This is a genomic window from Methylotuvimicrobium sp., from assembly GCF_050611805.1.
GTDB lineage: Bacteria > Pseudomonadota > Gammaproteobacteria > Methylococcales > Methylomonadaceae > Methylotuvimicrobium.
In genome coordinates this window covers 57,672-115,342 of sequence record NZ_JBNGHF010000003.1, presented here as the reverse complement: position 1 = coordinate 115,342, position 57,671 = coordinate 57,672, and the positions used below count along the sequence as shown (strand labels likewise).

Annotated in this window: 43 protein-coding genes, 1 tRNA gene and 1 pseudogene (1 of these 45 only partly in view); 23 read left to right on the top strand and 22 right to left on the bottom strand. The window is 47.2% G+C overall.

Annotation, left to right across the window (positions count from 1 at the left end; genetic code table 11):
• Window positions 1-262: 262 nt before the first annotated feature.
• The 3 genes from ACRJJO_RS02790 to ACRJJO_RS02780 all read left to right on the top strand — a co-directional run bounded on the left by ACRJJO_RS02790 (window position 263) and on the right by ACRJJO_RS02780 (window position 1,382).
• The gene (locus tag ACRJJO_RS02790) at window positions 263-742 is read left to right on the top strand and encodes a hypothetical protein (protein WP_431064418.1); all 480 of its coding nucleotides are present in this window, start codon (window positions 263-265) and stop codon (window positions 740-742) included.
• 137 nt (window positions 743-879) lie between these two features.
• Window positions 880-1,122: a type II toxin-antitoxin system Phd/YefM family antitoxin gene (locus ACRJJO_RS02785; RefSeq protein WP_431064417.1), complete on the top strand. Its 243-nt coding sequence runs from the start codon at window positions 880-882 to the stop codon at window positions 1,120-1,122.
• Window positions 1,119-1,382, top strand: coding sequence for a Txe/YoeB family addiction module toxin (locus ACRJJO_RS02780; protein WP_431064416.1), 264 nt, complete (start codon window positions 1,119-1,121; stop codon window positions 1,380-1,382). Before ACRJJO_RS02785 ends, ACRJJO_RS02780 begins: the two co-directional genes overlap by 4 nt.
• Before the next feature lie 118 nt (window positions 1,383-1,500).
• On the opposite strand, the gene ACRJJO_RS02775 is transcribed toward ACRJJO_RS02780, so the two are convergent.
• The 8 genes from ACRJJO_RS02775 to ACRJJO_RS02740 all read right to left on the bottom strand — a co-directional run bounded on the left by ACRJJO_RS02775 (window position 1,501) and on the right by ACRJJO_RS02740 (window position 11,836).
• Window positions 1,501-1,782 carry a M28 family peptidase gene (locus ACRJJO_RS02775; protein WP_431064415.1) on the bottom strand — a complete coding sequence of 94 codons (282 nt, stop codon included), beginning with the start codon at window positions 1,780-1,782 and terminating at the stop codon, window positions 1,501-1,503.
• A 230-nt stretch (window positions 1,783-2,012) separates the two neighbouring features.
• Window positions 2,013-3,725: an AMP-binding protein gene (locus ACRJJO_RS02770; RefSeq protein ID WP_431064414.1), complete on the bottom strand. Its 1,713-nt coding sequence runs from the start codon at window positions 3,723-3,725 to the stop codon at window positions 2,013-2,015.
• Window positions 3,726-3,780: 55 nt separating this feature from the next.
• Window positions 3,781-4,695, bottom strand: coding sequence for a thiamine pyrophosphate-dependent enzyme (locus tag ACRJJO_RS02765; protein WP_431064413.1), 915 nt, complete (start codon window positions 4,693-4,695; stop codon window positions 3,781-3,783).
• The gene (locus ACRJJO_RS02760; RefSeq protein ID WP_431064412.1) at window positions 4,692-5,942 is read right to left on the bottom strand and encodes a hypothetical protein; all 1,251 of its coding nucleotides are present in this window, start codon (window positions 5,940-5,942) and stop codon (window positions 4,692-4,694) included. Before ACRJJO_RS02760 ends, ACRJJO_RS02765 begins: the two co-directional genes overlap by 4 nt.
• Window positions 5,939-6,865: a 2-oxoacid:acceptor oxidoreductase family protein gene (locus tag ACRJJO_RS02755; protein WP_431064411.1), complete on the bottom strand. Its 927-nt coding sequence runs from the start codon at window positions 6,863-6,865 to the stop codon at window positions 5,939-5,941. The genes ACRJJO_RS02760 and ACRJJO_RS02755 overlap by 4 nt, the downstream gene beginning before the upstream one ends.
• A gap of 20 nt (window positions 6,866-6,885) precedes the next feature.
• A complete protein-coding gene (locus ACRJJO_RS02750) occupies window positions 6,886-8,016 on the bottom strand; it encodes a Glu/Leu/Phe/Val family dehydrogenase (protein ID WP_431064410.1) in 1,131 nt (376 codons plus the stop codon).
• Between the two features lie 1,058 nt (window positions 8,017-9,074).
• Entirely contained in the window at window positions 9,075-10,382 is a 1,308-nt protein-coding gene (locus tag ACRJJO_RS02745; RefSeq protein WP_431064409.1) for a cytochrome-c peroxidase, read from the bottom strand.
• A gap of 1,367 nt (window positions 10,383-11,749) precedes the next feature.
• Window positions 11,750-11,836 (bottom strand) — tRNA-Leu (locus ACRJJO_RS02740).
• Window positions 11,837-12,052: 216 nt separating this feature from the next.
• Between ACRJJO_RS02740 and rnr the strand changes: the two genes are divergently transcribed.
• Complete coding sequence (gene rnr / locus ACRJJO_RS02735; protein ID WP_431064408.1) at window positions 12,053-14,287, top strand: ribonuclease R; 2,235 nt, start codon at window positions 12,053-12,055, stop codon at window positions 14,285-14,287.
• The gene (rlmB, locus tag ACRJJO_RS02730; RefSeq protein WP_431064407.1) at window positions 14,284-15,030 is read left to right on the top strand and encodes a 23S rRNA (guanosine(2251)-2'-O)-methyltransferase RlmB; all 747 of its coding nucleotides are present in this window, start codon (window positions 14,284-14,286) and stop codon (window positions 15,028-15,030) included. The genes rnr and rlmB overlap by 4 nt, the downstream gene beginning before the upstream one ends.
• A gap of 249 nt (window positions 15,031-15,279) precedes the next feature.
• Here rlmB and ACRJJO_RS02725 read toward each other — a convergent pair whose 3' ends face one another.
• From ACRJJO_RS02725 to tssJ, 3 genes are read right to left on the bottom strand one after another with little or no spacing between them, the layout of a single operon-like run.
• A complete protein-coding gene (locus ACRJJO_RS02725; RefSeq protein ID WP_431064406.1) occupies window positions 15,280-16,173 on the bottom strand; it encodes an alpha/beta fold hydrolase in 894 nt (297 codons plus the stop codon).
• A gap of 24 nt (window positions 16,174-16,197) precedes the next feature.
• Window positions 16,198-18,636 (bottom strand): caspase family protein, encoded by a 2,439-nt coding sequence (locus ACRJJO_RS02720; RefSeq protein ID WP_431064405.1) that lies wholly within the window; start codon window positions 18,634-18,636, stop codon window positions 16,198-16,200.
• Window positions 18,637-18,685: 49 nt separating this feature from the next.
• Window positions 18,686-19,207, bottom strand: coding sequence for a type VI secretion system lipoprotein TssJ (tssJ, locus tag ACRJJO_RS02715; protein ID WP_431064404.1), 522 nt, complete (start codon window positions 19,205-19,207; stop codon window positions 18,686-18,688).
• Between the two features lie 309 nt (window positions 19,208-19,516).
• Here tssJ and ACRJJO_RS02710 point away from each other — a divergent pair, with 309 nt between their 5' ends.
• From ACRJJO_RS02710 to parC, 4 genes are all read left to right on the top strand, one after another.
• Window positions 19,517-20,356, top strand: coding sequence for a transglycosylase SLT domain-containing protein (locus ACRJJO_RS02710; RefSeq protein WP_431064403.1), 840 nt, complete (start codon window positions 19,517-19,519; stop codon window positions 20,354-20,356).
• The gene (locus ACRJJO_RS02705) at window positions 20,346-20,657 is read left to right on the top strand and encodes a hypothetical protein (RefSeq protein ID WP_431064402.1); all 312 of its coding nucleotides are present in this window, start codon (window positions 20,346-20,348) and stop codon (window positions 20,655-20,657) included. Before ACRJJO_RS02710 ends, ACRJJO_RS02705 begins: the two co-directional genes overlap by 11 nt.
• Before the next feature lie 898 nt (window positions 20,658-21,555).
• Window positions 21,556-22,065 (top strand): acyl-CoA thioesterase, encoded by a 510-nt coding sequence (locus ACRJJO_RS02700; protein WP_431064401.1) that lies wholly within the window; start codon window positions 21,556-21,558, stop codon window positions 22,063-22,065.
• Between the two features lie 3 nt (window positions 22,066-22,068).
• Window positions 22,069-24,300 carry a DNA topoisomerase IV subunit A gene (gene parC / locus ACRJJO_RS02695; protein ID WP_431064400.1) on the top strand — a complete coding sequence of 744 codons (2,232 nt, stop codon included), beginning with the start codon at window positions 22,069-22,071 and terminating at the stop codon, window positions 24,298-24,300.
• Window positions 24,301-24,483: 183 nt separating this feature from the next.
• Here the strand turns inward: parC and folD are convergent, their stop codons facing one another.
• The 3 genes from folD to prsK all read right to left on the bottom strand — a co-directional run bounded on the left by folD (window position 24,484) and on the right by prsK (window position 28,942).
• On the bottom strand, window positions 24,484-25,335 hold the full coding sequence (gene folD / locus ACRJJO_RS02690) for a bifunctional methylenetetrahydrofolate dehydrogenase/methenyltetrahydrofolate cyclohydrolase FolD (protein ID WP_431064399.1): 852 nt from the start codon (window positions 25,333-25,335) through the stop codon (window positions 24,484-24,486).
• 101 nt (window positions 25,336-25,436) lie between these two features.
• Entirely contained in the window at window positions 25,437-26,792 is a 1,356-nt protein-coding gene (gene prsR / locus ACRJJO_RS02685; RefSeq protein ID WP_431064398.1) for a PEP-CTERM-box response regulator transcription factor, read from the bottom strand.
• The gene (gene prsK / locus ACRJJO_RS02680; RefSeq protein WP_431064397.1) at window positions 26,789-28,942 is read right to left on the bottom strand and encodes an XrtA/PEP-CTERM system histidine kinase PrsK; all 2,154 of its coding nucleotides are present in this window, start codon (window positions 28,940-28,942) and stop codon (window positions 26,789-26,791) included. The genes prsR and prsK overlap by 4 nt, the downstream gene beginning before the upstream one ends.
• A 742-nt stretch (window positions 28,943-29,684) precedes the next feature.
• Between prsK and ACRJJO_RS02675 the strand changes: the two are divergent.
• The 9 genes and pseudogenes from ACRJJO_RS02675 to ACRJJO_RS02635 form a co-directional block, all read left to right on the top strand.
• Window positions 29,685-30,281, top strand: a pseudogene (locus tag ACRJJO_RS02675) (tetratricopeptide repeat protein); the annotation flags it as partial.
• A 9-nt stretch (window positions 30,282-30,290) separates the two neighbouring features.
• On the top strand, window positions 30,291-32,087 hold the full coding sequence (locus ACRJJO_RS02670) for a tetratricopeptide repeat protein (protein WP_431064476.1): 1,797 nt from the start codon (window positions 30,291-30,293) through the stop codon (window positions 32,085-32,087).
• 674 nt (window positions 32,088-32,761) lie between these two features.
• Entirely contained in the window at window positions 32,762-33,475 is a 714-nt protein-coding gene (locus tag ACRJJO_RS02665; protein ID WP_431064396.1) for a polysaccharide biosynthesis/export family protein, read from the top strand.
• Between the two features lie 89 nt (window positions 33,476-33,564).
• Window positions 33,565-35,082: an XrtA system polysaccharide chain length determinant gene (locus ACRJJO_RS02660; protein WP_404360802.1), complete on the top strand. Its 1,518-nt coding sequence runs from the start codon at window positions 33,565-33,567 to the stop codon at window positions 35,080-35,082.
• 469 nt (window positions 35,083-35,551) lie between these two features.
• Window positions 35,552-36,457: an XrtA-associated tyrosine autokinase gene (locus ACRJJO_RS02655; protein ID WP_431064395.1), complete on the top strand. Its 906-nt coding sequence runs from the start codon at window positions 35,552-35,554 to the stop codon at window positions 36,455-36,457.
• A 6-nt stretch (window positions 36,458-36,463) separates the two neighbouring features.
• Window positions 36,464-37,984, top strand: coding sequence for a TIGR03016 family PEP-CTERM system-associated outer membrane protein (locus ACRJJO_RS02650; protein ID WP_431064394.1), 1,521 nt, complete (start codon window positions 36,464-36,466; stop codon window positions 37,982-37,984).
• 51 nt (window positions 37,985-38,035) lie between these two features.
• Window positions 38,036-38,866, top strand: a complete 831-nt coding sequence (locus ACRJJO_RS02645) for an XrtA system polysaccharide deacetylase (protein WP_431064393.1) — start codon at window positions 38,036-38,038, stop codon at window positions 38,864-38,866.
• A 30-nt stretch (window positions 38,867-38,896) separates the two neighbouring features.
• Window positions 38,897-39,916, top strand: coding sequence for a FemAB family XrtA/PEP-CTERM system-associated protein (locus ACRJJO_RS02640; protein WP_431064392.1), 1,020 nt, complete (start codon window positions 38,897-38,899; stop codon window positions 39,914-39,916).
• Window positions 39,917-39,919: 3 nt separating this feature from the next.
• Complete coding sequence (locus ACRJJO_RS02635) at window positions 39,920-41,113, top strand: TIGR03087 family PEP-CTERM/XrtA system glycosyltransferase (protein ID WP_431064391.1); 1,194 nt, start codon at window positions 39,920-39,922, stop codon at window positions 41,111-41,113.
• Window positions 41,114-41,784: 671 nt separating this feature from the next.
• Here the strand turns inward: ACRJJO_RS02635 and ppdK are convergent.
• The 4 genes from ppdK to ispG all read right to left on the bottom strand — a co-directional run bounded on the left by ppdK (window position 41,785) and on the right by ispG (window position 47,503).
• The gene (gene ppdK / locus ACRJJO_RS02630) at window positions 41,785-44,535 is read right to left on the bottom strand and encodes a pyruvate, phosphate dikinase (protein WP_431064390.1); all 2,751 of its coding nucleotides are present in this window, start codon (window positions 44,533-44,535) and stop codon (window positions 41,785-41,787) included.
• Between the two features lie 76 nt (window positions 44,536-44,611).
• On the bottom strand, window positions 44,612-45,559 hold the full coding sequence (locus tag ACRJJO_RS02625; protein WP_431064389.1) for a histone deacetylase family protein: 948 nt from the start codon (window positions 45,557-45,559) through the stop codon (window positions 44,612-44,614).
• 166 nt (window positions 45,560-45,725) lie between these two features.
• The gene (locus tag ACRJJO_RS02620) at window positions 45,726-46,220 is read right to left on the bottom strand and encodes an ATP-dependent zinc protease family protein (RefSeq protein WP_431064388.1); all 495 of its coding nucleotides are present in this window, start codon (window positions 46,218-46,220) and stop codon (window positions 45,726-45,728) included.
• A 56-nt stretch (window positions 46,221-46,276) separates the two neighbouring features.
• Window positions 46,277-47,503, bottom strand: coding sequence for a flavodoxin-dependent (E)-4-hydroxy-3-methylbut-2-enyl-diphosphate synthase (ispG, locus tag ACRJJO_RS02615; RefSeq protein WP_431064387.1), 1,227 nt, complete (start codon window positions 47,501-47,503; stop codon window positions 46,277-46,279).
• A gap of 88 nt (window positions 47,504-47,591) precedes the next feature.
• On the opposite strand from ispG, the gene ACRJJO_RS02610 reads away from it, so the two are divergent.
• The 3 genes from ACRJJO_RS02610 to ACRJJO_RS02600 all read left to right on the top strand — a co-directional run bounded on the left by ACRJJO_RS02610 (window position 47,592) and on the right by ACRJJO_RS02600 (window position 51,225).
• Window positions 47,592-48,320 carry a metallophosphoesterase gene (locus ACRJJO_RS02610; RefSeq protein ID WP_431064386.1) on the top strand — a complete coding sequence of 243 codons (729 nt, stop codon included), beginning with the start codon at window positions 47,592-47,594 and terminating at the stop codon, window positions 48,318-48,320.
• 399 nt (window positions 48,321-48,719) lie between these two features.
• Window positions 48,720-50,996: a DNA translocase FtsK gene (locus ACRJJO_RS02605; RefSeq protein WP_431064385.1), complete on the top strand. Its 2,277-nt coding sequence runs from the start codon at window positions 48,720-48,722 to the stop codon at window positions 50,994-50,996.
• Between the two features lie 19 nt (window positions 50,997-51,015).
• The gene (locus tag ACRJJO_RS02600) at window positions 51,016-51,225 is read left to right on the top strand and encodes a hypothetical protein (RefSeq protein WP_431064384.1); all 210 of its coding nucleotides are present in this window, start codon (window positions 51,016-51,018) and stop codon (window positions 51,223-51,225) included.
• Window positions 51,226-51,785: 560 nt separating this feature from the next.
• On the opposite strand, the gene queG is transcribed toward ACRJJO_RS02600, so the two are convergent.
• A complete protein-coding gene (gene queG, locus ACRJJO_RS02595) occupies window positions 51,786-52,877 on the bottom strand; it encodes a tRNA epoxyqueuosine(34) reductase QueG (RefSeq protein ID WP_431064383.1) in 1,092 nt (363 codons plus the stop codon).
• 272 nt (window positions 52,878-53,149) lie between these two features.
• Between queG and ACRJJO_RS02590 the strand changes: the two genes are divergently transcribed.
• A complete protein-coding gene (locus tag ACRJJO_RS02590) occupies window positions 53,150-53,710 on the top strand; it encodes a tetratricopeptide repeat protein (protein ID WP_431064382.1) in 561 nt (186 codons plus the stop codon).
• A gap of 298 nt (window positions 53,711-54,008) precedes the next feature.
• Here the strand turns inward: ACRJJO_RS02590 and ACRJJO_RS02585 are convergent, their stop codons facing one another.
• Window positions 54,009-54,578, bottom strand: a complete 570-nt coding sequence (locus ACRJJO_RS02585; RefSeq protein ID WP_431064381.1) for a PEP-CTERM sorting domain-containing protein — start codon at window positions 54,576-54,578, stop codon at window positions 54,009-54,011.
• Window positions 54,579-55,383: 805 nt separating this feature from the next.
• Here ACRJJO_RS02585 and ACRJJO_RS02580 point away from each other — a divergent pair.
• Entirely contained in the window at window positions 55,384-55,803 is a 420-nt protein-coding gene (locus ACRJJO_RS02580) for a hypothetical protein (RefSeq protein ID WP_431064380.1), read from the top strand.
• Between the two features lie 56 nt (window positions 55,804-55,859).
• Here the strand turns inward: ACRJJO_RS02580 and ACRJJO_RS02575 are convergent, their stop codons facing one another.
• Both ACRJJO_RS02575 and ACRJJO_RS02570 read right to left on the bottom strand, forming a co-directional pair.
• The gene (locus tag ACRJJO_RS02575) at window positions 55,860-56,729 is read right to left on the bottom strand and encodes an HDOD domain-containing protein (protein WP_431064379.1); all 870 of its coding nucleotides are present in this window, start codon (window positions 56,727-56,729) and stop codon (window positions 55,860-55,862) included.
• Between the two features lie 732 nt (window positions 56,730-57,461).
• Window positions 57,462-57,671 carry the end of a flagellar hook-length control protein FliK gene (locus ACRJJO_RS02570; protein ID WP_431064378.1) on the bottom strand. Its footprint extends 1,353 nt past the window's final position, so 210 of the gene's 1,563 nt are visible here — the last part of the coding sequence; its start codon lies beyond the right edge, outside the window — the gene reads right to left on this strand; its stop codon occupies window positions 57,462-57,464.

Here is a 57,671-nt window from a genome sequence, read left to right as displayed (position 1 = left end):
ATGTTATCCCGTTTAGCGTAAAAGGCTTTCTGAAAGATATGACTCAAAAAATAGAATTAGTGCATAAGATATGCAGATCCAGATAATCAATTGTTCCCGGCGGCTTCGCCGCCGGGAATCGCGGCGCTCACTTCGTTCGGCCTTGTCCCGTCGCCTTGCGCCGGAACAAGGCACTTCACCAGACTGCGCAGCAGTCAAGCTTACAGCTTGCCGCCCACTCCGCTGGTGAGCGCCGCGATTATGAGCTCACACGGAATACACAATGAGGTATCCTGACGACATTGATTTTTTCTATTTCCTTGAGAATCACGGGTGGAGCACCTGTTTAATATTTGTTGAGGGGAAGGTCTATGAAATGGGGCCTACACACATTTTCGAAAACCCAATTGAAGTACTTCTCAACAGCATGATTGAGTTACTAGAAGGAGCTAACGAAACTGAATTTATGTGGCACGATGAGCCCGGAGAGTACAAGTGGTCCATCAAGCGTAATCAAGAGCAACAGCATAAGATACTGGTTTCAATCACCGAATGTACACAAGTCAATACGTTTGAAAAACCAAAATTGGAAACACTCAATTTTGAGGTTAAATTGAAGTTATTATCCATTTGCATATTACGGCAAATGGAAAAAATCAGGGATTTAATGTCCGAAAAAAGCTTTAAGGAGCACCGTGAAGGCGAGTTTCCTTACAATACGTTCAAAGAATATAAATTGGCGCATGAGCGAACCTACTCATAACAAGCGCATGTTGTCGGACTGGTTTTCCGCTGCGCTCCAAACCAGCCGCAAATGCGGGCGTTATGCAAAGCGTCCGTATTGACGTACGTTTTATAAGGCGTACACTAGTGACATTTTGAATACGCCAGAGGTGCGTCATGACCGGAATCACAGCAACTGAGGCGCGCAGCAACCTTTATCGGTTGATTGATGAAGCTGCCGAATCTCACCAGCCGATTGTCATCATGGGTAAGCGGAATAAAGCTGTCTTGGTGTCCGAAGAAGACTGGTCTGCAATTCAGGAAACTCTTTACCTGCTTTCTGTACCGGGTATGCGGGAGTCTATTCGTGAGGGGATGGGTGCCTCTGTCGATGAGTGCGATGGGGAACTGGACTGGTGACATGGAAGTTGGTTTTCACCAAGCAAGCCCAGAAAGATGCAAAAAAGTTGGCATCCAGGGGGCTGAAGCCAAAAGCCCAGGAATTGCTGGCACTGATCGCAGAAGACCCGTATCGGAAGCCGCCTCCGTTTGAGAGGCTCATTGGTGATCTTGCGGGGGCCCATTCACGGCGGATCAATATTCAACACCGCCTGGTGTACCAGGTACTTGAAGACGAACGGGTGGTTAAAGTTCTCCGGCTTTGGAGCCACTACGAATAATGAATAACCAGCCGCTGTTACCGGACAATTTTTTCAGCGCTTCGCGGCTCCGAAGTTGCCGCAAAGCTTTGCGTTATTCGCCCAAAGCAGAAATCAGATCTGAAATAAAGAAACAGAATCATTCGGCATGCCCACCGGCAAAAAAATTCACCAAACTCTGAACAAGCTCCACCATGAACCGGTAATCCAGCGTCTCCATCGTATCTGAACTTCGGTGATAGTTCGGATTGCGGTAAAAGGCGGTATCGGTGATCATGACGGCCCGGTAGCCTTCGTCATAAAAAGAGGCGTGATCGCTCAAGCGTACCGCCGGCATGAGCCAGCCGCTGAGAGGCACGGTGAGCTTGATGGCCGGCAGGTTCGGGTTCTGTTGGAAAGACTGGTGCAATGTGCGAGTCAACGGCAGAAAGTTGAGGTTGCCTACGATGCCGATAAAATTACCTTGTTCGGGTAGGCTTTAGGTGCTTCGAAACGACGTACACGTAACGGCGCGATCGACCTCCCTACCTTTCATTTGCCGGGGCGATTGCCATGCCTTTATGAACGTTAGTTTGATATCGGTTACAGCAAGTAATTAATCAGGATAGACAGAGTATCGACGCCGTATACAGCCGGGTCAATTCTGAAAGATCAAGCCGGTTTTCGAGGGGCTGAGTTTTTCTGCTTTTCAACGGTCATTTCCCGCATCCTGAATTTCTGCAGCTTGCCGGTCACGGTCATCGGAAACGATTCGACGAATTCGATCAGTTTCGGGATCTTGAAATGCGCGAGTTTGTCGCGACAAAATTCGCGAATCTCGTTAGCGCTGCATTCGGTATCGGCATGAAGCCGAATCCAGGCAACGACCTCTTCTCCGTAGAATTCGTCCGGTATGCCGAACACGGCCACCGCGGCGACTTTCGGATGGGTAAAGATGAAGTCCTCGATTTCGCGCGGGTAGATGTTTTCGCCGCCGCGGATGATCATTTCCTTTAAGCGTCCGGTGATACGGACATAGCCGTCGGCATCCATGCTGCCGAGGTCGCCCGAATGCAGCCAACCGTTAGCGTTGATCGCTTCGGCGGTCGCTTTCGAGTCGTTCGCATAGCCGAGCATGATATGGTAGCCGCGAAAACAGACTTCGCCGATCTGTTCCAGTGGAACCGTTTGCTCGCCGGCAATATCGATGATCTTGACCTCCTGATGCGGCAGGTTTTTCCCGACCGTTTTAGTGCGCCTTTCCAGACTGTCGTCGCGTGAGGTCAGATGCGTGATTGGGGAGGCTTCGGTTTCGCCGTAACCGATCAGTATCTCGGGGCAATGCATGTCGTGCATGACGCGTTGCATCAACGAAGGCGGGCAGGGCGCGCCGGCCATGATGCCGGTGCGGAGCGAGTCGAGTCGGAAATGCCCGAAGTCGGGATGTTCGAGCATCGCGATGAACATCGTCGGAACGCCATGAACCGCAGTGCACCGTTCTTGTTCGATCGCGCTCAGGACTTGTCCAGCGTCGAAATGTTCGCAGGCGATCACGGCGGCCGCGCCGACCGACAGGCACAGCAGATTCGCGAGCACCATGCCGAAACAGTGGTAAAACGGCACCGGTATGCACAGCCGGTCGCGCTCGCTGAAATGCATGGCCTGCGCCGAAAACCAGGCGTTGTTCAGGATGTTGTGGTGGCTGAGCAAGACCGGTTTCGGAAATCCGGTCGTTCCCGACGTGTATTGAATGTTGATCGGGTCGTCGCGGTCGAGTGCGGCGGTGATCAGTTCGAGATCTTCGACGTCTTGCCCTATCTCGATGACTTCCTGCCAGGTCGTGAAACCGCTGCCGGGGCGTTCGGTTTGCATCGGATGTGTTGGGTCGTAAATGACGATGCGGCGCAGCACCGGCAGTTTCGTGGGATTGAAGCGGTCGGCGGTGTCGGTTTCGAGCGCGGGCAGCAGTTGCGCCAGCATGCCGACATAATCGCTCGATTTGAAGGCCGGCATCGTGAACAGACATTGCAACTGCGAGTTTTGCAGCACATAGTCGAGTTCGTGCAGACGGTAGGCCGGATTGATGTTGACCAGGATCGCGCCGATCCGGGCCGTGGCCATCTGCAATATCAGCCATTCAAGATTATTGGTCGACCAAATACCGACCCTCGATCCTTTGCCGAAGCCGAGACCGATCAGGCCGCGCGCCAGTTCGTCGATTTGCTCGGACAATTCGGCGTAGTTCAGGCGCCGATCTTGTGGGATCGACACGACCGCTTCACGATCCGGGAAACGGGCGGCGATTTCGGCGAAATAGTCGGGTATCGTATGCCCGAGCAACGGACTTTCGCCGCCCCGATGAAAATAGCTTAACTTAGAGTGCATTCGTTCGATTCCGCATCATCCGCTCGTCAAGGAGTACAAAAACTTCAGTTTTTGCCTAAACCACATCGGCCCAATAATCGTCGATCCGCTGTTGGATTTCGGCGAGCATCGCTTCGTTTCGGACCGGTTCGAACAGATGCGCGAACCGTCCCTGGACTTTCAGATAATCTTCGACCGGCAAGCGCTCCTTCGGTATTTTGGTATGCGAGACGCGGCCGTCTTGGTATTCCTTGAGCGGCCAGACGCCGGTCTTGACCGCCAGTCTGCCGATTTCGGTGCTTTCCTTCGGGTCGAAATCCCAGCCGGTCGGACACGGCGACAGCGCGATAATCAGTCTTGGACCTTTCAATTGAGTCGCCTTCTCGATTTTTCGCGCGAGATCCAGCGGTTCCGCGCCGATCACGGTCGCGACATAGGCCGGTTTGTTCGCGGCCCACAATGCAAACAAATCCTTTTTATAGCCCGGATAGCCTCTAGGGCCCTTGCTAGTCGAGGTCTTCGCGCCGTGCGGCGTGCCGGCCGAGAATTGCTGGCCGGTATTGCCGTAGCCTTCGTTGTCGTAGCAGATATAGAGAAAATCGAGGCCTCGGTCGATCGCGCCCGACGTCGCCGAAACACCCATGCCGTAGGCCGAACCGTCGCCGCTCAGCACGACCGTCGTGAGGTCTTCTTCGGGCGGTATGTGTTTCTGTTCCAGCAGAATGTCGAGTGCGTCGCGAATGCCTTGAGCACCGGCCGGAGCGGAGCCCATCGCGGTATAGAGCCAGGAACCGCGAAATGGCGTAAACGGGTAGATCGAGAGCAGCGTCATGCAACCGGCTGCATTGACGAAGACGGTCTTGTTGCCGAGGATGTCGTAGATTTGATGCAGCGCCTGCAGTCCGCCGCAACCGGCGCACATCGGTGTACCTGCGCCCAGCCAATGTGTCGAAGGCAGGTCTTTCATTCGTGCGAATCGAGTGTCGGTCATGGCTGATTCTCCTTCAACTGCTGTCTTTCGACTTGGGCTATCGCTCTGAGATTTTTCAATTCCTTGAACTCACGGGCCGTATATAAAAGCCTGGGAGGCGGCGTTTCTCCGGTTTCGGACGCGTTGATCAGGGTTTGGGCGATTTCGAAGAATTCTTCCTGAGAAATATCGCGGCCGCCGAGACCGCCGATGAAGCTCGCGAGAATAGGCGGAGCTTGGCCTGTACCGTACAATACAGAAGCAATTTCGGCATGCAATATGCCGCCTTTGCCGATCGACAGATTTTGATCGATGACCGCGAGCGCTTTTTTTTCGGAGACCGCGGCCGCGATCGCTGCACTGGGAAACGGCCGGATCAGGCGAGGGCGGAGCAGGCCGATTTTGATGCCGGCCTCGCGAAGCCTGAGTACGGCGTCTTTGGCCTTGGTCGCGAAACAGCCCATCATCACGAACAGATAATCGGCGTCGTCGCATTCGAAGCATTCCAACAGACCGTGAAAACGGCCGAAACGTGCGTTGAACTCGTCGGCGATTTCGGGATAGACGTTTAGCGCCTCGAGCATCGCCAGATGGGTTTCGTATCGGAAATAAGAATAGGGCGAGCCGCCCAATACCGCGACTGCCTGGCTTTCCGGCATGCTGGCGCGGAACTTGATTTGTCCGGGGTCGAATTCGCCGACGAATTCCCGGGCCTCGCTTTGATCCGGAATTTCGACCGGTTCCCGCGTGAAAGACAAGTAGAAACCGTCCAGATTGACGATGATCGGCAGGCGGATGCTTTGGTGTTCGGCCAATCGGTAAGCGATTAACATGGTATCGAGCACTTCCTGGCAGTTGGCGCAATGGATCTGTAGAAAACCGCTGTCGCGTGCGGCCAGCACGTCGTTGTGATCGGGCTCGAGCGTGATCGGGCTGCTCAGGCCGCGCGACACGTTGACCAGCACGAACGGCGCGCGCCAACCGGTCACCGTGTAGATCATTTCCATCGCATGCAACAGGCCCTGGCTCGAAGTCGCTGTAAACACGCGGACGCCGGTCGCGGCGGCGGCTCCGGCCGCCGTGATCATCGAATGTTCGGATTCGAGTACGGTCATTCTGCCTTGAAGTTCGCCGCTCTCGAACCATCCGGACAGCGTCTCGATGATCTCGGTCTGCGGCGTGATTGGGAAGGCCGGGACGTAATCGATACCGGCCAGACGCGCGCCCCAAGCGGCGGCGGCATTGCCGGTCAACAGTTTTCGGTTCATCGTTGTTCTCCTTGCCGTTCGAGCCGTTGGGCTTCGGATTCCGGAATCGCTACGATCGCATGCGATGGGCATTGCGCAACGCAGATCATGCAGCCTTTGCAATGCTCGTAGTCGATGACCGGGAACCCTTCTTCATTGACCGAGATCGCGCTGTCGGGACAAAAACTGCTGCACACCCACCAGCAGCGATGGCAATCCTCGTAATGAACAACCGGCCGTTGCGTGCGCCATAAGCCGGTTCTGACCTGCACGCTGGTTTGTGCGCCTTGTATCGTCGCTGAAGCCAGTTCGGAAGCCTCCAAGGGCAGGTTTATCCATTCGGGTTTCTGATAGTCGATCAATGCGATCGCTTCGCTCTGCCGGACGAGGCCTTGATGAGCGCTCATCGATTCGAAACCCTGCAATACGGTGTCGAGATTGGCTTTCAACAAGGCCGGGCCGAGTTTCCCGAGTTCGTCTTCGAGTGCCTCGATCAAATTTTCCTTACGGATCACTCCGGTCAATCGTGCCGACGCGCCGGCGCAAGCCGCGCTTACCGAGGCCGGATCGGCACCCTCTGACGGTTTGATCGTTAAAATTGGACTCTTAAGATTCAGCCGGCTGCGCCAGACCGCATCGTCTTCGTGGCTGGCGATCAGCAAGACCGTATCGGGTCGAATGCCCGCCAGCACACCGGCTGCGGGCACCGGTATCAAGCTGTCGTCGACGACGACGACTAGGTCAGGATGCGTGATGATGCCGCGGGCATTGATCGGCTTTCGATCGGCGCGCACATAGGCTGACATCGGCGCGCCTCGTCGTTCGGCGCCGTATCGCGGGGCGTCCTGAACTTCATAGCCTTCTAGGAAAAAGGCTGTCCCGAGCAGCCTGCCGGCCGTCTTGATACCCTGGCCGCCGCGCCCGTGAAATCGGATATTGAACATGGACGCCTCCCGGATAGACGCTAGATGAAATGAGGGGCCGATGAAAACAGCGACCAGCGTCTGAGCGACATCGCTTTGTTGATGCGCTCGGCCGCCATTTGTATCGCGGCCTCTCGCGGCAGAATGTTTTTCGCCCGAACGATGCTCAGCAACTTTTCGGTGTTGTGGCTGATTTTTTCTTCGATGGTCTCCGATGCCGACGCGGCGGTCGCGCCATGATATTCCATCGCGGCGCAGATTACGCCGCCGGCATTGGCGATGAAATCGGGAATGCAGAGCACGCCTTTTTCGAACAACATTTTTTCGGCACCATGCGTGATCGGTATGTTCGCGCCTTCGACGATCAGACGAGTCTTCAGGCGGTGAACATTGTTCTCGTTGATCACGTCGGGACGCGCCGCCGGAATCCAGATATCGCATTCGATATCGACGATCTCGTCGCGCTCCAGACGCTGTCCTTCGGGGTAGTCGGCCACGCTTTTGCCTGCTTCCTTGAGTTTGAATAGTGCGGCGATATCGAGACCTTGCGGATTGAATGTCGTGCCGCGGCTATCGTTCGCGGCAATGATTTTTGCACCGCGTTCGGCCAAGAACCGCGCGGCATGCTTGCCGACCGATCCGAAGCCCTGAATCACGACTTTCGCATTGGTCAGCGAAGAATTCAGGTAATGCAAAGCGGCTTCGGTCGCATGCAGCAAGCCCCAACCGGTCGCGCCGATCTCGTCGAGCGGAATTCCGCCGAGTTCCCTCGGAAGACCGACGGACCGGCCGATTTCGTCTCTGACCCAAGCCATGCATTCTTCATTCGTGCCCATGTCGGGGCCGAAAATATAGGACTCTTCGTTGCGCAGCGAAGCGGCGGCAGCGCGCATCAGTTGTTGTTTGCGCTCCTTCGGCATCTTCGGGTCGCCGTAGATGACCATTTTACCGCCGCCATGAGGCAGTCCGGCAGCGGCATTTTTGAAGGTCATCGCCCTGGCGAGCCGAAAGCATTCATCGACGCTGACGTCGGGCGCGATACGCACGCCGCCGATCGAAGGCCCCATCGCGACATTGTCGACGACCAGTATGCCTTTCAAGCCGACGGAAGGTTCGTAGAGATGGATGATCTTGGCGGGGCCGAATTCATCGGCATAATCGAAAAGATCCATGAGAAACTCCTTTTGTCGTTATTATTAGGCGATGACGATCGATTGATATCATCAATATGACATTTATAGCGCTTTTTGATTCAAATAACGAGTTAGGTCCATTTATCCTTGGTTTTTCTTATGCGATCCTGATTATGTATATGTATAAGCTTCAGCCTATTTGAAATCTGAAAAAGGTTTTGTGTCGCTATCGCGACGCTTATGTGGAGTCGGTTCGCGGATCGACATCTGCGATACTGCTGCGAAATCCAATCCCTGGGTTTCGCCCTGCAGGCCACCTAAAGCTGTTCAAAATCGCTACAGGCGATTTTGTCTTTGCTTGTCCAAAGAAAAGAATCCAAGTAACTAATTCGACTTTATCATATTTAAGTATTAGAAAATTATAGAGAATATAATGCATCCATTCTCATCAGAGTGATGAGAACAGGGCAACAGGATGATTTACAAACCACTCAACTAAGGAAACACTCAACGGGATTCAAAATGACAAAATACTCTTCTCGTTTTGCCAATACTTAGATTCGTTTATCGGAAAGTTTCAAGATTTATACCCATCGTAGATCAAAATTCGGCACCGGGGTGCTCGTCAAAGTACGTCGTGAAACGTCCATGCAGGCTTTGCCAGCTTAATGCTGGCAAAGCCTTTGCAGAACTTCCCGGCGCCTCCTTAGGCACTGCCGAAATTTGACGTACGAAAGGTATATTGCGTTCCGGAAATCATAATTTGTAGGAATGCAAGTATGTCAAAGGCAGAGCCGCTACCAAAGCCTAGCGCAAGCCATTCAAGTCCAAGAATGGGCCGTGCAAAAGCCGGAATCGGCTTGACAACGGCTGACGCTACGAGATACCTGTCGAGGATCACTGTCGATTGAGGCTCTACACCAACGGGTTCGGCTTTTTTGGGTGGCCGGCAGCGATACGGCTTATCAGTGGCATTTATTTGTCCGTCGGGAGCCCGATTCGCCGAACGAGATCAAATACAGCTAGAGCAATGCGCCGGCACAGACGGCGGCGTCTTCGTAGTGCATCAACAGATGCAGCGATATTGGGGGGTATCACTAATCGGCTACTGGTAAGCCGCTCGGTACTCGATAGGGCACTGTATTGCGCATATCCAAACTAGCACTGTCGGTTAGTGCATTCAGGAAATCGAGTAAATAGACGATTTCCTGGTCGGTCAGGTTAACCGGCTGAAGTTCGATTCTGGCCTTTAACTCTGCTCGGCTGATTTCATCGCTGTGGATGACGCCGTCGATTTCATTCAAGTCGTCCCGAGGCGGTAGACGGGCTTGGCTGATATCGTAGTTATCCAGGCTTTGTTCAGGGTTAAGGTGATGTCTAATCATTCCTTCTAATGTGTCATACGCGCCATCATGACCCCAAGGTCCGGTAATGGCTACGTTTCGCAGGGTAGGGGTTCGGAAACGATATCTATCGTCATTGTTTCCGGTAACGCGTTCACGACCGAAGTCGTCGTAACCGAATAACCCGTCGCCTTTTCCCGGGCCAATTTGTGGAATTCCCAGAGCGTGAAATTGGTGATCGGTTTGTAGAGGGCCGCTGTGACAAGACATGCAGTTGTCTTTGAAAATTTTATACCCCTTTTTTTCCGAAGAGGAGGGGCTGTATTCGCCTCTTAAGTATTGGTCATAACGGCTGTTGTCGGCACGAAATGCAGTCGCTTCGAAAGCACCGATAGCATTGGCGATATGGACAAAGGTTACATCCTGATCGGCGAGGCCAGGATAGGCTTGGTGAATTAAATCGCGATATTCGTCGATTGCCATCACCCGAGCCGTCAACAGTCTCCATACTTCCGTAAAGTTATCTGCAGTTGCGGCATCGCTCACAGGGTTTTCTCCGGCTTGCCCAGCCATCTCAGTGGTTGAAGTCACTGGAAACATGGCTTGAGCTGCAAGAGAATGATCCAAGCCTGGAGGTAAAGCGTCACCGGCCGGGGAGTCGAAGCCAGAGGGGTAATTAGGGTTTGCTGTTAAACGCCCGTCATGAAACATGGTGACGAATTCTTTTGCGCCCAGGTTGAATAAATGAGGTGCATTTCTTGGCACCCGCTCATGAATTGCGTCGATGCCGCTACCGGTATCTCGCGTGACTCCTAATCCTTTGCCTCCTTCGCCGACCGACAAAGCCAAACCGTCGCCTGTGCCAGCCATTGGGTGGTGGCAAGAAGCGCATGAGATATTGAGATTTCCGGATAATATTTTGTCATAGAAGAGGAATTGTCCTAGTTTGATTTTTTCCGAACTGGAATTGTGAAAATCCATGTCGGTCAGGGCATTTTGGTTAGCGTATGTTGTCGGAGCAAACATTGCGCCGAGTAATCCTATTTTGATTATTTTTTTCATTCTGGTCTTTGCTTGTTTAATTAACACAGTCTGAATAAAAGCAAGCAATATGCCAGGAGTAATTTTTAATCAAAAAAAATGAAAAAATCCCCTAAATTTTAGTCTTCTATTACGAATTGTCGGAATTATCTTACTTGGATGAGTGAATAATAGTGGCAATACAATTTAGGTTATATCACTCAATAGATTGGGTTGAGCAGCAGCGTTTAGGTTAAATAACATAGTTGATAATGAAATTCGGGTAAATATTCAGTTACCCTCTTGAAAAAGACGAATACATTGAGGCAGATGGTAGGGCGCCAACAGTAGGCGTTTTAGGCGATGCAAGGCCGTAAAATGCTCCTCGGCTCTCCTGCATTGCCCTAATACACGCCATCCGTGGCGTAATGTATTTTCTGTATTCGTGGCATCCTTAAAACCGCTCGTTCCCATGCTCTGCGTCACGGCCATTAAGTTAAGCCGTTCGTGGTGAGCCCTTCGGCTAAGCTCAGGAGAGCCCTGTCGAACCATGGGCGGCTTAACTTATCGACTCGGACTTTTCCATTCACCATTCGTCAAGCTCTCAAGAAACAGCTTTTTTGTATATGTAAAATCAATGGTTTGCGAATATATAAAAATACCCAAAATTACGTCAAACAGCGACTGTTTCCTGGTAACACCACGCGACCGAAGGGCGCTTAGTTTGCTCAGGGCGAACGGAAAAATTCTTAACTTAATGGCAGTGATGCTCTGCGTGGGAATGCCGCTTTAGACGCTCTGCGTCGACTGCGGAGGGCAATTGGATTAAAAAACTGTTGAGAATTGTATCGTTGCTCTTGTCGGTATTATCAACCTCTGGGGACGCAGAGCGTCCCGGGATGCATTCCCACGCAGAGCGTAGGAACGATGAAAAAAATCAATATATCTATCAATTTTCAGCCATAGCAAATTGTTTTATTTGGCTATTTCTTGGGGATACGTCAGCCTCAATCTCCCCTTTTTCTAAGGGGGAGGCAAAGTTCCAACTTGTTTTAAATGCAGGGGGTCTGAACAATTACATCGAAACGTAGACATGAATAATCGGTGGACGGGTCGAACCGCCGTTGTGCGAATTCTGTATGAATATCGGAGATTAAAAAATTTTTCATGTTGAAGTGCTTCTTTGCCAGTAGGCGCCCGTTACGTCAAGAGAGTGAACGGCCTGATTGTTATCTACAATCTAAAATTCGACCGGTATGTTAGTCGATGTAGATAATCGCTAAGTTCTGGTGTTATTGCAGCAAAGGTCTTTTGACTAAAATGATGATTCGTAGCTAACTGTTCAGTGAGCACACAAAGAAAATTAATTGAAGAAAGTTCCAGAAATTTAACGGAAGGTAATCAAGAAGTGGTGCCGAGGAGAGGACTTGAACCTCCACGCCCTTGCGAGCACTAGCACCTGAAGCTAGCGTGTCTACCAATTTCACCACCTCGGCAAAGGTGTGCTGTATCAGCGAAGTGAGCGCGCACTATACCGATTGCTTGATATACTGTCAATACTATCAACGTCTAAAATTGCTGAGGTCTGTCTGTTTACTGTCCATTAACCGCTTGATGCACACGTTGATTTTTGATTTGCATAGGGAATTGTTAAAATACGCGTATATCAGTTAAGCTATGGTCTTCATTCTAAAATTTAGGAAACGACGACATTGAAGTCTAAAGATAAAAAACCAAATTTTACTCCGACCCGTGACCCTTATGCAGAGCGCGAGGCGGCGAAATACGAGAACCCGATACCTAGTCGGGAGTTGATCCTTGATCTGCTCGCCCATGTCGGTAAACCCTTGTCGCGCGATCAAATTTCTCAGGAATTTCAACTCGAGTCGCCCGACCAGTTGGAGGCCTTGCGCAGACGGCTTCGTGCAATGGAGCGCGACGGACAATTATTATTCAATCGCCGCCAAAAATATTGCCGAGTTAACAGTAAGGATTTAATTGCCGGGCGCATCATCGGTCATGCCGATGGCTTTGGGTTTTTAAAGCCGGACGACGGCTCCGACGATTTATTTTTGTCTCCCCGTGAAATGCGTTCGGTTCTGCATAATGACAGGGCCGTCGCGCGAATCGCCGGTCTCGACCGGAAAGGACGCCGCGAAGGGGCTGTCGTCGAGGTGCTGGAACGCAATACCAAACAAGTGGTCGGCCGTTTTTTTACCGAAAAAGGTGTTAATTACGTCGTGCCGGATAATAAAAACCTAGCGCAAGACGTTTTGATACCGGGTGATGAAACCGGCAAGGCAAAAAAAGGCGATATCGTTGTCGCCGAAATCCTGGAGCAACCGAGTAAGACCAATCAACCCATCGGACGTGTTGCCGAGGTTTTGGGCAAGCATTTGGCTCCGGGCATGGAAATCGAGATGGCGATTCGCAGCCATGGTTTGCCGCATGTCTGGCCGGAAGAGGTTGAACAGGAAATTCAGGCATTCAGCGATGAAGTGCCGGAAGCGGCTAAGGAAGGTCGTGTCGATTTGCGTGATATTCCGCTGGTGACGATAGACGGCGAAGATGCGCGCGATTTCGACGATGCCGTGTATTGCCGTAAGACTGGAAAGGGCTGGAAGCTTTTTGTCGCGATTGCCGATGTGTCTCATTATGTCGCGATCAATAGCGCGTTGGATATTGAGGCCAAAAACCGCAGTACCTCGGTTTATTTTCCGGAACAAGTGATTCCGATGTTGCCGGAAATTCTTTCGAATGGACTCTGTTCGCTCAATCCTAATGTCGACCGCTTATGTATGGTCTGCGAGATGACGATCAATGCGGAAGGACAGATGACGCGTTCGCGTTTCTTCGAAGCTGTGATGCGTTCTCATGCACGCCTGACATATACCGAAGTCGCTAGCATGCTGGTAGATGGCAACAAGGCCTTAATTAAAAAATATAAGCCTTTAATGCCGCATTTACAAGAACTGTATGCGTTGTACAAAGCCATGCGTTTAAGCCGAGAAAAACGCGGCGCAATGGATTTCGATACTCAGGAAACGCGGATTATTTTCGGTTCCGAACGTAAAATTGAAAAGATCGTTCCGGTTGTGCGTAACGATGCACATAAGCTGATTGAAGAGTTTATGATTACCGCGAACATGGCGGCAGCTAAATTTCTCAATCGCCGAAAAATGCCCAAGTTATTGAGAATTCATGACGGGCCCGGACCGGAAAAATTATTGGCGCTTAAGACGTTTTTAGGTGAATTGGGTCTGAGCTTGGGTGGTGGTGATAAGCCGACGCCGCTCGACTACATGCATCTAGTCGATAGCATTAAGGGGCGCCCGGATGCTCATTTGATTCAAACGGTTTTGTTGCGTTCGATGTCGCAAGCGGTTTACAGTCCCGATTTGAAAGGCCATTTCGGCTTGGCGCTCGAAGCCTATGCTCACTTTACGTCGCCGATTCGACGTTATCCCGATTTGTTAGTGCATCGGGCCATCCGGCATTGTTTACAAGACAAAAAGCCGGAAAGTTATCATTACGGATTTCCCGACATGGTCACGCTTGGCGAGCATTGCTCGACGAACGAGCGTCGAGCCGATGATGCGACGCGCGATGTCGTTAGTTGGCTTAAGTGCGAATACATGATGGACAAGGTCGGCGAAGAGTTTCCGGGTATTATTTCGGCGGTGACGTCGTTCGGGTTCTTTGTCGAGCTTGCCGATATTTATGTCGAGGGCCTCGTGCATATCAGTAATCTTGCCCAAGATTATTTTCATTTCGATGCGGCCAGTCATCAGTTAATCGGCGAACGTACGGGTATTCGTTATCGTCTTGGCGATACTGTGCAAGTGCAAGTCGTACGCGTCAATCTTGACGACAAGAAAATCGATTTCGAACTCGTTAAGGTTACTGCCTTGGCAAAGCGCCCAAAAAAAAGACGGCGTAAAAAATGAGCCGAGTCAAAATCTACGGCATTCATTCAGTCCAAGCGGCACTCGATTATTCGCCTCAGCATATTCATCAGGCTTGGGTTGACTCGCACCGTCAGGACCGACTTTTAAGTCAATTGATCGAAGACTTGAAAAAGCTCGGTATTAACCCCGAAAAAGTCGACCGGAAAAAACTGGATCGCCTTGCCGACGGTAATAATCATCAAAGTATCGTGCTTGAAATCGAACTACCTTCGGCGCAATCGGAAGATGCATTGAAGCAGGCGGTTTCCAGTCTTACCGGCATGCCGTTGTTTTTGGTTTTAGATAATGTTCAGGACCCGCATAACCTCGGAGCATGCTTAAGGACGGCCGATGCCACCGGCGTGCATGGCGTGATTATCACGAAGGACAATGCGGTCGGTATTACGCCGACGGTTTGTAAGGTTGCGAGCGGTGCAGCGGAAACCGTGCCGGTCTATCAAGTCACGAATCTGTCCCGAACCTTGCGTTGGCTAAAAGATCAGGGGATTTGGATTTTCGGTGCAGCCGGCGAGGCCGAGCAAATGCTTTATCAGTGCGATTTTAAGTTGCCGATGGCCTTGGTGATCGGTTCCGAGGGTAAAGGTATGCGGCGTTTGACTCGTGAGCAATGCGATTGGTTGGTCAAATTACCGATGCAGGGCAGTGTCTCCAGTCTCAATTTGTCGGTCGCGACCGGCGCGATGCTGTATGAGATCGTTCGTCAAAGATCTATCCCATCATAGTTACAACTCTCTCTCTAAGGTAAGGGTTTTTCCGTTCACCCTGAGCCCTTCGACTGCGCTCAGGAGGGTCTTGTAGAAGGGGAAATTGAAAACCGGAGTTGATAAGTTAAGCCGCCCATGGATCGACAGGGCTCTCCTGAGCTTAGCCGAAGGGCTCACCACGAACGGCTTAACTTAATGTCTGTGTATCCATAGCTCCAGGAAGTTATTTATCGCGATATTCTATGTGTATTTGTAGGTTAACCGTTTTTAACGGTCAGGCTGATGGTTAGTTGGCGTGATATATTTTTTAAGAATATTGGGCCATAAGTCTGCCCAACAGCACATATGATCGAATCCGTCGATCGGCAGGTAAACGGCATTGGCTTGTCGCCGGCTAAAAGATTCGATGATCAAAGCGGGAACATTGTCGTCGTTTACGCCGGCTAGATGAATTTGTTTTATTTTGGCCGGCAAAGGTTGTGCGTCAATCGGGTTTAAAGATGCGTCGAGCGGCAAATAGCCATGATGCAGGCTCCAGGCTCTTGTGTTTAGGTTGGCTGCGACAGTAACAACGATGCTTGTGTTTTCAAAGTATGGTGCGAGCAGCGTGGCGAGCGTTCCTCCGCCGCTATAACCGATTAAAACAACGCTTGCTGTTTTTGAGTTTGTTAGCCATTTTCGCAAGGCGGTCGCCATGCTTTCGACGACTTCGGTCGAATAACGTTTCGACGTCCATAATGAATTGTGACACTTATCCGTCGAATGTAAGCCGTAGTAGCAAGGCCGGCCCAGTAATATTGCCGGTTCTTGATCCGCTGCCATTAAACGCAATATCAAAGGGTTTCTCGGTGTCGGGTCTTCGGCAATCCAGCGGTTCATTTCCCAAGGCGTGCCGTCGCCATCTAAATAAACATGGACTAACGGAATATTGTCGGATTGCGCCGCAGTTCGGTTCAAATAGGCTCGATGATGAAATGGATCGCCGCTTATTTCTATACTTGTAAGCCCTAAGCTCTTGGCGCTCGATTCAAAACGCTCTGAAGGTGTCGCGCAACCGCTAAGTTGTATGAGCAACAAGATTAAGCCGACTATTTCCGGCTTGAGTATTATTGTCGTTTTTAGGGCGTCCGGGTAGTCTGTTGAGAAGCGAAGTAAACCCATTCTTTCGGCTTAACGGTACTGTCGTTAAACACCGGGAACGAAAAAGAACGGGCTGCCCTCGTGGCCGGCATGTTGAAGCGGCGCGTATTGAGGTGCTTGAGTAAAGCCCACACGGGATGCCGAAGTTCGAACTTGTTTCGATACCGAACGGAAAATATCATAATCTTCGACTAAACCCCGATTGCTTTGTAGCGCATCGATAAAGGCTCGGGCAAATATTGAATGCTCACCGTCTCCTTCGTCGAGAACCGGAGCGACGCCTCCTGATGTCAAGACGGTTCGTGCTTTCCGTGTTGCCATGAATTTCAGCCATTTTTCACGTTTATCTTCAGGCATGCCGTCCGGTAGTCTAGCGATCGCCGTTCCGGTCATCGCGCCCGAGTAGCAAGAATCGGCTACAACTAGGATGTGTCGTGCGGCGATGATGTTTAGATAGCGGGTGATATCGTCGCTGGAAATCCAGTTTGCGGTATTGTCGATTTCGGCATCTGTAGGTAGCCAGTAAGCCGCCAGGCTGGTTTTGTCTCGTTCTCCGTGACCCGCATAATAAATCAATAAGTTATCATTTTCTTTCAAAGAATTGCGAATAGTATTCAGCGCCGTCATGATCTGGTGACGATTGGCATTTTGCAGCAACGTGGTTTTGAAGCCATAGCGTTGGCGCAAAATCGACTCGACCGCTTTGGCATCGTTGATCGCGGTTTTCAGTGTCGGTAGCTCCGTATAATCGTTATTGCCGATGATGAGCGCATGATAACGCCCGAAGTCTACATCATAAAATCGGCCGGGTTTTCTAGGTGTCGTTGGTCGGCTGTCTATGCTTGAAGTGTCGATTTCTTCTTGGGTTACGATGTTGAAATTCAGACTGGTTCTTTTGTCTCTTTTATCGATGGCGACGATTTTGATAGGTGTCGTCGCTTCTGTGGCAGTGATATTTATCTTAAAGAAACCCTGCGTATCGATGTTTTCAGGTTTATCATTGACCACTAATGTTTTAAGCCCTGCAGGCGCCTCGACTTTGCCGGTGATGGTTCTTGATGGGGCTATCGATCTTAACAATAAACTCGGAACGCCTCGAGTCAATACCATCGGCGGATCGATAATTTGAATTGTTGGAGCGGCAGAGGCTAACTGTATCAATTGACCGCTTTCCAATTTTGTTACGACTTTGCGTTGTTCGTTAATTCGGTTTTTTAAGGTATTGATTTCCTGTGCAACCGTTTGCAACGATTGTTTTTGCCGGTCCAAATTAGCCCTGATTTCCTTCGCTCTTAGTTGTTCTCTCGGCGAATCGCTTTGTTCGGCCGATGATGAGCCCACAGCTTCTAAGGATCGTTTGATTTCATTAGAGATCCTTATGTAATAACTTTCTTTTTCTTGAAGTAAGGTTTCGTTTTTTTGCAGTTCGCTACGAGCATTAGCGAGTGTTTTGGCGGATTGGTCGTCGATGATCGGTTTTTGCGGAGCGCTAGCGACGATTTTTTGTTCCTGGACTAAGGCGGCTTGAGTTCTATGCTTGATGGATTTCTGTTTGGTTTCCAGGGAGCGTTCTAATTTTGAAATTTGAGTTTGTCGCGCTTCGAATTCGGTTTGATCGGCTTTTAATTCCTGTTCCAGCGCTTTCAGTAGCGATTCGTTACGGGTGGATTTGTTTTTTTCCTGTTCGAGCTGTTGTTTTTTTTGCTCTAAGTTTCTTTGTATCGAGCGAAGATTGTCTTGCTGTTGTCTGAGTTGGCGTTGTGTGTCGGCTAGTTGGCTTCGTAATTGATCCGCCTCGAATTTACGTCGAGCGGCATCTTGCCGTAAAGCTTCCAATTCTTGTTCATGAGCGCTGGAAAACTGTGCCTCGACAACCGAAGCAAATTGCAAGTCGGTGTTTTCTAAGCCTGATGCCTTACGATACCAATTTAATGCAGTAGTCAGGTCTTTTTCAACGCCGAGACCTTTTTCATATAAATAACCGAGATTAATTTGCGCTCTCGAATGACCTGTTTCGGCGGCTTTTCGGTACCATTCGGCGGCTAGCCGAGGATCCGCTTGCGCGCCTAGTCCTTTTTCGTAGATTTCGCCGACGTTGATTTGCGCTTCGGGATCACCCTGTTGTGCAAGCGGTAGCCATATTTTTAAAGCGCTGGCTAAATTAGCTCGATCATAAGCGACATATTCGCCTCCGCGAATTTCGCATTCACCCGCAGTCGTTTTGATAGCGCGTCTTGCTGTTAAGTAGGTCATTTGCGTGCCGAGCTTTCTGACTTGTCCGGGTAGCAGGCAATCGACGACGAATAGCTTGTCGGTGTCTTGAGGTTTAAAGCCTTCTAAAGCTTTGAGGCCTTCTGGGCTGGTTGGGTCGGTTGTCTGGCAGCCGAGGGATAATATCAATGATGTCAATATCGCAACAAACAGAGTATTTTTGGTGCTGATCTGTTTATACTGTGTCGGTAGTTTTGGAATGTTGCCTGACATGTTTTCCGCCTTTGTTAAACAAAGTGATGAATGGTTCTATTGATTGCTTTTAATCGGCATTTTTTGTATTCAGTGTCACAGTATATTGATCGAAATTAATACTAACTTTATTAGTTTGATTGGGGAAGATCTTCACCGATGCTTTCCATTGTGCGGTATCGAGGTTGCGAAATGCCGCGAAGATAGCCAAATAACGAGCTTCAGGTTTGCTTTCTAAGCTTAAATTCCTGTTTGTATCAGGTTGAAGTTCCAGTTCCTTGCGAAAAATAATGTCTTGGCCCAACAGTGCTACGTCATTGTCGTAAATGGCGAAAAAATCGCTTGTATTGAATTTATCGATTGCCTCGAATTGGTATATTCTAACGACCAATGGCGATGCGCGGCCTTCAATATCGGGATTTAGAAGTTTGCCGGCTTTTAGTTTTAGCTCGAGTATCGTGGGGTCCGGTGTCGGTGCAATTACCTCCTCCTTGGTAGAGCATGCCGTAGTGTTGAGTAGTAACGCGCTTAATAATAAGATTCGCCATTGCGTGTTTAGGCGTGAGAGATCAATTCTATTGCTTTTATTCATGATTTTGTATTGATTATTCAAGCCTAGGTAGGCGCCATGCACTGATTAATTTTAAAGTCTAGCTGCAATTTTATAATTCGGTCAACTTTCGAGTTATTCATGAAGCGGTTCCGAGTTTTCGTAGTGTTCCCGGTGTTATATTTGTTTCATCTCAATTTTCGGCATTGGCACTAAGAGTAATGTCGGAATTTTTTACAGTTATCTAGCCAAACAAGTGGTGTGATCATTATAAGTAATAGGAAAATAATGGATATTATTTTATGGCTTTAAAATTGCTTTTCTTAATGTTATGCAAAACGAGAAACTGACATGAGTTGGCTATTAAGGCTATTTGCCGTAATTCTATTTTTTTCCTCGCCGTTATTTGCAGCCGAAGTTGCGGACGATCATCCTAGCGGAATTCGTAAAATGGCGATGGTTTACGAACACGGCCGCGGCGTGAAAAAAAATTATCGGAAAGCTTACGAATTGTATTGTAAGGCGGCATTAATGTCTGATGTCGAATCGGCTTACCATTTGGGTTTTATTTATTTCAATGGCCGAGGGGTGTCGAGAAATTTATCGATAGCGCTTTATTGGTTCAGGTTGGCGGCAAAAGCAGGAGATCCCTATGCCAGGCGCATGGTGATCAAATTTAAAGATATTAAACCGACGAAGGATTCCCGCTGTCGCCGCCCTGAGCCAGAATTAACGATAACGGCCGAGCAGCATGCAAATCCCAATCGCCAAATTGTCAAATCGTGGGTCGAAAAAATTGCTCCTAATTACGGTATCGATCCTGAGCTGGTTATGGCGGTTATTCAGGCCGAATCTGCCTTTAATCCTGGCGCGTTATCGAACAAAAATGCTCAAGGCTTGATGCAATTGATTCCGGCAACCGCCGAGAGATTCGGTGTCAAAGATACTTTTAATCCTATTCAGAACATCAAGGGCGGTACGGCTTATCTTCATTGGCTGATGCGCCATTTCAACGGCAATGTGGAATGGGTATTGGCGGCTTATAATGCGGGAGAGGGTGCCGTCGAACGCTATAAAGGTGTGCCTCCTTATCGAGAAACGCAAAATTACGTTAAAACGATACTTAAGAAATATCCTAATAAAACACATCCTATTCCGGGTGAGAATCCGCAACAAATGGATGCTTCATAAAATTTTTCATGTAATTAATTTTCACTATTCCCTTTTGATTCGCTGTTTCCCAAGCTCTGCTTGGGAAACGATTCCGCAAGCTCCGCTTGCCGTCACGGGAAGCAGAGCTTCCGGGGCTGCCTTCCCAAACCGAGCTTGGGAAGGAGCGAACCCGGTCAACGCCGCGCACTTTCATGAACTTCACTGGAATCCGCTGATTTTCATCCGTCTCGTGGCGCAATCATTCTATGCTGTTACCCAAGCTTCAGCTTGGGTAACCTATTCAGGAAGCTCTAGCTTCCCGAAAATCAAGAAAGATTGAACGAGCGAGTCGGGGTTGATTGCGAATGTGCCGAGGTTGTGTCGGTCTCAGAAAGCTCTTGCCCTGAGCCCTTCGGCTGCGGTCAGGAGAGCCTTGTCGAAGGGGGTGCTTCCGGGGGGCTTTCCCAAGCTGGAGCTCTCGCCGTTATACACAAGTATAAATATACCTAATTGCACAAAACGTAGCGACCGAGCGCTAGGTCATCCGAAAAAGCTATTGGTGTTTGAGCGTTAGCGGCTTCGATAGTCGCGACGTAGGCGTCTCTCCCACAGCGCTTGTAACCCTTTGTGGGAGCGATCCCCTGATCGCGATTTCGAGGCCGAGAGCGTTAAGCTACAATAAATGGTATCGAGGCCTCATTGGCTAAGATTGCAAAAGGGTAATTCATGACTTATGTATAACGATGAGAGCTGGAGCTTGGGAAAGAGCGTAATGTGGGTTGGCCGTTTTTAGCTTGAAGCGCATGGCTTACGAACCCCGTCCTGCTAGGGATATGCTGGTCTTTGGGCTTTAGCTGAAGAAACTTGCTAATCAGGACTTTTCATGTGATTTACTCTTGTAGGTATTGGCACAGGGGGCTGTCGATAATTCTAGACAGAGAATTTAACATGAAGATCATGAAGAATAAGAGGTAATACCTTATGAGATTCATAGTTAATCTGCTGAATTTAGGATAATCCAAAAATTATACAGTTTCCTTCTCGGCGAGCATCCGCCGGTCTCGTTCCGTCCTTCCACGAGCTTCACTTGAATCTGCAGCTTTTCATCCGTCTCGTGGCGCAATCATTCTTGAAACCGGTTAAAATAAGCCGTTTGTTAGCCTTTCATTCGAATTGGAATACGAATCGATAAGATTTGTTTGGTCGAAAAGGCGTTATAAAACCACTCCGGAAAACATGTGAATCAATCGAAAAAACAACAAGAGAAAACATTGCAGATGGCTGTTTTGATGACGCCGGATATGGCCAATTTTTCTGGTGTCGTGCATGGCGGTTCGTTATTAAAACTGCTCGATCAGGCCGCTTATGCTTGTGCGGCACGGTATAGTAAGAACTATGTTGTAACGGCATCGTTAGATCAAGTTTTTTTTAAGGAAAAAATTCAGGTTGGCGAGCTGGTGACTTTATCCGCACATGTCAATTATGTCGGGCGGTCTTCAATGGAAATCGGTATCAAAGTGGTTGCCGAGAATTTGCGCACGCAAGAAAAAAGACACACCAATTCGTCTTATTTTACGATGGTGGCGGTCGACGAGAATGGCAAACCGGTGCCTGTTCCGCCATTGACCATAGACAGCGAATTGGAACAGAAACTATACGATGCCGCGTTGATGCGCAAAAAAATGCGCCAGGAAATCATGGAAAAACATATGGCACTACATGTCGACTTACCAAAGGACGATCTTTAATTTATGGGTATTCAGGAAAACTTCGAACAACTTCCGTTAAAGGAATTTACCGAAAAGGCATATCTCGATTATTCGATGTATGTGATTTTGGACCGCGCCTTACCGCATATTGGAGATGGTCTCAAGCCGGTGCAGCGGCGCATTGTTTATGCAATGTCGGAGCTGGGACTGACTGCGGCGGCAAAATATAAAAAATCGGCACGTACGGTAGGTGACGTGCTCGGAAAATATCATCCGCATGGCGACTCGGCCTGTTATGAAGCGATGGTGTTGATGGCTCAGGATTTTTCCTATCGTTATCCGTTGATCGACGGTCAGGGGAACTGGGGGTCGCCGGACGATCCGAAATCGTTTGCCGCGATGCGCTATACCGAATCGCGTTTGACGCCTTACGCGCAAACCTTGCTAAGCGAATTGGGGCAGGGGACCGTCGATTGGACCGACAACTTCGACGGTACGATGAAGGAACCGATATTGTTGCCGGCGCGGTTACCGAATGTATTGTTGAACGGCACGATGGGTATCGCGGTAGGCATGGCGACCGATATTCCGCCGCATAATCTTAGAGAAGTAGCTGCGGCATGTGTGCAATTGCTCGATGATCCCGATACGCCGTTGGAAAGATTGTTCGACCATATCAAGGGTCCTGATTATCCAACTCACGCCGAGATCATTACACCCGTCGAAGAGTTACGAAAGATGTATGCATCCGGCAACGGTTCGGTCAAAATGCGTGCTCGTTATGAACTGGAAGACGGTAATATCGTTATTACCGCCCTGCCGCATCAAGTGTCAGGAGCCAAATTACTCGAACAAATCGCGGCGCAAATGAATGCAAAAAAATTGCCGATGATCGATGATTTGCGCGACGAATCCGACCATGAAAATCCGACGCGTTTGGTCGTGATGCCGAAATCCAAACGCATCGATGTCGAAGCGGTGATGTCACATTTGTTCGCGACGACAGATTTGGAGAAAAATTTTCGCGTAAATTTAAATATGATCGGCTTAGACGGTCGGCCGCAAGTCAAAAATCTTAGAACGATATTGACCGAATGGCTGATCTTCCGAACCGAAACGGTTAGACGCAGGTTGCAATACCGGTTAGACAAGGTCTTGGCTCGTTTGCATATCCTAGAGGGATTATTGATCGCTTATCTCAATATCGACGAAGTCATTGCGATTATTCGGTACGAGGATAAGCCGAAACCGGTGTTGATGGAGCTCTTCGGTATCAGTGATCTTCAGGCCGAAGCGATCTTGGAATTGAAACTGCGGCATTTGGCTAAATTGGAGGAAATGAAAATTAAAGGCGAGCAAGCAGAGCTCGAAAAAGAGCGGCAAGCCTTGGAAAAAACCTTGGGTTCGAAAGCTTTGCTGAACCGTTTGATCAAAAAAGAAATTCAAGTCGATGCCGAAAAGTTCGGTGACGAGCGGCGTTCGCCGATTATTGAGAGAGGTTCGGCAAAGGCGCTCGACAGCACCGAATTAATCGCGAATGAGCCGGTCACGGTGATATTGTCGCAAAAAGGCTGGATTCGTGCCGCGAAAGGTCATGACATCGATGTTGATGGCTTGAATTATCGTTCCGGAGACGGCTTTCTGCATGCGGTCAAGACCCGCACGACTCAGCCTGTTTATGTATTGGATTCGACCGGACGCGTTTATGCAACCGCAAGTCATGATTTACCTTCGGCGCGCAGTCAAGGCGAACCGCTGACCGGTCGATTCAATCCGCCTGCAGGCTCGTTATTTATTGGTTTGTTGGCTGGTAACCCGGATGATTGGTATGTGCTGGCCGGATCTACCGGTTACGGCTTCAGGGTGCAATTGAAGGATTTATTCAGCAAGAATAAAGCCGGTAAAACGGTTGTTACCTTACCGGTGGGCGCGAAGGCGTTGTTGCCGGTTCGAGTGCATCGCGATAGCGATTTGCTGGCGATTGCGACGCTACAGGGCAGGTTATTGATTTTTCCGGTCAATGAGTTGCCGGCTTTGACGCGGGGTAAAGGCAATAAACTGATTCAAATTCCGCCGAGCGACTTGGCCGACGGTAGTGATGCGGTCATGGCATTGGCCGTGATTTCCGAGCAAAGCGAATTGAAGCTCATTTCCGGAAAACGTACGCTGACGCTCAAAGCAGCCGATATCGGGCATTACAGCGGAGCCCGAGCGAAGCGGGGCTTACATTTACCGCGCGGCTTTCAAAAAGTCGACGGCTTTGTAGTCGAGTAGTTATTTCTCGCGCGAAGGCGCAGGGTTTCATTCATAGTTACCATCCCTCCAGCGTGGGAATTTATACCGATCGTGACTCGACAGCCAAGATATGGGTTCCCACGGAGGACCATGGGAACCAGAAAGCCGCGGTAACGAACTATCATCTCCGCGCCTCAGCGCCCCAGCGCGAGATTGAAAGATTTAGCTATGCGCCTGTTCGGCGGCGATGACGGTATTGGCGACCAGCATCGTGATCGTCATCGGACCGACGCCTCCCGGTACCGGTGTGATGTAACCGGCGACTTCTTTGACGCCTTCGAAATCGACATCGCCGACTAATTTTCCGTCCTCGAGTCGGTTGATGCCGACATCGATGACTGCCGCGCCGGGTTTGACCATGTCGGCGGTAATCAAATTAGGTTTGCCGGTTGCGACGACCAGTATGTCGGCCAATGAAGTGAATTGCTTCAGATCACGAGTTTTCGAGGTGCAAATACTGACCGTCGCATTTTTTTGCAACAGCATCAGCGCCATCGGTTTGCCGACGATGTTGCTGCGCCCAACGATGACGGCATTTTGACCTTCGATCGGGATGTCGCAATATTCAAGCAAACATTGAACTCCATAGGGTGTGCAGGGCGGGAATATCGTATTGCCGGCCATTAATGCGCCGAGGTTATACAAATGAAAGCCATCCACGTCCTTATCGGCATTGATGGTTTCGAGAACTTTGTTGACGTCGATATGATCGGGGAGGGGCAGTTGTACCAATATGCCGTGGATCGAAGAGTTATCATTAAGGCGTTCGATAGCCGATAGCAATAACGTTTCGCTGATATCTTCGGGCAGGTCGATCAATTCGGAATAAATGCCGACTTCGTGACAGGCTTTGATTTTATTGCGCACATAGACTTGTGAGGCAGGATTGTCGCCGACAATGATGACAGCCAGGCCCGGAAGGACGCCTTTTTCTTTGAGTTGAGCTACGCGTTGTTTCCATTTTTTGCGGACGTCCAATGCGACCGCTTTACCATCGATGATTGTTGCACTCATGATTTAATTGTTTATGTTGTAAAAATTATCGGCAAGCATAAGGAAGAACGTGCAAGAACGCAAACGCTCCTCTGCCGGTGGGTCATCGTCTTTCAATGCGATTAATCGCCCAAAACGATGTTGTATTTACCGAGCAGGGAGTAAAGCGTCGGGCGTGTAATGCCTAATAGTTTTGCCGCATTTGAAACGTTATGGTTCGAGAAATTTAGCGCTCTTTTTATCGCAAGTGTTTCGGCGGCTTCCCGAACTTCTTTTAAGTTAAGCGGCAGGGCGTCATGGTTTTCGCCGTCCATTTCGAGGTCGTTTAACGTTATCAAGGCTTCCTCCGCCATGATGACCGCGCGTTTAATTTTATTTTCCAATTGGCGAATATTTCCCGGCCATTCATAAGTTTCGATGGCTTGAGCGGCCTCTTTGGTAAATCCCTTAATCGATTTTTTATGTTGGTCGTTAAATTTTCTCAATAAGGCGGTTGCGATAATGAGAGCATCTCCTTCGCGTTCTCTGAGCGGAGGAATATTGATGGTCATTTCACTGATACGATAATATAAGTCTTCTCGAAATGCACTTTGTTGAATCAGGTTTTGAATATTTTGGTGGGTTGCGCAAATAATGCGAACATCTACCGGTATCTCGCCACGCCCGCCCAAGCGCTCAATGGTTCGCTCCTGAATGAAGCGTAATAATTTCGATTGTAGATTGAAGGGTAGATCGCCTATTTCGTCGAGGAAAAAAGTACCGCCGTCGGCATATTCTATTTTTCCTTTGGTCTGTTTGACAGCACCGGTAAATGCCCCTTTTTCATAACCGAATAATTCACTTTCCAGTAGGTTTTCAGGAATGGCCGCGCAATTGACCGGTACGAAAGGCTTTTTAGCCCGGTCGCTGAGGTCGTGAATCGCTCTGGCAAAAACTTCTTTACCGGTTCCGCTTTCTCCGAGTAATAAAGTAGTGATTTGCATCGGAGCGATTTTTTCCACGGTTCTGGAAATTTCTTGCATTTTTTTGCAGGCTGCGATAATGCCATTTAACGGCTCATGGTTTTTTTGCTGAAGTTTCGAGTTTTCATTTTCCAGCGAGGTCAGATGAAAGGCGCGCTGGATAATAGTGTTCAAGACATCGAGATCGACCGGTTTCTGGTAAAAATCGTAGGCCCCCAATGCGATGGCCTGGAGTGCGTTGTCTCTATCGTCATTGCCGGTCACGACGATGACTTTAGTGGTTGGGGCCAGTTGCAGGATTTCTTTTAAGGTTTCGAGGCCTTCGCTGGCGTTGGTCGGATCGGGAGGCAGGCCCAAGTCTAGTGTCACAACACTCGGTTGATAACGCCTCAATGCGGTAATGGCCTCTGGTCTGTCGCCCGCTATGACGATCTGGTATTTTTCAAAGCCCCATTTGAATTGTTTTTGCAAGCCGGGATCGTCTTCCACTATGAGTAAAATACTGTCGTCGCTCATTTCTCGCCTTTTAATATTGCTTGGGTCATATCAAGTTGAACGTTCGATTTGACGCTTGTTTGAGTCGGTTGCTTGTGCCGTTTATAAAGCGGCAAGGTGATCGTAAAAGTTGTTCCCCTACCGGGTAGGCTTTTAACATCGATCGTCCCCGATTGTTTTAAAATGTAATCTCGAGCTTCGTAAACGCCGATCCCCATACCCGCGTTGCCTTTTGTCGTATCGAAAGGCTTAAATAACCTTTCGGCAATAAACTTGTTATCCATTCCGGCGCCGCTATCGATAATTTTGATGATTGCTCTATCAGCCTTTTGTGTTAACTCCAATTTAACAAAGCCATCGTCATCGGTTGCTTCTTGAGCGTTTTGTATTAGGTGTCCGAGAACGGCTGTTATTTTAGCTTGTTCGCCTTGAATTTCGCAGTCTTGGTTAAGACCGAAGGCAATTTCCAAGGCCGGGCGGTTGCTTGACTGTTGTTGCGCGACGTCTTGTATGATGTCATTTAGGTTAAGTACGGCTTGGGTTTCTGATTGTATATTGCCTTTTTTCAATTGATCGATGATGTGTTGCATTTTTGTCACGACATTTTGCAAGGTATCGATGGAATCTTCAATGAATTCGGGGTTATGTTTATGTTTTTCTGCATTTTTAACTATCATCGCAACTTGCGCGATCAAATTTTTTAAATCGTGCACTACGAATGCGGATAGTCTGCTGTAGGCTTCGAATTGTCGAACACGAGACAATTCGTCAAGCGTTTGGTTTAAGGCGAGGGCATTACTCAATTGGAATCCGACAGTCTTTAGTAAGTCGAGATCCTCCCAGTTAAGTGCCCTGGGTACGCGCGCTTGGGTAAGAACAACGAAGGCTTCTAATGAGTTTAGCCTGTACAGTGGGATAATGAGCCAAATTTTGTTGTCGTCGAAATTCCACTTCGACAAATCAATATCATCGTACAGATCCGGATTATCATTGTATTGTACGAAATCGATGACCCATTGCTTGTCGGCTAAGAATCGAATAAAAGGTTCGTCTTTATCAAACAATTGTTCCGGTTCGAAGCCTAAGTGTTTGTGTTCGGCTAAATAAAAATCGCCTTGTTCGTTTTTTAGCCAGAGCCCTCCGCCGGAACTCTCCACTAAGTCGGCCATGGTTTTAATAATGAGTCCTGCCAATTCGCTGACCGAATTTAATTGCGCGAGGGTTTTACTAAGCTTGATCCATTCTTCTCGATAATCATAGCGATATTCAAGAAAATGTTTACTCAAATTAACTTTGACTAATGCTCTAATTTTTCCGGAAATAAAAAGAACGATCAGCAATAAAATCGCTAAAAAAATAAAGGTAAATTGAGCGACTTCCCCCCAATTGCCGCCATAGTCACGTATATAAAATCCGGCAACTGACATCAGGACCAAGTATAATCCGGAGCCGAATAAAACAGTGGTATGAAAAACGATTTTTCTTGAAACGGTCAATTCGGTGTCTTTTTCTTGTAAACGCAGCATGGAAACCGCGAGCATAGGCGCTATTATGGCATTGATAATTCCCCGTGAACTCCATATCGCCGAATCCAACGAAAAAAACAGTAATGATTTGCTGTATAGAATAAAGTCGACTATAAACAAAGCGCCAAGACCTACGCATAAGAATTTTATCGACCAACGTTGATCGGAAAATGCATTGCGATAAATTTGCTCAATTAGCATTAGACCGACAATTGCAAAAATGACATGGATAAATAAGCGCAAGTCCCTTTGCAGTAACTGGTTGATGGCTTGTAGTAAGCTTGAATTGACTTCGTAAAGAAAAACAAGAATTGTGCTAAACAAGATTAACAGGACATTTTTCGATCTAAAAAAAAACGATAAGCGTTCCTCCTTGCGTTGTTTGAAGCTTATAAAGCAAAGAAAAATCAGCCAAGCTCCATTGCGTAAAGTCTCGAACGGTAGCGCATCGGAACTGAAATAGAACTGGTCTTGCAGGGTAAACGTTGTGTAACCTAACCAAATCAAAGAAAGAGAAATTGCCAGAAAGAAGGGTAGGAAATAAGGGCTTTTTTTTAGGCTTATTAATGCAAATGGAATTAACAATGCATAACTGGTTGTAGCGGTAAGGTAATTGTAAAAGCTGTAATGTTCCAGGGTGTCCATGTTATTCGTAGCGGTCAGAGAAGGTTAAGAGCCGATGTAAAATCGGTGAAATCTCAATTTCAATGGTAAGGTTTGAGATCAGCAATTCCCAGTTTGAGCATTCTCACTGGATTAGGGTGTGGGGTATCCCTGTCGAGGAACGCCGTGAACCCAGCACCTAAATTACCCAAAATAGTTAACCATAGCCAATGAACTATGGAATTTAGGTGCTGGGTAAACCCATCCATGGGGCTTGACGGCAGCTAAGCGCCAAGGATGGCGTGTATTAGGGCAATGCGGGAGCAATTGCCGAGGAGCAAAAATCTGCCCCTGCTGCCGACATCCTCGCCAAGCATACCCCACACCCTGTTTGATCCCCAAATTGGGAATTGCTGGTTTGAGATGAAGTCTATATTGAATGATACGGGTTTGTGCTTTAATAACCAATAGGTCATGCGTGGTTGATAAAGAGATCTGTAGCCAAATTGCGGTGGAAGAATGTCCGGTATAATTATTCACATCCTCCTATCGTTCCCTTGCTCCAGCATGGTAATGCATGCCGAGCTTGTCTCGGCGACGAGGTTGGGGTTCCTATGGAAGACTGTGGGAACCAGAAGCCTTCCGTTCATGGCGACTGGACTCTGATAATCCATGACAGAATGACGTGTTTTCGTTAACTTAATGGCAGTGATGTCTATTGGGACCTAAACTGTTTTTCCGCCAAACTAAAGTAACTAAAATTTCCTATGAAGGTTTAGCGACAATGCTGATAAGAATTATTAAGAATTTAACTGTTGTTTTGTGTTTTTCGCTGTTAACGGCGTGTAGTTCGCCTGAAGAAATCGCGATGGATAGTCAAGCGAAAGGAATTGAACTTTATAATCAAGGTGAATATGCGAAGGCCGAATTAGAGTTGAAAAGCGCAATTCAGCAGGATCCTACTGTCGCCGATGCTTATTACTATCTCGCGCTGGTGAATGAAAAAAATAGGAATTTTAAAAGCATGAAAGATAACTTGATTGAAGCAATCAAGTTAAAGCCTGAGAATCTAGATGCCAAACTACGCTTAGGTAAAGTTTTATTACTGCTGAATGAAGCCGAAACTGCACTGGTTCAAGTCAAGGAAATTTTACAGCAGGAAGCCGATAATTTGGATGCAAAAACCTTGGAGGCATCGATTCTTATCAGACAAAATAAAATGTCTGAAGCGTTGCCGATTCTGGACGAAGTGCTCAAGCAAGATCCAATGCATAATGATGCCTTGTCGCTGAAAGCGGCTTTATTGATGGAAGGTCAAAATTTTAACGAGGCGCTTTCGTTGATTCAGCCGGCTATCGATTCGGATCGCGATAATTTGTCATTGCGGTTATTGAAAATCAAAATTGACGCTCAAAATAAAGATATCGATGCAGTCATAACGGATTATCAAGATCTCATCAGAATTTTTCCGGAAAAGGACGAGCTAAAGTACGCGTTGGCTAAGATCTATTCCGCAGCTAAAAAAAATCAAGAGGCCGAACACATTCTGACCGAATTGGTTGACCAGCGACCTAATGATATTCAACAAAAGCTAATTTTATTGGGTTTTATTTATCAAACGGACAGGAACAGAACGGACGAGGTTTTACAAAGCTTTATAAAAAGCAGTCAAGAAAATCCCAAGCACTTGCTGGAATTAGCAAAATGGACTTTGATGGTCAATAACGTAAGCTCTGCAAAACAACAATTAAAAGAAATTGCCGAAAATAAAAAGTTTAAAGCTGATGTTCGTACCGAAGCCGATTTATTATTGGCCAATATTTATTTTGAGCAAGGAGATTATAAGGCTACCTCTGAAGCGGTTCAGGCGATTTTAAATAAAAATCCAAATCAAATCGGCGCAAAAATCCTTAAAGCGAAAGTTTGGGTTCAAGAAGGTCAATTGGAGGAAGCCTCTGCATTACTAAATACGGTGCTCTGGGACATGCCGAATTCCGATGAGGCGATCGTATTAATGGGCGATATTTTTTTAAAGCAGGGCGAGTTAGATAAAGCTCAAAAGAACTTTAAAGAAGCACTCGATATTAATCCAGCTAATTTACAAGCCTTATTTCCAGTGGTTGAAAAAGCGGTCAAGGAAAACCATCTCGACTATGCCGCTCAATTGCTGACAAAAGCATTGGCTAGGAGGCGCAATCAGGTTTCGCTATTAAATAAATTAGTGCAGATCAAAATGGTTCAGAAAGATTGGGGTGCGGCCGAAGAGTTGATTGCAGCGATGGAGTCGCAACCTAAATCTATATTCTTGGCTAAGTTTTTAAGAGGCAAATTATACCAAGAGCAAGGCGACTGCAATAAAGCTATACCTTTATTCAAGGAAACCCTGGCAAGATATCCGACTCAAGCCGATAGTCTAACGGAAATGGCTCGTTGTCATGAGATGCTGAAACAGCGCCCTAAAATGCTCACTTATTTAAATGATTTAATTAAGGATGGACCGGCAAATATTTCCGCAATTGTTTTGAAAAGTAAGTTGATGACCTTGGATCGCCAATTTGACCATGCCGTTACCTTGTTAAAAAAAGCGATAGACGATTATCCTAACTCGGTTTCGCTGTATTCTGAATTAGCCAGAGTCTTTGTACAAAAAAATCAAATAAAAGATGCACTGAAAACTTATCAACTGGGCTTGGAAAACAATCCAGGGAGTCTTGAGCTTTCTATGTTGTTAGCTTCGACTTATGTTGATCAAAAAAACTACGATGAAGCGGTTACAATTTATTATCAAGTCATAGAAAAAAATCCAAAGCTCGATATCGCTAGGAATAATTTAGCGGCTATTCTATTGGACCATTATGGACAGTCGGATGATATCGAAAAAGCAGTGCAGTTAGTTCAGCATTTCAAATACAGTGATCAGCCTTATTTTATCGATACCTACGCATGGGCTGAATTTAAGGCTGGACGATTAAATCAGGCTTTGTCGATTTTGCAAGAAGTTATTGTTGCAGCTCCCCATGTGCCGGTGTTTAGGTATCATTTGGCTTCGGTTTATCATGCTCTTGGAAATAAATCCGCAGCAATATCGGAATTGAGAGAAGTGATGGAACTCGCAAAATCTACTCAATTCGATCAGCTTGATGATGCGAAGCAACTGATGAGGCGGTTATCCGGGAACCGCGAATAACGTGATTATACCCATCGTAGATCAAATCGGCACTGGTGCCCGTCAAAGGCACAGCGCCTAAATTATCCAAGACAATAAACCTTGGCCAATGGGCTATGGAATTTAGGTGTTGGGTAAAATAGGTCCCTATAGGCTCTATGTCAGCTCTATGCCGGCATCATCTTTGTCGGATACCCCAGCACCTCTTCGGGCACTACCGAAATTTGAAGTGCATAACATAAATTTTCGAAGAGCGGGTGTAATGATCGCTTTTTGGTAATGCGAGTGAATTTATGGTTAGTAAGTTTTAGGAAATGGTAATAGGGGTAAGGTATAAATTAAAATTATGCTGTAAGTCACCTATAATTGCATGAGAAAGACGCAGATAGAACCTAGCGAGTCGTAAGGATACGAGCTATTTTCTTGAAAATCATAGATTATTTGAGCGTCGAAGTTGATAAGAATGAACGGAATTCATCGAGCCAGCCGTCTACTATCTGTAGACTTCAACTTCTTTAGCAATTTTTGGGTTGATTCCCTTTGTAAATCAAATAGGATTTACATCGATTTTGACTTCATTTTTTTGAAGTTTGAGAAAGGACCTATTTCGGTATCAGACAAAACCGAGTTATTTTCGATGCACCATTAGAAAAGGCGCGCGTCAGATTTATTTTCAAATCTAGAGTTTAATTGGTATGACAAAAAAAATATTTATCTTATCTCTGTTCTTCTTGCTTTTGTCCGGGTGCGGCTATCCTCCCTTGACCGATGAATCTGAATTGCCGCAGGACTATACCTATAGAATTGGTCCGGGAGACAGTGTGGAGATATTTGTATGGGGTTATCCGGAAATATCGACAACAGCGACTGTTCGACCCGATGGAAAGATAACCACGCCATTGATCGACGATGTCGATGCACTTGGCAGAACGCCTTCCGAATTGGCGCGTGAAATGGAAGTCATTTTGAGCGAATATGTCAGAGACCCTCAAGTTGCTATCATTGTGGGCGGTTTTCAGGGGATTTACGAACAGCAAGTAAAAATTATCATGACCGGTAGCGGCATGGGAGGAGGAATGGGCGGCGGCGGAATGGGAGGAGGTATGGGCGGCGGCGGAATGGGAGGAGGTATGGGCGGAGGAGGTATGGGCGGCGGCGGAATGGGAGGAAGCGGTACCGCTAAAGCCTTTCCTTATAAAAAAGGCATGACATTGCTCGATTTAATGATACAAGTTGGTGGGTTGGGAATTTTTTCCGATGGTAATAGAGCAAGTATTATTCGAAAAATCGATGATGACGATTATCAATTTGGTGTTCGAATAGACGATTTATTAAGCAATGGCGATTTGTCGGCGAATGTTAGGATAATGCCGGGCGATATTTTGATTATTCCGGAATCCTTTTTCTAAATGGGGATAATTTTTAATAGTTGTATTCCGAATAGACTTCTCGCGAAGCATGGTTTATTTGCGGATTTATTAAGAGGTAGTGTTTAGACATGCAAGAGCAATTTGCTGAAATTCTTTATTATATAAAGGCAACATTCCGATATAAGTGGTTTATTATTATCTCGGCCTGGCTCATTTGTCTTCCCGCTTGGTGGTATATACTGAACCTGCCCGATAAATACTCGTCTACTGCACGCGTTCAGGTTGATACTAGAACCATGCTGAGGCCATTATTGAGCGGCTTAGCGATACAGTCTGACATTAGAGGCATGGTCGCGATCATGAAACAGCTGATGTTTACTCGATATCATTTGGAAAAAATATCTAACCTAGCAGGCTTGGATACGAATCTAAACACCGAAAGTGAAAAGTTAGCCTTAATTAATAAGCTGAAAGAAAACATTAAGATAGATGGTGGAAAAAATGATATTTTTTCCATTAGCTATGAGGCAACAGATCCGCTCGAAGCCAAGCATGTCGTTCAATCCGTGCTTACGGTTTTTTCGGAACAAGCGCAAAAAACAGCCCTGGATGATGCCGATTCCACACAGCGTTTTTTATTGACTCAAATTCAAGAGTACGAGCAAAGACTTCGAAACGCTGAAAAAGCGCGGGAAAATTTCAAACGCGCTAATGTCGGGATGCTGCCGGGACAAAGCGGCGATCAAGTCGGTCAAATACAAGAATTGAATAGAACCATTGAAGAGGCTAAATTAGCTTTAAAAGAACTGGATTCGCGAAAACAAGTTTTAAAAGAACAGTTGGTGGAAGCTCAAGAAAGTGCGGAAGACGAATGGGGTCTGTCTCTCAATACCAACAAAGCGGAAGACCCAAGGTTAACGGCCCTAGTTTCTCAGCGTGATGAGTTATTGCTGAAATATACGCGTAAGCACCCAAGCGTAAAGGTTATTAACGATCAAATTAGATCTATTTTGAAACGCAAATCGCAAGAAAAAGAAGAGCTCGAAACGGAAGGTGCGGCTGCGGCGCATTCCAATCCTTTCGTTCAATCTATCAAGGCATCCCTTAACGAAATCGATGCACAGATAGCATCGATTAAATCGAGAATAGAATCTTATGAACAAAAAATCGTTAAGCTCGATGATGAATTCAATCAACGATTGAACGTTGAAACGGAGATGCAGAACCTGAATAGAGACTATAGTGCAATTAAGAAAAATTACGATGCCTTGCTGCAAAGAAAAGAGCAGATGAACTTAACGGAAAAGGTTGATGCCGAAGGTACATCATTAAGGTTTAAAGTGGCCGATCCACCTAATAAACCACTGTCTCCATCCGGGCCTAAAAGAGCTATTCTTTATTCTGCCGCTTTAGGGGGCGGGTTAGTTGTAGGTATCGCGATCGCTTTTTTAGCGGTATTGATAAAGCCGACTTTTATTGCATCCAATCAAATCAGAACGATGACGGGGATTCCTGTTTTAGGCAGCGTCTCTATTGTTAGAAATCGTGAACAAACTAGAAAAATGAGGATGCAAATAGTTCAATATGCGATGGCTTGCGGATTGTTAGTGACTGCTTATGCCGGAATTATGGTTTTTAAAGTCTAGAATGTCGCAATGATATCTTTTGCTCATCAAGTTTGGACATTGCGAATGAGGTGCAAATATATACCTTTTGCACTTCAAATTTCGGTAGTGCCTGGAGGTACCGGTGTACTTGGTTCCCTCACCTTACGCTAGGTGAGGGACCAGGATGGATGCTGGCATAGAGTCTACCGGTGCCGAATTTTGATCTACGATGGGTGTATATCAAGGGCAACAATTAATGGAATGATCTATAGTCCGCGGCACGTAAAGATGCCTCATTGCGTCTTCTTTGTGTTTGATAGGTTTGAAATCTATTAAATAATATCTGGAAGAAAGTCGCTAGTCCTTAACAAAATCAATAATATAAGATATATTTGTAAAATAATTCTGAATAGTCGTCGAAACAGAGTAATATTAATGGAAAAAGTATGATTATATCGATCCAAGGACATCTGACAGGCCACGGAATGATGAAATTTTGGAGTAATGAATGAGTATTGAAAAGGCTTTAGAAAAAGCTAGCTTAGCCGAGAGTCTCGGTTCTGCGAAAAGATCCAACTCCATTGTTGATAATCAAACAGAATCGACGCACCCCAATGATGCATTTGATGCATTTTTTTTAACTGACGATAATAATGGTAATGCCAACGCGCACTCCTCAAACGTCGGCGAAAAAAATATCGAACGGTTTAATTGGGAGTTTCTTCACGAGCATGGTTTTATCGATCCGTCAGTCGGGCACATGAAGATTGCGGAAGAATTTAGAAGCATTAAGCGGCCGATCATGTCCAATGCACTGGGCGGCATTGAAAAAGGCATCGAGCGTTCTAATCTTATTTTGGTGACCAGTAGCGTTCCGGGAGAAGGAAAAACCTTTTCCGCTATTAATTTAGCTATCAGCATCGCGGCCGAGCGCGATAAGCAAGTGTTGTTAATCGACGCGGATGTTGCAAAACCATCGGTTTCCAGGGTATTGGGTATCAAAAGAACGCCCGGGCTCATTGAATATTTGGAAGGTAGCAAGATCGATTTTTCGGATATTATTTTACAGACCGAAATCGCCGGACTTCGTATTGTTCCGGCTGGAAAAGCGCATCAATTCTCGACCGAATTACTCGCAAGTAACAAAATGATTAACCTTTCGAGAGAGTTGAGCGAACGTTATGCCGATCGTATCGTTATTTTCGATTCGCCGCCGTTGTTGGCGGCCACGCAAGCGGAAGTTTTATCCAGCATGGTCGGTCAGGTTATTTTGGTGATCGAAGCCGAAAAAACGGCTCAAAACATTGTGATGGAAGCGGTCAAAAAATTGGAGTCCTGCGATGTGGTTCTTGCTTTGTTGAACAAAACGCAAAGAAGCATGGATATGAACTACTATGGATACGGGCAATATTGATTTTTTATGAAACACCTTAAATTAAGGCGGTTCATTGTCGCTTCGGTCAGCGGTTACTTGGTATGGGGCTGTTCTACTAATGCCTGGGCTTTAAATCTTAATTTCAGGCCCAGTGTTTTTTTACAAGAAGTTTACTCGGACAATATTAGACTCGCACCGAAAGGCGAGGAACAAAGCGCTTGGGTAACCGCGATTACGCCCGGTTTTTTTGTTAACGGTCAATCGGGCCGCTATAATTTAAATCTGAATTATCGATTGCAAGGTATATATAATGCCGGCGGCGATTCCGGCATCGATTTGAATCATCAATTACAATATAACAGCAACTACATTCTTTCGCCCGGACGATTTTTCGTTCAGTCCCGTAGTTCCATTAGTCAGCAAAATATTTCCAATACGCGGATTGTCAGCGATAACTTTACCGGAGATCAAAGCAATACCGCGACCATTTCAACGTTTGGAATCGCTCCGACGTGGACGCCCAGGTTTGGAAGCTATGCTAACGGTATGGCTCGAGCCAGTTACGATAGGGTAAGTTCTAGCCAAGGCCCTTTGTCCGATACCGATAGTTTTTCGCAAAACGTCATGCTGAATAGCGGCAGGTATTTTTCGAAAGTGGGTTGGCGTTTAAATTTCAATAATAGAATCAATCAAAACAGTAGCGGAGAGGACATACGCTTTCAAGATTCCGATGCTTTACTCCGGTACAATCTGAACAGAAAATTTAGCTTGATCGCGCAAGGCGGGTATGCAAACAACGATTTTCAGTCGACCACCGGGTTCAGCCGAAACGGCTTTTATTATAATTTCGGCGGACAATGGAGACCAAGCCAACGATTCAGCGTATCGGCGGGTTATGGGAATAACTCCTATGTCACGGTTTTCTTTTCGCCGTTTCAACGTTTACAAGCATCCGTGACCTATCGTAACAACGATATTGGCACGAATACCGGCGATGTCTGGCAAGGCAGTCTGCGTTATTATACCCCGCGATCGGTAGTTAATTTAACCTACAACGAGGATACCACCACAGTTCAGCAGGTGTTGTTCGAAGAACAAATCATTCCGTTTGAGGATGAGTTCGGTGAGCCTATCAATGATGCAGATGGTAATCCGATTCTTTTTAATATCGCTTTGCCGAATTTGATTGACGATGTTTTTGTCAGAAGAAGAGGGCAGCTCTCGTATTCCTACCGTACCGGTAAAAGCATTCTTAGTGCGAATGTTTTCACCGAAAGAAGAACCTTTCAAGAGAGTCAAGTCGAGGACGAGGTTTATGGTATTAGAGGAACTTGGATGTGGCGATTCATGCCCAGAACCAATACCTTTTTAAGTTCCGGTTACCAGGTGACCGACACCGACTTTTCAACGGACAATCGCTTCGATATGGCGTTTCGAGTACAAAGAAGCATCTTGCGGCAATTGAACGGTAACATTGAATATCGTTATATCAATCAAAGTTCAAACACTAACATCAATAGTTTCGATGAAAACCGCGTTACATTGAATTTGATGGCTTTTTTCTAACTTTAAACGATAATTGGTCTTTAAATGGAGAATAATAAAATAACGAACGCGATGACCGTGGATGTAGAGGATTATTTTCAAGTCTCCGCGTTTGAGAAAACAATTGCCAAATCCGACTGGGAAACATTGCCGCAACGGGCGGATTACAATACGCATCGTTTCTTGGATTTATTCGAAAAGCACAATATCAAAGCGACTTTTTTTACTCTCGGTTGGGTTGCCGAACGGCATCCGGCATTGATACAAAGAATTGTCAAGGAAGGCCATGAACTGGCCTGTCACGGTTATGACCATATTCGAATCACCGAGCTCGATCCCGAGCAGTTTCGAAGCGATATCGTCAAAACCAAAACAATACTGGAAGATATCGGCGGCCGAGAGGTGATCGGTTACCGAGCGCCGAGTTATTCGATCGGCGCGAGTAATCCTTGGGCGCACAATATACTCGCTGAAGCGGGATTCCGATACAGTTCCAGCGTCTATCCGGTCAAGCATGATTTATACGGCATGCCGGAAGCGCCGCGGTTTATCTACGAACCGATCGCGGATAATAATTTCAAGGAAATTCCGATTACCACGTTACCATTAGCCGGTAAGAATTGGCCGTGCGGCGGCGGCGGTTTTTTCAGGTTTTATCCTTATTTTTTATCCAAATGGGCCTTTAACGCCATTAATCAAAAAGAACATCAGGCAGGAATTTTTTATTGCCATCCTTGGGAAATCGACCCCGAACAACCGAGACAGAAAAACGTGAGTTTCAAATCGAAATTCCGGCATTATTTGAATCTCGATAAAATGGAAGGGCGCATCGTCAATCTGCTCAACGATTTTTCCTGGGATACGATGTCGAACGTTTTTCTCAATATCGATAAAGGCCAATGAGCCGATCTTATTCCTTTACTTCATCAAACAATGCTCAAATTACTGGATTCTGACAATTATAAAAAATGGGACGCCTTCGTAGAGCAGCAAGCGGACGCCACTTTTTTTCATCTATCCGGCTGGAAAGACGTCATAGAACGCGCCTTCGGTCATGAAACTTATTTCTATTACATTGAAAAGAAAGGCAAAGTTACAGGTATATTGCCGTTGGCCCGTATAAAAAGTGCGCTATTCGGACACGCCTTATGTTCTTTATCGTTTTGCGTTTACGGCGGTATAGTCGCCGAAGACGATGATAGTTATGCCATGCTCGACCAAGAGGCCTGTCGTCTGGCTGGCGAATTAAATGTCGATTATCTGGAAATGCGAAACCAGGTTCAAAAATCGCCGGAGCGCCCCTACAAAGAACTCTATGTAACTTTTCGTAAGACGCTCGATCCAGACCCTGAAAAGAACATGCTGGCGATCCCGCGTAAACAACGTGCGATGATCCGTAAAGGTATCAATGCCGGTTTGGTGAGCGTTATCGATCAAGACATCGAACGTTTTTATCAAGCGTATTCGGAAAGCGTCAGAAACCTCGGTACTCCGGTTTTTTCCAAAAAATATTTCCAAATTTTGCAGGATATATTTAAGGATCAATGCGAGATATTGACGGTCGAAAAGGACGGTCAACTGATTGCCAGTGTCATGAGTTTTTATTTCAAGGATGAAATACTGCCTTATTACGGCGGCGGTATCGATCAAGCTAGATCGGTGCAAGGTAACGACTTCATGTATTGGGAAGTGATGCGACGGGCCGTCGACAAAGGCGTTAAGATATTCGATTACGGGCGCAGTAAAGTCGGTACCGGTTCCTACCGTTTTAAGAAGCATTGGGGCTTTGAGCCCGAGCCGTTATTTTACGAGTTTCATTTAGTCAAGGCTGATCGCTTGCCCGATATCAATCCGTTGAATCCGAAATATCGATTGTTTATCGAGGCCTGGAAACGTTTACCTCTGCCGATCAGCCGGTTCGTCGGACCTTGGCTATCGAAAGATTTGGGGTGATGCATGAGGAAAAATTTATTATTTTTGGTTCATCGTATTCCCTATCCGCCGAATAAAGGCGATAAAATCCGCTCGTTTCATTTTCTAAAGGCATTATCGCAGCAGTATCAAATCTTCTTGGGTAGCTTCATTGATGATCCCAACGATCGGCAGTATGCCGACACGGTCAAAAGTTACTGTCAAGAATCCTACTTCGAATCACTAGATCCGTTGCAATCCAAAATCAAAAGCCTTACCGGGTTATTGACCGGCAAGGCTCTAAGTCTGCCTTATTACAAGAATCCTAAGCTCCAGCAATGGGTAAATGACGTCATCGAGCGACATCAGATTCGCAAAGTACTGATTTTTTCATCGGTCATGGGGCAATATGTCCTTAATCGAGAAGATTTGACGCTGATTGCCGATTATGTCGACGTCGATTCGGATAAATGGCGGCAATACGCCGAGAAAAAGAAGTGGCCGGAAAACTGGATCTATCGGCGCGAATCCGAACGCCTGCTCGAATTTGAGAAGCAATTAATCTCTCAAGCCAAAGCCGGTTTTTTTGTTTCCGAACAAGAAGCGAGTTTATTTAAAACCTTGGCTCCGGAATTCGAGGCTCGAATCGGTTCGGTCAATAACGGCGTCGATACCGATTATTTTTCGCCGGATCATGCATTCGATTCGCCGTATCGCCCGGAAAGCCAAGTATTAGCGTTTACCGGCGCGATGGATTATTGGGCCAATGTCGATGCCGTTAAATGGTTTGCCGAAAAGGTATTTCCGGCCATTCGGAAAAAACACCCCGATACCGAATTTTATATCGTCGGTTCCAAGCCGACCAAGGACGTGTTGTCGCTCGCCCAAATAGAAGGTGTGGTCGTGACCGGTAGTGTGGACGATGTTCGCCCCTTTATCGCGTATGCCGATTTGGTCGTTACACCTTTGCGTATTGCGAGAGGCATTCAAAATAAAGTGCTGGAAGCAATGGCCATGGCTAAACCCGTCATTGCGACATCGATGGCGATTGAAGGCATTCCGGTCGATGACAGTTTGAATGTCGCGATAATCGACGATGCGCAGCCGTTCGCCGATAGAGTTTGTGAGGCGCTTGCCCAAGGTAAAGGAGGCAAGCGGTCGGAAGGCAATCGGCGGTTCGTGCTGGAAAATTTCAGTTGGCAAACGTCGACCGACCGTTTGATCGAGTTGATCGGTTGAGAGGCAGTTTTTTACGCCCATCTGAATGAAAGTCTTATAACTTCGTTAATGCAGTAGGGTACGCACCGCGTACCCTACTGTACTTCGAGGTATCTATGGATTTCGTGATAAATAATGTCCTGGAGCTATACGCTTTCCTGATTACGTATAAGCTTCAGCCTATTTGAAGTCCAGACAAAGTTTTGTGTCGCTATCGCGACGTTTATGTGGAGTCGGTTCGCGGACCGACAGCCGCGATACTTTTCTTTGCTTGTCCAAAGAAAAGTATCCAAAAGAAAAGACACCCGGAGGCCGCTGCATCCTGCGCGCTGACGATTTTGCCGAGGGTTTTCGGAAGGGCTATCCCTAGCCCTCCGAAAACGAGCGGCATCCCTGCCGCTCCCCTAACGGGCTATTCTCGGCAAAATCGCCAGTGCTCGGCGCGGCCTAACGGGGCCCGGGCGGGAGCTCTAAGCCAAAGCAAATTGGCTGAAGGTTCTAAGTAATTAGATACGCTTTTGTTAAGGGGTCGGTAACTCGCTCGGCAGGACGCCGTGAATACCTCCATGTAGGCTTGATGGCGGCTTTCCCTGCAGCCGACACCTGCCAATCGAGCAACCGAACCCTCCGTAAAATAGGGAAGTTATTTGCGACTAAATCCTAATCTCCAGGTCCGGAGATTGCGGTCACGATTAGAAGTCGATGCTGTATTCGTTTTCAAGCAACTTGGCATGAGCCGCAGCGAGCCTTGCGATAGGAATTCTAGGTGCCGAACATGAGACATAATCCAGTTTGATATGATGGCAAAAGCGGATCGATTCCGGATGTCCGCCTTGTTCGCCGCAAATACCCACTTTGATATCGGGCCGGGTTTGTCGTCCCAATTCAACTGTCATTTTCATCAATTGACCGACACCCTTAGCGTCGAGCACTTCAAACGGGTTATCCGCTAGTAACCCGGATTCATTGTATAAGGGCAAGAATTTGTTTTCGGCGTCTTCTCTGGAAAACGAAAAAGTTGCCTGCGTCAGGTCGTTGGTACCGAACGAGAAAAATTCGGCGACATCGGCCAGTTTTGCCGCGCGCGTGCAAGCCCTGACGGTTTCGACCATTGTGCCGAATTTGAATTCCAAGTCTATGCCATACTGTTTTTCGACCTCTTTTTGAATTTGATCGACGTAAGACTTAACTTTTATCAATTCCTGAACGGTAATGACTTGAGGCACCATGATTTCGGGCAAAATCGGTTTGCGTTGCTTAATACATAGCGCCGCCGCTTCAAGAATCGATCGGATCTGCATTTGGTAGATCTCAGGGTAAGACATGCCTAGTCTGACGCCTCGATGGCCGAGCATCGGGTTTACTTCGTAGAGTTCTTTGACCTTACTCAGCATTAATTCCTTTTTTGCGATCGCTTTGTTGATGACCTCTTCGTTCAGATGATTGAACGGCGACGGCAATAAGGCATGAGAACCCAAGGTGTCGAGCGTAACTTGTTGGCCTTGAATCATGATTTTATATTGATTCAAGGCCCGGATTTCATCTTCCAGTTGATGTTCGCCGGGTAGGAACTCATGCATCGGCGGGTCCAACAGGCGAACCGTGACCGGGTAAGGCGACATGGCCTCAAATAGTTCTTGGAAATCGTCGCGTTGAATCGGGAATAATTTGGCTAAAGCTTCTTGGCGCGCTTCCTTGTTGCCGGCAAGAATCATATCGATGACGAGCGGCAAGCGGTCGGAGGCGTTAAACATGCGTTCGGTGCGGCATAAACCGACTCCGGTAGCCCCATAACTTGCGGCCAAGCGGGCGCGTTCCGGCGTATCGACATTGGCATGCACTTCCAATTCGGCAACTTCATCGGCCCAAGATAACAGGGTTTTCAATTCTTCCGAAAAAGAGGGTTCGATCGTGGGGATTCTGCCTAAAAAGATCAAACCGGTACTGCCGTCGATTGTGATCATATCGCCTTCACGGATATGCAATTCGCCTATGACGGCTTGACGCGAGCGGACGTCGATCTTGATATCCTCCGCGCCGGCTACGCAAGCCTTGCCCATGCCTCTGGCCACAACGGCGGCATGCGAAGTTTTCCCGCCGCGACTGGTCAGAATGCCTTGCGCGGCAAAAAATCCGTGAATATCCTCGGGCTTGGTTTCTTCTCTCAGTAAAATGACCGCTTCGCCCGCACGACCTAATTGTTCGGCCGTGTCGGCTTCGAATACGCATTTACCGCAGGCCGCGCCCGGCGAGGCCGGTAAGCCTTGTGCAACCGCTTCGGCTGTTGAATTAGGGTCGAGTTGCGGATGCAAAAGTTGTTCAAGCAATTCCGGGTTGATCCGCAATAAGGCTCGTTTTTTGTCGATCAGGCCTTCGGCAACCATTTCGACCGACGTTCTGACCATCGCGGCCGCATTCATTTTACCGTTACGCGTTTGCAGGCAATAGAGTATGCCTCGCTCGATCGTATATTCGTAATCCTGAACTTCTTTGTAATGGGTTTCGAGTTTATTGCGTAATTCGACCAGTTGTCGGTAAAGATCGGGCATTTCATTAGCGAGTTCATGCACCGGTTTCGGAGTGCGAATGCCGGCGACAACATCTTCACCTTGCGCATTGACCAAATATTCGCCGTACATCTCATTGGTGCCGGTTCCCGGATTGCGTGTAAAGCCGACCCCGGTCGCGCAGTCGTTGCCCATGTTGCCGAATACCATCGTCACAACATTGACTGCGGTGCCGTTGGCCATTTTCGGCGTGATATGGAATTCCCGGCGGTAATCGACCGCGCGTTTACCCATCCATGAATTAAAAACCGCTTTTATCGATAGTTCCAGTTGTTCATAGACGTCTTCAGGAAAGGGTTTTCCGGTTTCTTCGTGAACCACTTGCAGGAACAGCTCGCTGATTTGGCGTAAATGTTCGGAGTCGAGACCGACATCGGCTTTAATGCCGGCTTGTTTCTTGATGGCATCAAAATGCTGGTCGAATTTTTCGTCGTCAATACCCAAAGCGACCTTGCCGAACAGTTGAATGAAGCGCCGATACGCGTCATAGGCAAAACGCGGGTCGCCGGTTTGATCGATCAAGCCGGCTAGGGTTTGTTTGTTGAGGCCAAGGTTCAAAATCGTATCCATCATGCCCGGCATCGATATCGCCGAGCCTGAACGTACCGAGACTAGTAACGGGTTGTCGCGACCGCCGAATTGTTTTTCGGTTTGCGTTTCGACTTCGGTAATGTGAGCTTTGACTTCATCCATTAAGCCATCGGGTAAGCGCTGGTTATTTATATAATCTAGGCAGGCGGTCGTTGTTATTACAAATCCTGGAGGAACGTTGAGTCCGATTTGCGTCATTTCGCAAAGATTCGCGCCTTTTCCGCCCAACAACATTTTGTTTTTGCCGTCGCCTTTTTGGAACGAGTAAATATATTTTTCAGTCATGGTAGATCCGTATTTGAGCTGATGGAAAAAAGAGAGGGTCTTTGAGTGTCTTTAGCATACGGTAATTCGCAATAAATTAAAAAGCGTTTCTAACAGGGTTCATGAGGGATTTAACATGCGCGGCAACACTCTCGGCCAAAGCTTTAATATGATAACCGCCCTCCAATACGGATAAAACTCGGCCCTTAGCGCTTTCTTCGGCAATGGCTTTTATATTTTCGGTGACCCACTGGTAGTCTTCCGTAGTTAGCCGAATGCCGGCTAACGGATCGTCTTGGTGAGCGTCGAATCCTGCGGATATCAATATCAGGTCAGGCTTGAAATGTTGAACCGCAGGTAAAATAATCGAGCTGTACAGCTCTCTGAATTCGGTGCTGGAAGCCCCAGGATGCATCGGCACATTTACGATGTTGCCGACGCCGGTTTCCTTGGGGTGCCCCGTGCCGGGATAATGGGGCATTTCATGAGACGAAGCGTAGAGTATCTGAGGTTGTTTGTAAAACGCAGCTTGTGTTCCATTGCCGTGATGCACGTCGAAATCGATGATCGCAATCTTGCCGAGGGAATAATGCAACCGTGCATATTCCGCCGCGATGGCAATATTATTGAATAGGCAAAAGCCCATCGGTCGATCGGGTTCGGCATGATGTCCGGGCGGGCGAACCGCGCAAAAAGCGGAAGTCGCCTGATCTGTGCAGAGTTTATCCACTGCATCGCAAACGGCAGCGACCGCTAGTAAGGCGGCGGTCCCGGAGCCGGGAGAGAGGATGGTGTCGTGATCGAGCGCATGCAAGCCCTGGTTGGGAATGCTGTTGAGAATGCCGTCGATCATCGCTGGACTATGAATTAACGCAACTTTTTCTTGAAGATCATCGCGCCATTTAGGTTGCACCCGGATCAAGTGCTTAAAATTCGGCGCGTTTAAGGCTTCGTCGATTGCCAGTAGCCTAGCGGCGCATTCAGGGTGGCCGGGGCCGGTATCATGCTCTAAAAAGGCCGGATGTGTGTAGTACAATGTGGGCATGCGTTTTAGTTCTGACGATAAATAATTGCTTAGACTTTTTTGTTAGCAGTTAGCAGTTAGCAGTGAATAGTGAATAGTGAATAGTGAATAGTGAATAGTGAATAGAATTAGCGAAATAAGACTTATTGTTATTGACCGCTAAACCGGCAAAGCTATGGTCAATATCTCAAGTACGTTGCTCAGGCGTCGAGTTTTGGGTCATTTCGAACATCGTTCGATCCGGTTTGCCTTGGATATAGGACGCTCCCGGGTCGATAATAAATTGACCGCGCATCGCGGTTCTACCTAGCAGCATACGGAATTTCATGTTGTCGCGATTGGTTAAGGTCAGTTCTGCTGTGATCAGTGAAGTGCCAAGAAGAAGTTCGGTTTCAATCACATAACGGCGACTTTTGTGTCCGCCGGAGTCGGTAACCATGCGCAGATCTTTAACTTGGGCATGGCATTCGATGACCGTATCGATGCGATGTTGGTCGGGGTGAATGTTGAACATGATCCAATGGTCCTTGCCTTTTTTATAGGGATCGATATAAAAGGCGTGTAATGCCGAAGTGCGAGCGCCGGTATCGATTTTGGCTTTTATCCGGGGAATATTTAAACTCGGTAAGGCCAGCCATTCTCTCCAGCCTAATTTTGGCAGTTCAACAAATTCTGAAGTCATTGTGTCTGATCCATTAATAAAGCCCCGGTATCAAAACCGGGGCTTATGGTTGCCAACTAACGAGCCGAATCTCCGTAGTGCGTTTCAATATAGCGTTCGACCAGCGCTTGAAATTCCTCGGCTATATGATCGCCTTTTAAGGTGACTGTTTTGACACCGTCTTCATAGACCGGAGCAACCGGGGTTTCGCCGGTACCGGGCAAGCTGATGCCGATACTGGCATTCTTGCTTTCTCCGGGACCGTTGACGACGCAACCCATGACCGCGACTTCCATTTCTTCGACGCCAGGATATTTAGTGCGCCAAGACGGCATACTGACGCGTAGATAATTTTGAATTTCCATCGCCAATTTTTGGAAATAGTCGCTGGTCGTACGGCCGCAGCCGGGGCAGGCGATAACCATCGGAGTAAACGAACGAAAGCCCATGGTTTGCAGTATTTCCTGCGCAACGACAACTTCTTGGGTTCTGGCGGTGCCGGGCTCCGGCGTGAGCGAGATGCGAATCGTGTCTCCGATGCCCTGTTGCATGAGGACGGATAGCGCGGCCGAAGAGGCTACGATGCCTTTCGAGCCCATGCCGGCTTCGGTTAGGCCGAGGTGTAACGCGTAATCGCAGCGTTTACTCAGGTCTTGATAAATGCTGATCAATTCCTGAACGTTGCTGATTTTACAAGACAATAAAATTTTGTTGGCGGGTAGGCCTATTTCTTCGGCGCGGGCCGCGCTTTCGAGTGCCGAGACGATGATTGCTTCTCGAGTAACGGCAGGTAGTTCGTCCGGATTTTCTTTTTGTCTGTTTTCATCCAAAAGGCGCGTTAAAACCGCTTGATCCAGACTACCGCCGTTAACGCCGATTCGAACGGGCTTGTCGTAGCGGCAAGCGAACTCGATCATTTGTTGAAATTGTGGATCGCGGTTTTTACCGCGTCCGACATTCCCGGGATTGATGCGATATTTATCTAAGGCTTCGGCGCAGGCGGGGTATTTTTCGAGTAATTTATGTCCATTAAAATGGAAATCGCCGACGATCGGAACGGTAAAACCTTTTTGATTGAGTTGGTTGCGGATTTCGGGAACGGCTTTAGCCGCGTCTTCGGAGTTGACGGTAATCCGTACGATTTCCGAGCCGGCCTTCGACAGTTCCATGACTTGGTTGACTGTCGCTTTGATATCGGCGGTATCGGTATTGGTCATCGATTGAACGACGATTGGCGCGCCGCCGCCCACTTTGATGTCGCCGATTTGAACTTGATGGGTAATTTTTCTTGGGCTGATTGACATAGACTTAAATCTTTATGGAAATGGTTGACATTATCTGAAAGAATGATCGCAATTATACTCTATACGGACAATTCTAAAGAGTTAAATCGTGAAGATTAATTATTTTTCTGATGTTCATTTGGAATTCGGCAATTTACAAACACCAAGCAATGACGCCGACATCATCATTGCCGCCGGCGATATCGGTGTAAACAAACAAGGAGTGGATTGGCTGAAAACTTTCAATAAACCGGTCATTTATGTAGCCGGCAATCACGAATTTTATACCGGGGAATATTATGAAGTGCTGAAAATGTTACGAATGGAATGTGCGGGAAGCCGAGTTCATTTTTTGGAAAATAATCTCTTCATTTATCAGGATGTCAGGTTTCTGGGATGCACGCTATGGGCGGATTTAATGATAGACGGAGTAGAGACGGCTGAGGCGTTAGGGAAAACTTTGAATGATTTTAGAAAAATTACCTATAACGGTCATGCTTTCGATATTGAAAGCTTTTATAAATTACATCAGCGATCGAAACAATGGCTTGAAGCCGAATTGCGACGGCCATTCGACGGCAAAACCGTAGTAGTGACACATCATGCGCCTACTTCATGGAGTTGGAACGATTCGCCTTATGCATTGAAAAAATTTGCTTATTGTAATGATTTAAAAGCCTTTTTGCATGAGTACGAGGTAGCGGCTTGGTTTCATGGCCATGTGCACAGCATAAGCGATTATCGTATCGCCGGCGCTCGAATACTTTGCAATCCAAGAGGTTATATGGGGCGTAAAACGGTTGACGGTTTTGATGTGAATAAGGTCGTTGAGATTTGATGGCTGTGTATGGGGTTAGCAGTGAGCGGTTAGCGGTAAGTCGTGAAGGGTAAGTGTAAGTATGCCCCTCGTAGATCAAAATTCGGCGCCGGGGTGCCCGTCAAAGGACGCCGTGAATACGTCCCTGTAGGCTCTATGCCAGCTCCATGCTGGCAAAGCCTTAGCCGAGCACCCCGACACCTCCTCAGGCACTGCCGAAATTTGAAGTACGAAAGGTATATTCTTTCCCTTCCCGGATCTTCACCGAAATTTGAAATTCTGCTTTCGGCAGCTTCCGCATCGACGTATTTGCGCTAGGTTAGCGATCATCTATTTCCCCGATCTGGGGCTAATTCATGTTATATATTCAATTAATCATCTATAATTATGTTTTATCGAATAAATTAAGAGAACTTGTTTATGTCTGCAGTGATTGAAGAAAAAACATTTCGAGGTTTGCGAGAGGTTGCCTTATTAGGTTTGGCGGCCTGTGCATTGTTCTTTTTAATTTCACTCGTCACTTTTAGTAATGAAGATGCCGGCTGGACCCATAGCGGCAGCGGGCAAGGCATCAATAACGCCGGCGGCATGGTTGGTGCCTGGCTGGCCGATTTTACACTCAGCGTTTTCGGATTGATGGCGTATTTGTTTCCGATCATGATAATTCGCCAAGCCTATTTGATGTATGTCGGAAAAAGCCGTGAAACCGGTAAACTGAGTATTGCGGTTAGTTGGTTGGGGTTTATTGCTACCTTGATGGCTGGTACTTCATTGATATATCTGCATTTTCTGAGAATTCGTATGGATTTGCCCGGTTCGACCGGCGGCATTTTAGGCCAGGAAACCGGGGATATTTTTGTGTTGGCGTTGGGAGATTCCGGTGCGACCTTAATGTTATTAGCGATTCTATTGGCCGGTGTAACGTTATTTACGGGCTTGTCTTGGTTTAAATTGATGGATGGCGTGGGTAAATACACCTTACTGTTTTTTCGTTGGTTAGGCCAAGGACTGTTCGGGGTGCTACAAAACCAATATGAAAGACGGGTCGCGGAGTCTCCGGTTTCGGCCAAGCCTCGTGAAAAAACGAAAGGAAAAATCCTGAAAAAAACCAAAGCCGCTCCAGTAGTGGATTTGCAAGAAGAATCGTTTGTTCCACCGAGTAAAGCCAAGCCAAAGAAAATCGATTTTAGTAAGGTTTCAGAAGGCGAATTGCCGCCTTTATCGTTGCTCGATGAACGCAATATCCGGGTCAAAGGTTATTCGCCAAACGAATTGGAGGATATGTCCCGTTTGGTCGAGGAAATACTACAGGATTTCAATGTCGTGGCCGAAGTGGTTGCTGTCCATCCCGGCCCGGTAATCACTCGTTTCGAATTGCAACCCGCGGCCGGCGTTAAAGTCAGTCGAGTCAGTAGTTTGTCGAAAGATCTCGCGCGCGCGTTATCGGTAACCAGCGTTCGTATCGTCGAAGTCATTCCCGGCAAGCCTTATATCGGGTTGGAGATCCCGAATCAGGAGCGAGAAATGGTCACGCTTCGTGAGCTATTGGCTTCGCAAGGTTTCGAGAAAGCTAAATCGCCGCTGACCTTGGCGATGGGCAAGGATATTTCCGGTGCGCCGGTCGTTGCCGACCTAGGCAAGATGCCGCATGCTTTGGTAGCCGGTACGACCGGTTCCGGTAAGTCGGTTGCGATCAATACGATGATTTTGAGCCTGCTATACCGAGCCACGCCGAAAGAGGTTCGAATGATCATGATCGACCCGAAAATGTTGGAACTGTCGGTTTATGAAGGCATTCCGCATTTATTGACGCCGGTCGTGACCGATATGAAAGAGGCCAGTAATGCCTTGCGTTGGGCCGTTGCCGAAATGGAGCGCCGATACAAGTTGATGTCCAAGATGGGCGTCAGAAATCTGGCCGGTTTCAATCAATTGATCAACGATGCCGATGCGAAAGGTGAAAGTATACGCGATCCGTTTTTCGTGTTGGAGAGACCGCTCGAAGAGGGCGAGGAATTTCCGGTTTTGACGACCTTGCCGAGTATCGTGATCGTAATCGACGAACTGGCCGATATGATGATGATCGTCGGCAAAAAAGTCGAGGAGTTGATCGCGAGATTGGCGCAAAAAGCGCGGGCGGCCGGCATTCATTTGATTCTGGCGACGCAACGTCCGTCGGTCGATGTCTTGACCGGTTTAATCAAGGCCAACGTACCGACCCGGATATCGTTTCAGGTCTCTTCGCGCATCGATTCCCGGACTATTTTGGATCAGGGCGGGGCGGAAACGCTATTGGGTAACGGCGATATGTTGTTTTTGCCCTCAGGAACCAGTATTCCCATTCGCGCACACGGTGCGTTCGTCGACGATCACGAAGTGCATCGTATTGTCGAGTTTCTTAAAGAAACGGGTCCTGCCGATTATTTGGACGAAATTACGCAAGAGCGAAGCGATAATAGCGATGGGTTCGGCGGGCTTTCCGATACTGATAGTGAAACCGATGCGCTTTACGACGAGGCGGTTCAGTTTGTTACCGAAACGCGTAAGGCGTCGATATCCAGTGTGCAGCGCCGTTTTAAGGTCGGCTATAACCGTGCGGCCCGCATGATTGAAGATATGGAGGCTGCAGGTGTCGTGAGTCCGGCGGAATCTAACGGTTCGCGCGAAGTATTGGCGCCACCGCCGCCGAAAGAGTGATGTTGCGTAGAGCTCGAAAATGAATATAGCACTGGTTGGCGGTTTGATTTTGATCGTTTCCCTCGTCGGAGGCTGGTTGTTGTCGGCACAAAAAAAATCGGAAGAAAAACCGATCAAGATTATGCTCTTCATGGTGTATTTCTGGCTGTTGTTTTTTGGTCAACTGGCCATTTTGGCGATCGTCTATTACTACGATAAAAAATACGGCCTTGAATGGATCATCAGATAATTCGATTTTGTAATTATTCTACGGAAACAATCGATTCGTTTGTAAGTATTCAGTCCACCTCTTTGAAAAAGAGGGGCTAGGGGAGATTTTTTAAAATAAATCCCCCTCAATCCCTAATGTATCCCCACAAAATAGCCAAATAAAACAATTTTCTATGGCTGAAAAATTGATAGATATATTGATTTTTTTTCATCGTTCCTACGCTCTGCGTGGGAATGCATTCCGGGAAGCTCTGCGTCCCCAGAGGTCGATAATCCCGACAAGAGCAACGATACAAAAAATATGGCCTTGAATGGGTTATCAGCTAATGCAATTTTGTATACCCGTCGTAGATCAAAATTCGGCGCCTGGGTGTCCGTTAAAGGACGCCGTGAATACGTCCATGTAGGCAAAGCCTTTATCGGACACCCAGGCTCCTTCTCTGGCACTGCCGAAATTTGAAGTGCGAAAGGTATAATTATTCTCCGGGATCAATCGATTCGTTTACTTCTTATGAGGCTTCGATTTAGACCATCTGTTTTGTTTCATAGAAGCATTACGATTCGAATCCAGGAGCGTCACTAGAGGTGACTTCCGGCTTTTTTTATTTTTTTGATCTGCAGGGCGATAGCCCATAAAACATGTTCTTTGACCAAGTCGGACGGATGTTCGAGCTTGGTTTTCAAGGCCGAAACGATCGATTCCGAATAAGGGGCGTTACCGAGCGCGACCGCAATATTTCTTAGCCAGCGCTCGTGACCGATTCTTCGTATCGCCGAGCCTTCGGTATATTTCAGAAAAGTCGGTTCGTCCCATTCAAAAACTTCGAGTAATTGCCGGCTGTTGAGTTGCTGTCTGGGATTGAAATCTTTTTCGTCGGTCAAGCGGGCGAAGCGGTTCCATGGGCAAACGATCTGGCAGTCGTCGCAACCGTAAATTCGGTTGCCGATCAACGGTCTTAACGGTTCCGGAATCGATCCGTGTAATTCGATCGTCAAGTATGACACGCACAAGCGCGCGTCGACTTGATAGGGTGCAACGATCGCCCGTGTCGGGCAGATGTCGAGGCACGCCATACAACTTCCGCAATGATTGCCGGCTTTTGTATCGGGCGGCAGAGCTAAATCGGTATAAATCTCGCCGAGAAAGAACCAAGAGCCGGCCTTACGATTGATGACATTGGAATGCTTGCCTATCCAGCCCAGTCCGGCTTTCTCGGCCAACGCTTTTTCGAGAACCGGCGCGCTGTCTACGAACACCCGGTAGCCGAAGTCGCCGATTTCGTTTTTAATCCGGTCGGCCAGTTTTTGGAGGCGCTGTCTCATTAACTTGTGATAATCCCGGCCCAAGGCATATCTTGAAATATAAGCGGCTAGTGGTTCTTCAAGGTTGCGATTCATCGCTGCTGGAGGCTCGGGCAAATAGTCCATGCGCACCGAAATAACACTGCGCGTTCCCGTCTGTAAAACGGCAGGCCGGCTGCGTTTGAGTCCGTGCCGCTGCATATAATCCATTTCGCCGTGAAAACCTTTGTCCAACCAATGATTGAGATGGGCCTCTGCTTCGGCCAAATCGGTGTCGGCGATGCCGACTTGTTGAAAACCCAATTCCAGACCCCATTGTTTGATCCGTTGAGTCAGGGAAGAAAGCTGGTTTATGTTTGTTGTAGTCATTGATGATTGCGCTATTCACTCGATTGCTTTGAGTTTAATGGTTTAACAGGCTCGAGTGGGTTTCTGTTCCTGTCAGGTTCTTGCACTGTTGATGCTCGATTAGAATTCGTGTTCTGAAGGTGTTTCGAATATACTGCAACGGATGGCATCAATTGATGTGATGCGAAATTTTTTTTCGAGTTGGTAGGATTAATTTCAGCCACTTAGCTTTAATTTAATTTCCGGTCGATTTTGTTTACCGGTCAATTAAACCTTTATTGAATAGTATTTAAATGCGATTGAACAAGTACTTTATATCCATGCTGCCGATGCTGACGGTCGGTTGTGCCGGTTTAACCGGACAACAGGCGGCCGCTCCGGTTGAACCGTATTATAAAACACCGGTTCCGCAACCGGCGAAGCCTATCGTCAAAGAAAAGCCAGTTGCGCCGCCGGAGGTCAAAGCTGCTCCCTTAGAACCGCCTGCCCCTCCGGCGTGGGCAACCCCTGCCGAAAAAGTGCAATCGACTCAATTGAGTCCGGTTGCAATTGCGATGATTTCCGATGCGGACCGAAGCGCCGGTGCGGGTAATCTTGATTCGGCGGCTGCTGTTTTGGAGAGAGGGCTAAGAATCGAGCCGAGAAACGCGACTTTGATTTATAAATTGGCTGAAGTTCGTCTTAAACAAGCGAAGCCTAAACAAGCCGAGGACTTGGCTAAAAAATCGGCGATATTGGCGGGTTCCGATAGCAGGTTAAAAAAACGTTGCTGGCTCTTGATCGCCGAAGCAAAAAAAATGCAAGGGGATTTGGCGGGGGCTATGGATGCGCGATTGAAAGCCGAAAATTTGTAAATGATAGTTGAAAGTTCGATTAGAGCTTTCAACTTCGCAAAACTATGTTGATCGGCTAGTACCCAGTCATTTTTACAATGTCGGGTAAAAATCGTTTAGCTCGGCGTAAATCCGCTTTACTTTTACCTGTGAAGACAAGATTGGCTGAGTACTAGGGTATTAATTTTAAAAAGAGCAGTTTATTAAATCATTGAGGCTCTAAACTGCCCATCCTTTGCGTTCAGGTCGATCGCTATTTGAGTACTTGAACTGCTCTTCCGGAGTTGAGGGTTGTTGCTACACAATGCCCGACTTGTTTCTACTCGGCGCGATTGCGGCGAAAAACGTTCAGACTTGCTAAAGCGATTCCGAACAGAACCAATGCGCCGGGAAGCGGAACCGGAGCAGAAAAGTTGCTAATTGTTGATTGAGCTCGACCAAAGAGGCTGTCCAATGATGCTTGGCGAAAACCGAATACATCTCCAAGCTGAACATTAAATTCAAAAACACCGGATTGAGTTAAAGAGCCTCCATCTGCCGATAAAGCATATTCAGTGCCGTTATGGAGAAAAGACAACGGATCCCATTCGGCTGATTCATCGGTTGTTTCATAAGACCAATTGAATGAGAGCATGCCGGTAGCATCCGCGCTTATTGTAAAGTCGATAGTTGCAAAGAGTTCTTCCGGATCAATGGCGTTATCGCCTCCAATCAATGTAATGGAGTTTGGTGCATTGTTAAGGTCGATAGAGGCATCGGATCCTGGGGTAATCGCAGTTTGCCAATTACTAACATCATAATAGCCCTCGAAACTAGCGTTTGCCGGCGAGATAACGATCATAGTGCCTGCGATTATAAATGATTTAAATAGCTTTATTTTATGCTTCATGGTGATAATCCTTGTTATTGAGGTCAGAAGAATGGATTTTTGATATATTAAGCAAAATTGTTGCCTATATGTTAATTCTATTTAAAAACAATCGCTTATGTTTTAATAGAAAAAAAGAAGTTGATTGTTTGTAAAAATAGCTGACAAATTATCGGCGCCTTGTTGTTTTTTAAAATTATTGAATCGTTGAGCTAATATGAAATATTTTTATGCGCATTGTTCCAAGAAAAGCCCAATCAATTGGGTGAAGCAACTCGCTCTTTTATCCTAAGACGCCCGAAAAATCTATTTGTCGGCAAATGGTTTGTTAATGCTTAAATCGCTATCAATTATGAAAAAAATAGAACTTATTTGAAAAATACAATATTATCTAAGAACCTGGAAGATTGGTTTTTTTCATTCTATAGATTTTAATATGGTAGGAAAATATTTAATTATCAATGGTTAATCTATTTTTGGTTTATATGTTTTTTTATCGTGGGTGTTGCGGCAGCAGGGAACTACCGTCAGTATCTGATTTCAGGTTTTCTTGATTAAGTTTAACTATCCTAGAGGGTTCAGGTGTTTGGGTTCCTCGACAGGCAATGTCTCGCGCCTTCATGAAGATGAACGATTCCGTGTGCGAACGAATTTGGTAAACAAATGCTTGAAAGGTATTCGGCATCTCTCGGGATAAGTGTAAATAAAGTCGACAATCCCGATTTTCGTTAATGCTAGTCTACGTGAGTCGTGGTCCTAAAATTTAATTTTTTATAAAAGACAGGGTCCGAGAATTTTTCTTTATTCTTTTTGAATGGGTTTAACTATGAAAAAAATGATTATGCTTGGGATTTTCCTATCTGCCGGGATGGCTGGCGAGGTTGCCGCTGACTGTGAGCCAACGACAAAACTTTCGCCTACCGCCTTAACTACTCTTTTACCGGGTAATACTGTTTGTGCTCAAAAGGCTAATGGCGATAAATGGCAGGAATTTCATGAGCCAAGCGGAAAGTTATTCGACTATAAGAAAGGCCCGAACGATCCGATTGATCCGACTAAAGAATTAGGAATATGGGAATTTGCCAGTCGAGGTCAGATTTGTTACCGCTACGGTGGCGGTGCATTTAATTATTGTTACTCTATTCATAAAGTACCCGATCAAGAGCTTTACCAGTTTTGCAATACAAATGGTTTGGACGTAACGGCAAGCATTGTACCGGGAAATAATGGCTGCGGATTTAATTGAGGCGGTTTTATAAAAATTAATAACGGGCCATTCTTACCGCTAGTAGGTCTGAGCAATCAAAATATCAAAGTCGCTCCCGGTCTAATAATTCCCAAGATCTCGAATGCTTGTAATGAGGCATCCAGCGTTAAAGGCTTAATCGATTCGTCGCTAAGGCCTAATGTCTCCCAGGCTTCCGGCAGATAGGTCGGGTTGAAGTCTTCGAAGTCATAGGTTTTTACCGAGCAGGGCTCGATACTCGCGGCGATTTTAGCCGCCACATGCAGGATGCACGCATCTTGAAGGATATCGTCCGCTTTCATCGGATCGGTTTGCGCAGCGACTAATTGCCAAATGCTGCTCGGTAATTTCCATTCCTTCAATAATTCGGCGCCGAGTTCGGCATAGGTAAAACCGAAAATGCGTTGCTCGGCTTCGGCGACCGCATCCTCGCCTTGGTCTTTAAAACTCAAGGCTTCGCCGGCTTTTTCCGGAAACTGGCTAAACAAAATCAACTTGCCGATGCTATTTAATAAGCCGGCGATGAAAAAACGTTCGCGCTCCCTTCTCTTACATTGTTCTGCCAATAGTCGGGCCAATACGCCGCAGGTGATGCTGTGATACCAAAACGTCTCCATGTCGACCAAGTCTTCCGGAATGTCCTGAAAGGTCGATGCCACCGACGTCGCGATAACTATATTTCGTAATTCTTGCCGGCCAATCATCGAAATCGCGCGAGAAACCGTATCGACTTTTCCCGGAAATCCATAATAGGCACTATTTACCAATTTTAACAATTGGGCTGTCAATGCCGGGTCGTGAACGATGATTTCTTCCAATTGATCGTTGCTGGCTTTATCGGAGCTTAGGAGTCCATTGACGCGCAATGCAACATCCGGCAAGGTATATAAAGAACCGACTTTTTCGATCAATGACTTAGGTACCATAATGCTCTCTCGAACTTTGTTTTTTAAAGTGATGATAAGTATAGGTGCTCTAGTAAATTTTGCGTAATTATTCACATCCCCCTATCGTTCCCACGCTATAGCGTGGGAATGCAGCCCGAGACGCTCTAGCGTCTCGTACCGCTGGAGCGGTACTCAGGCATTCCCACGCAGAGCGTGGGAACGATAATTACGCGGGACTGAATAGTTCGACTTTTTCATGTTTCCTCGTTCCCACCGCTCCAGCGTGGGAATGCATACCGATCTTGCCTCGGCTGACAAGGTATGGGTTCCCACGGAGGACCGTGGGAACCAGAAAAAAATTACTGTTTTGCAATCTTAGCCAATGAGGCCTCGATACCATTTTTTGTCGCCCAACGTTCCCGACTTTCCCTCACCTAGCGTTAGGTGAGGGACGATCTGAGGATCGCTCCCACAGAGCATCCGGCCCCCTTTTGGGAGCGACGCCTTCGTCGCGATTTCGAAGCCACTGATGTTCCATATCCGCAGATTTATCAAACAACACCGTTTCCAGGTATACGATGACCTCTGTTTAGCAAGTTTACCGATACTTTTATATAACGATGAGCGCAGAGCGTGGGAACGATAATTACGCGGGACTGAATAGTTCGACTTTGTCATGTTTAAGTATTTGAATATTTTTGTGTCTTTCGTGGACAAAATGCTTTTTCTATGATGATTAAGAGATAGCGAATCCGAACAACATTTTTGTGGTCATGCCTTTTCATTAATCAAACCCATTGGTATCAATGGGGCGCTTTCCTGCCTGGGCGGCGTGCCGTCCAAAGCATCGATATAGCCGGGATTGAGTCCTTCGGCTTCTAATTGTTTTTTTAAATGTTCGATATTCTGTTTGATAAGGCCGGTTACTGTCTCTTGTTCGCTCCAAAAATGCGCATTGATTTTGTCGTCCAAATAAGACAA

Excerpts from the sequence above, each read along its gene's own strand:
- rlmB (WP_431064407.1), top strand. The coding sequence starts at position 14,284 with ATGAGCCGAGTCAAAATCTACGGCATTCATTCAGTCCAAGCGGCACTC.
- prsK (WP_431064397.1), bottom strand. The coding sequence starts at position 28,942 with ATGGACACCCTGGAACATTACAGCTTTTACAATTACCTTACCGCTACA.
- ACRJJO_RS02585 (WP_431064381.1), bottom strand. The coding sequence starts at position 54,578 with ATGAAGCATAAAATAAAGCTATTTAAATCATTTATAATCGCAGGCACT.
- ACRJJO_RS02725 (WP_431064406.1), bottom strand. The coding sequence starts at position 16,173 with ATGGGTTTACTTCGCTTCTCAACAGACTACCCGGACGCCCTAAAAACG.
- ACRJJO_RS02575 (WP_431064379.1), bottom strand. The coding sequence starts at position 56,729 with ATGGTACCTAAGTCATTGATCGAAAAAGTCGGTTCTTTATATACCTTG.
- ACRJJO_RS02770 (WP_431064414.1), bottom strand. The coding sequence starts at position 3,725 with ATGCACTCTAAGTTAAGCTATTTTCATCGGGGCGGCGAAAGTCCGTTG.
- ACRJJO_RS02605 (WP_431064385.1), top strand. The coding sequence starts at position 48,720 with ATGTCTGCAGTGATTGAAGAAAAAACATTTCGAGGTTTGCGAGAGGTT.
- ACRJJO_RS02785 (WP_431064417.1), top strand. The coding sequence starts at position 880 with ATGACCGGAATCACAGCAACTGAGGCGCGCAGCAACCTTTATCGGTTG.
- queG (WP_431064383.1), bottom strand. The coding sequence starts at position 52,877 with ATGACTACAACAAACATAAACCAGCTTTCTTCCCTGACTCAACGGATC.
- ACRJJO_RS02640 (WP_431064392.1), top strand. The coding sequence starts at position 38,897 with ATGCTCAAATTACTGGATTCTGACAATTATAAAAAATGGGACGCCTTC.
- ACRJJO_RS02620 (WP_431064388.1), bottom strand. The coding sequence starts at position 46,220 with ATGACTTCAGAATTTGTTGAACTGCCAAAATTAGGCTGGAGAGAATGG.
- ACRJJO_RS02600 (WP_431064384.1), top strand. The coding sequence starts at position 51,016 with ATGAATATAGCACTGGTTGGCGGTTTGATTTTGATCGTTTCCCTCGTC.
- ispG (WP_431064387.1), bottom strand. The coding sequence starts at position 47,503 with ATGTCAATCAGCCCAAGAAAAATTACCCATCAAGTTCAAATCGGCGAC.
- ACRJJO_RS02635 (WP_431064391.1), top strand. The coding sequence starts at position 39,920 with ATGAGGAAAAATTTATTATTTTTGGTTCATCGTATTCCCTATCCGCCG.
- ACRJJO_RS02750 (WP_431064410.1), bottom strand. The coding sequence starts at position 8,016 with ATGGATCTTTTCGATTATGCCGATGAATTCGGCCCCGCCAAGATCATC.
- ACRJJO_RS02660 (WP_404360802.1), top strand. The coding sequence starts at position 33,565 with ATGCAAGAGCAATTTGCTGAAATTCTTTATTATATAAAGGCAACATTC.
- tssJ (WP_431064404.1), bottom strand. The coding sequence starts at position 19,207 with ATGAATAAAAGCAATAGAATTGATCTCTCACGCCTAAACACGCAATGG.
- ACRJJO_RS02625 (WP_431064389.1), bottom strand. The coding sequence starts at position 45,559 with ATGCCCACATTGTACTACACACATCCGGCCTTTTTAGAGCATGATACC.
- ACRJJO_RS02705 (WP_431064402.1), top strand. The coding sequence starts at position 20,346 with ATGCTTCATAAAATTTTTCATGTAATTAATTTTCACTATTCCCTTTTG.
- folD (WP_431064399.1), bottom strand. The coding sequence starts at position 25,335 with ATGAGTGCAACAATCATCGATGGTAAAGCGGTCGCATTGGACGTCCGC.
- ACRJJO_RS02760 (WP_431064412.1), bottom strand. The coding sequence starts at position 5,942 with ATGAACCGAAAACTGTTGACCGGCAATGCCGCCGCCGCTTGGGGCGCG.
- parC (WP_431064400.1), top strand. The coding sequence starts at position 22,069 with ATGGGTATTCAGGAAAACTTCGAACAACTTCCGTTAAAGGAATTTACC.
- ACRJJO_RS02645 (WP_431064393.1), top strand. The coding sequence starts at position 38,036 with ATGACCGTGGATGTAGAGGATTATTTTCAAGTCTCCGCGTTTGAGAAA.
- ACRJJO_RS02790 (WP_431064418.1), top strand. The coding sequence starts at position 263 with ATGAGGTATCCTGACGACATTGATTTTTTCTATTTCCTTGAGAATCAC.
- ppdK (WP_431064390.1), bottom strand. The coding sequence starts at position 44,535 with ATGACTGAAAAATATATTTACTCGTTCCAAAAAGGCGACGGCAAAAAC.
- ACRJJO_RS02665 (WP_431064396.1), top strand. The coding sequence starts at position 32,762 with ATGACAAAAAAAATATTTATCTTATCTCTGTTCTTCTTGCTTTTGTCC.
- ACRJJO_RS02580 (WP_431064380.1), top strand. The coding sequence starts at position 55,384 with ATGAAAAAAATGATTATGCTTGGGATTTTCCTATCTGCCGGGATGGCT.
- ACRJJO_RS02765 (WP_431064413.1), bottom strand. The coding sequence starts at position 4,695 with ATGACCGACACTCGATTCGCACGAATGAAAGACCTGCCTTCGACACAT.
- ACRJJO_RS02655 (WP_431064395.1), top strand. The coding sequence starts at position 35,552 with ATGAGTATTGAAAAGGCTTTAGAAAAAGCTAGCTTAGCCGAGAGTCTC.
- ACRJJO_RS02720 (WP_431064405.1), bottom strand. The coding sequence starts at position 18,636 with ATGTCAGGCAACATTCCAAAACTACCGACACAGTATAAACAGATCAGC.
- prsR (WP_431064398.1), bottom strand. The coding sequence starts at position 26,792 with ATGAGCGACGACAGTATTTTACTCATAGTGGAAGACGATCCCGGCTTG.
- ACRJJO_RS02710 (WP_431064403.1), top strand. The coding sequence starts at position 19,517 with ATGAGTTGGCTATTAAGGCTATTTGCCGTAATTCTATTTTTTTCCTCG.
- ACRJJO_RS02590 (WP_431064382.1), top strand. The coding sequence starts at position 53,150 with ATGCGATTGAACAAGTACTTTATATCCATGCTGCCGATGCTGACGGTC.
- ACRJJO_RS02755 (WP_431064411.1), bottom strand. The coding sequence starts at position 6,865 with ATGTTCAATATCCGATTTCACGGGCGCGGCGGCCAGGGTATCAAGACG.
- ACRJJO_RS02650 (WP_431064394.1), top strand. The coding sequence starts at position 36,464 with ATGAAACACCTTAAATTAAGGCGGTTCATTGTCGCTTCGGTCAGCGGT.
- ACRJJO_RS02745 (WP_431064409.1), bottom strand. The coding sequence starts at position 10,382 with ATGAAAAAAATAATCAAAATAGGATTACTCGGCGCAATGTTTGCTCCG.